This is a genomic window from Cellulophaga sp. F20128 (genome assembly GCF_023015805.1).
Classification (GTDB): domain Bacteria; phylum Bacteroidota; class Bacteroidia; order Flavobacteriales; family Flavobacteriaceae; genus Cellulophaga.
Genome location: NZ_JALKBA010000008.1, coordinates 115,344 through 173,014, shown reverse-complemented (window position 1 = coordinate 173,014; position 57,671 = coordinate 115,344). Strand labels below are relative to the sequence as shown.

Sequence of the window (57,671 nt, the reverse complement as noted above, 5' to 3'; positions counted from 1 at the left end):
GGATGTCTACCGAAATTGGCTTGTTAGCCCCAACACGTACCACAACTTTGTTTTGGATAGCAGATAACAGTTTTGCCTGTGTTTGTAAGCTTAAATTTCCAATTTCATCTAAAAATAGGGTACCTCCGTTGGCGGCTTCAAACTTACCCGCTCTATCTTCCTTGGCATCTGTAAAGGCGCCTTTGGTATGACCAAAAAGTTCGCTTTCAAATAAGGTTTCTGAAATAGAACCCATATCAACCCCAATAAAAACCTCATTCTTTCGTGTAGAAGATTGGTGTAATTCCCTTGCAATTAATTCTTTTCCCGTTCCATTTTCTCCGGTTACCAATACATTTACATCTGTTTTCGCTACTTTTTGCACCAAGTTTAAAACTGAAGTCAGTGCTTTCGAATTGCCAATGATGTAATTCTTATGTTGATTAATGACCTGTTTAAGATGGCTTTCTTTTTCCTTGAGCTCGCTAACTTCTTTTTGTGAGGCGCGTAAGGAGTAGGCCGATTTTAAGGTAGCCAATAACTTGTCATTGTTCCAGGGTTTTAAAATAAAATCTGTGGCCCCTTCTTTAAGTGCTTGTACCGCTAAATCAATAGCCCCATAAGCAGTCATCATTATTACTGAAATATGTGGAGCCCTTTTCTTGATAACGCTGTTCCAATACAAACCTTCGTTCCCTGTGTTTACACCAGCTGAGAAATTCATATCTAACAATACAATGTCATAGGTGGCTAAATTCTCAAAAGTAGAAAGTTGATTAGGATTGCTTAAAGTGTCTACTTTATCATACTCAAATTGTAGTAAGATTTCAAGAGCACTTAGTACACTTTTGTTGTCATCTACTATTAATATTTTACCTTTTGGCATTGTTTTTTGTTTGCTATTGGATTAAAACTACAAATCATCTGGCACATTCCGTTACTATTGTCCAAATATTGGACAATATTTGTATATATTTTTTACACATTACGGTTGTTTTGCCTAATTTGGTATTTGTAATAAATTGATAATAAGCGATTTGTGTTTTTGGCACAACTATAGTACTACGGTTGGCACACCATAAAATTATGAACTTGAAAATAAAAATAATTCTTTTCCTATCATTTTTGATTTCCATACCATCAATGGGCCAAGAAAACTGGTCTTTAGAAGAGTGTATTGCCTATGCCATTACTCATAATTTAGAATTGAATAACCTTACGTACAATGTGGCTTCGAGCAAGGAGACACACAAGCAATCAATTCGTAATTTGTTACCCGGTATTAATGGGTATGCAGGGTATAATATTAGATATGGAAGGTCTGTAGATCCTAATAACAATGACATTGTTAACACGGATTTCTTTTCCAATACCTATTCCTTGAATTCTTCCATAGATATTTTTAGGGGTTTTCAAAAGCTAAATAGTATAAAGGCAACCAAGTATGTATACCAGGCAGTTCAGGAAGATGCCTTGCAACAAAAGTATTTGTTGGCCTTTAGGGTGATGTCTGCTTTTTATGATATTCGTTTTTATGAAGGTTTGGTTGCTATAGCCAAAGAACAAGAAACCATATCAGATACGAATTATGCCTTTGTAAAAAAACAATTGGATTTGGGATTAAAAGCCAAGGCAGACCTGTATGATGCTGAAGCTGTTTTGTTAACCGATAAATTGGCAATTACCCAAGCAGAAAACCAATTGGAAGCTGCAAAATTGATATTAATCCAGGAAATGAATTTAGAAAATGTAAGTACCATAAGGTTGAGAACCTCATTAACTGAACTCGAAAAAAAGAAGCCGATTGCCACTATGAATATGGATTCAGTTTATGCAACTGCCCAGGGATTTTTACCGAGTATTAAATCGAGCAAATTCCGAGTAGAAGCTGCCAAAAAGGAGCTAGCAATTGCAAGGGGAGATTTGTATCCTTCCATATCCCTTTCTGCTGGTTATGGTACGGGGTATTATGAAACTAGCATTGATGCTATTTCTCAAGAAATTATAGCCTTTAAAGATCAGATTAGAGACAATGGCTCTAGCGCAATTGGATTGTCTATGAACATTCCCATTAGCAACGGTTGGTCGGGAAGATCTCAAATTAAACAACGTAAAATTGCATTAGAGCAGGCTAACAATAATTTAAAGATACAAGAGCAAGAACTGTTTCAGCTGATTCAACAATTGGTACAAGAACAAAAGGCACTTCAAATGGAATACCAACAAAGCCTAAAAAAGATGGAAGCACAAGAATTAAGTTTTTCCATTGCCCAAAAAAAGTACGAAAGGGAAATGATTTCAGCCCTGGAGTTGTATCAATCCAAGGTTTTGTACACCACAGCTAAAAATGAAAATTTGCAAGTACAAATAAGACTTAAGGTAAACGAGAGCACTGTGGCTTTTTATAACGGATTACCAGTATTTAAACTAAACTAACAATTACAATATAGATGGATATTCAACTAGAAAAGAAAAAAGGATTACGACCAAAACATTACGGTTATATAGCACTTGGGTTATTGCTAGCCTTTGCCCTATATAAAATAGTATGGGGTAGTGCAGTGAATACATTCCGGACAGAAAAAGACAAATTGTCTATAACAGCAGTAACTCAAGGTAAGTTTGATGATTATATCACTATAAATGGTAGTGTTGCCCCTATTGCAACTATTTATATGGATGCGTACGAAGGCGGTAGGGTTACGGAAAAATTGATTGAAGAAGGGGCAATGGTTAAAAAAGGAGATATTATTCTGAAGCTTGAAAACAGTAGTCTTTACGAGCAAATTTTAGGGAGTGAAAGTAGCTTGGCATTAAAGGAAAACGATTTGCGTTCAACACGATTAAATTTTGAATCTAGAAAGGTTGATGGCCAAAAATCCTTGGCAAATTCTTCGCACGAATTGCGACAGCTAAAACGAAAGTTTGAACAGAATAAGGCCTTGTATGATGACGAGTTAATCTCCAAAGAAACCTATGTGACAGCTAAGGAAGATTTTGAACTTTCTCAAAAACAATATGAGATAACCAAACTGCAAACGGAAAATGATGATAAATCACAAAGCACCACTATTGCAGGTTTAGATACAGATTTGGAACGAATGCGCAAAACCTTGTCTATGGTGTATGAACGTTTAGACCATTTAAACGTACGGGCGCCAGCAGATGGGCAATTGGGTTATTTAGATGCTGAAATAGGTCAGAGTATTGGACAAGGACAGCGTATAGGTCAGATCAATGTGCTAACCGATTATAAGATAGAAGCAGAGATAGACGAACATTATATAGATCGTGTAAAACGAGACTTAAACGCTTCTTTTGAGCGTAATGGCACCACCTATAATTTGCGCTTGCGCAAGGTGTACCCAGAAGTACGTGGGGGTAAATTTAAGGTGGACTTAGTATTTACTGGTGAAAAACCTGAAAATATCCGTGCAGGGCAGAGTTACAATATTAAGTTGCAATTGGGAGCATCTTCAGATGCGCTATTAGTGTCTAAGGGAAGTTTTTTTCAGAGTACAGGCGGACAATGGATTTTTGTTGTGAACCCTGATGGAGGCGAGGCTTTAAAAAGAAGCATTAGAATAGGGAAACAGAATTCTAGGTATTATGAAGTGTTGGAAGGACTGCAAGCAGGTGAAAATGTAATCACCTCTAACTACGATAGTTTTGGGGAGGCAGAAAAAATAGTATTGAAGTAAACTCCACCCCTAAATCCCTCCCCGAAGGGAAAAAAACTTGACTTCCCTCCGCTTGTGTTGAGCGAAGCCGAAGTAAAGGAAGGATTAAGGGAGGTGTAACCCACTTTTCTTGAATAGCGTAAAGCAAAAGCAACCTAGGTGTTAAAAAAAAATTATAGTATCGTATAAAACAACTAAAAAATGATAAAAATACAAGATCTTAAAAAGAGTTTTAGAACCGAAGAAGTAGAAACTTTGGCATTAAATAAAGTGAACCTAAATGTAGGTGAGGGAGAATTTGTTGCCATAATGGGACCTTCGGGTTGTGGTAAATCTACCTTGTTGAATATTATAGGAATGCTAGACAATCCGTCTGAAGGCAGTTATAAATTTGCTGGCCACGAAGTAGGCGGACTAAAAGAAAGTCAGCGTACAGGTTTACGGAAAGGCAATTTAGGATTCGTTTTTCAGAGTTTTAATCTTATAGACGAGCTTACCGTTTTTGAAAATGTAGAGTTGCCACTAATCTATTTAAAAATGAACAAGAGCGAGCGCAAACAAAAAGTAAGAGCGGTTCTAGAACGTATGAAAATAGCACACAGAGAAAAGCATTTTCCGCAGCAATTATCGGGTGGACAACAACAACGTGTGGCCATTGCCAGAGCAGTGGTTACCAATCCAAAATTAATCTTGGCAGATGAGCCAACAGGGAACTTAGATTCTAAGAACGGAATCGCTGTAATGAATCTGTTAACAGAATTAAATCAAGAAGGGACCACTATTGTTATGGTTACACACTCAGACCGAGATTCACATTATGCCCACAGAGTAGTTAACCTTTTTGACGGACAAATAGTAACCGAAAGCCATAACAAGCCTTTTGAGGCGCTAGCAAAATAAGCATCAGGAGTTCATCATCAATCAAATCAAAAAAGGAATGCTTAATCACTATATAAAATTTGCAGTTAGAAACTTTAAAGCCAACAAAATTATTTTTGGCGGTAGTCTGGCCACCCTTTGTTTGGGAGCATTGTGTATTTCACTATTGTTTTCGTACGTGCACAACGAACTTACCATGGATGATTTTCATGAAAAAGCAGAAGATATATACATGATAACCATGAAAACCTCTTCTAAAAGTGATTGGATGTCACCTTTTAAGAATAATTATTATGAGTATCCAGAAGTTGTAGATATTACGTCATTAATAAATTTTAATAAAGATGAAATTAAACTAAAATACAACGATAACACATTTACCCCCATTGGTATGGTTGTGGACAGTAGCTTTTTAAAGATGTTTGGTTTTAAATTGGCAGTAGGTGATGAAAACACCATTTTGGATGATTACGAAGCCATAATATTAAGTGAAGATTTCAGTAAAAAATTATTTGGTAATGACAACCCGATGGGTAAAAAGGTGGATTTTGAAACGGGAATGTATCAAGGTTCTCATATTGTAAAAGGTATTGTTAAAATACCATCAAATAGTTCTCTTAAATTTGATATTTTAATACCCAATGCAGGTATTTTCTATGGCATGCTTGGGGTACAGTTTGTAAGATTAAAAGAAAATGTTCATCAAAATGATTTTGATGAAAAAATTAAATATTCCAATAATAATGTTCCTAACTTTCATCCACAATTAACAGAAAGTACTACTAAAACAGTAAAATTAAAAGACCTTTATTTTAGCAACAATTTTAATCAAATAAAGGCCCTTCCGGTGTTTAGTTCAGGAAATAGGTATAATATAGACATCTTAATAATCTTTATTTTAATAATACTATCGGTGTCTATTCTCAATTTTTCTAATCTTCAAATTATCAATGTCAATTCCGTTGTCAAGAATATAGTAATATCCAAAATCATTGGAGCCTTCAAAAAGAATATTTATTATCAAAAGTTAGTTGAAAATATCATCACAATTGTCATATCAGCTATTATAATAACAATAGCTTATAATTTAGTTATTCCTTATTTTAATAGTCTTATGAACGTTAATTTAAAGCCGCCAGTTTTAAAGGTTTTATTAATTAATATTTTGTTTTTAACAATAATTACAAGCATTGGTTTAATATATCCAATGATTAGTATCAATCGTTTTTCAGTAGTATTAAATATAAAGAATCAACAACAACTTAAAGGAAAACAGATTATAGTTTTAGTTCAATATACATTAGCGGTTATTCTTCTTATATCGTCCATAATAGTTTCTAAACAACTTCAATTAATGCTAAACAAAGATTTAGGGTTTAATTCCGAAAACATTATGAAAGTAAAACTATATTTACCAACAGCGCATAATCCAACTGTTATAATTGGGAGTGAAGAGAAACAGGGTGCTGATAGAAAAAAAATACTTGAAAAACCAAAATATATTGAAAACCAACTTGCCTCTTTCTCTGGCATAAATACAGTTGGTCAAGGAAGATCTCCTTTAGATGTTTATCAAATTGAATGGAAAACCAGGCAAGAAACTTCGCGTTTTGAATCTTTAAATACATTAGTTATCTCCACAGAATGCCAAGATCTTTTTGGTTTAGAGTTATTAGAAGGTCGATTTTTTGATAAAGAAATAGACCACAAACGGGAACATAAAATTATAATAAATGAGGCCGCTAAAAAACATTGGGGTTTTGAAGATATTAGTACTACGACAATAGAAAATATTTCATGGGGGAATAATTTTGAGGTTATAGGTGTTGTGAAAAATTTTAATTATGAGCATTTAGCATCAAAACCTAAACCACTTATTATTTATAATGGGGAAATTAGTAATGCTGATTATTTTATTCAATTTCATAATAATCAAAATCAAGAAACAATAGACCAAATCCAAAAATTGTTTAATGAAGTAAATCCCAACCATACCTTTAACTACACCTTTTTAAGCGACGACATAGTCGCCCTGTACGATAAAGATAAACGCTTAAGCACCATATACATTCTTTTTACCGTTATTGCTTTATTAATATCGGCCATTGGCTTATTTACCATTGCTCTCTACGATACCCAACGTCGTATTAAGGAAATTGGTATACGCAAAGTAAACGGCGCTACCATCCAAGAGGTTTTAATCATGCTTAATAAAGATTTTATTAAATGGGTTTTGGTTGCTTTTGTCATCGCTTGTCCAATAGCTTATTATGCTATGAGCAAATGGTTAGAGAATTTTGCTTATAAAACCAACATTAGTTGGTGGATTTTTGCCTTAGCAGGGCTGTTTACTATGGTTATTGCATTGTTAACGGTAAGTTGGCAAAGTTATAAAGCAGCAACGGCAAACCCAGTAAAAAGTTTACGAACAGAGTAATTCTTTAGGTCTCCCTCCACTTGTGCTGAGCGAAGTCGAAGTAAAGGAGGGACTAAGGGAGGTGTTTAAGGGATTATAGCAAAATAGAGAAGAAGAGTTCATCATCAATCAATCAAAAAAAATGTTCAAAAATCATCTTAAAATAGCATGGCGGAGTATTAAAAAGGAAAAACTTTTTACGAGTATAAAAATTGGAGGTTTTGCAGTAGGTATTGCTGCGTGTTTGCTCATTGCCCTTTTTATAAAGGATGAATTGGGGTATGATAAACATTACCAAAACACGGATCATATTTATAGGGTTGTTCTGCAAGGTGAAATGAACGGAGAGCAAATGAAAAGCGTTCATTTTCAACTGCCCTTTGCAGATGCCTTAGCGTCAGACTTTCCAGAAATTAAAAAGGCTGGCAAGGTAAATACTAGTGAGCTTTTTGGAGCAGGTAAAAGAGGACTTCGAGTAGCAGGGGAATCCCAAAATAATTTTGAGGATGGGTTTGTTTTTGGAAACCAAGAGCTGTTTGAAATTTTAGAGATTAATTTAATTCAAGGCAATAATACCAGTGCACTTACAGAGCCCGGAAGTTTGGTGCTATCTAAAAGTAAGGCAGCTACCTATTTCCCTAATGGTGATGCCTTGGGAAAAAGTATTATTCTAGACAATAACACGGCTAAACCGTATACGGTTAGTGGGGTAATGGAAGACCTTCCGGCAAATACACATTTGCAATTCGACTTTATCCTTCCCATAGAAGACACAAACATGTGTTGGACCAATCAAAACTATTTTACCTATGTTTTGGTCGATGACAAAGCAAATGTTCAGGAACTGGAAAAGAAAATGTTTTCCATTATAGAAAACTATGTGATTCCAGCACAAATGGAAAGGGGTCGTGCTCCAGATTTTATTGAGGTATTAAAAACCATAGAATACAAACTACAACCCATAGGGGATATACATTTAAAATCTGACCTAAAAATGGGGGATGGTTTACCCCATGGAGATATACGGTTTGTATGGCTTTTTGCGGCAATTGCAGGCTTTATTTTAGTATTGGCCTGTATCAACTTCATCAATTTATCTACAGCAAAATCGGCCAATAGGGCTAAAGAAGTAGGCTTGCGCAAGACCATAGGCGCTTTTAAAAGCAATCTTGTAGCACAGTTTTTAACCGAATCCGTTTTGTATAGTATACTGTCTTTTGTGTTAGGAGTAGTACTGGCTTGGTTGCTATTGCCATCTTTTAATACCATTGCTATGAAATCTGTAAGTATGCCTTGGCAATCGTTCTGGTTCTTTTTAATAATTATAATTTCAGCCCTAAGCATCGGATTCATTGCAGGGCTTTATCCCGCCTTTTATTTGTCAGCTTTTAAGCCAATAGCTGTTCTTAAGGGAGATCTTAGTACGGGAAGTAAAAGCGGTAGATTGCGCAGCGGATTGGTCATCTTCCAATTTACAACCTCTGTTATTTTAATTATAGGAACACTTATTATCTATAAGCAGATGAATTTTATAGTACATAAGGAACTAGGCTACAATAAGGAGCAAGTGGTGATTATAGAGGGTAGCACTATTCTTGGAAATAAATCGGCTAGTTTTAAAAATCAGTTGTTACAATTACCCATGGTACAGCAAGTAACCACAAGCGATTATTTGCCTATTGAAGGAACCAAACGAAACGGGAATACATTTCGAAAATCGGATGAAGGAAATGAAGAAAGAGGCATCCCTACTCAAATATGGCGGGTAGATTATGACTATATACAAACCTTAGGCATGCAATTGGCAAAAGGACGTGATTTTTCTGATGAATTTGCTTCAGATTCAATTCACTCCATTATAATTAACGAAAAAATGGCTAGCATACTTGGGTATGCGAACCCCATTGGAAAGCAAATTTCCAATGGAAGGGATTGGACCATTGTGGGTGTTGTTTCAGATTTTCATTTCAAGTCCTTAAAAGAAGACATTACACCATTGGCACTTGTTATTGGTACTGATATTGGCGCCATTTCTGTTAAACTAAAAGATGGAGAAATTGACAAAGCTTTAACGGCTATTGGCTCTATTTGGGCAAAAAATGTACCTAACCAAACCTTTAATTATACGTTTTTAGATCAAAAATTTGCTCAAATGCATGCAGATATCAAACGAATGGGTAAGATTTTTAACAGTTTTGCCTTGTTTGCAGTTATGGTTGCTTGTCTAGGCCTCTTTGCACTTTCTGCTTTTATGGTAGAACAACGAAAGAAGGAAATTAGTATTCGACTGGTATTGGGGGCTCCCTTTAAGAGTATTTATAAACTATTAACCTTGAATTTTCTGAAACTGATCGGAATATCAATCCTAATTGCCACTCCAATTGGATGGTATGTAATGAGTAGGTGGTTAGAAGATTTTGCCTATCGCATAACTATTGGTTGGGAAGTCTTTGTAGGTGCTGGAGTCATCGCATTATTCATTGCCATAATCACTATAAGTTATCAATCTATTGGAGCGGCTTTAATGAAGCCCTTAAAAAGCTTACGAACGGAATAATCTCCCTCCGCTTGTGCTGAGCGAAGTCGAAGTAAAAGGAGGGGTTAAGTGAAGAGATCATTGAGATTAAAAAGATAGCACAATGAGTTTTACAACCATATGAGGCCATTCTAAAACAGCCAATTAAGTTGTGATTAGGAAGAAATTAAAAAGTCCCCTCTCTCTCTTGGAGAGGGGATTTAGGGGAGAGGCCAAAGAAATAATCTCCCTCCGCTTGTGCTGAGCGAAGTCGAAGTAAAGGAGGGATTAAAGTAACAGTAGTTAAAGACAAAAAAGCGTTCATCATCAATCAAATCAAAAAAGATGAATAAAAATTATGGCTGATGGTTTCGAACCGCCAATCACAATTATCACCATAAGAATTGAATCGATATCATCGACTAGGGTGTGCCCAATTAAAAGTTTATTCAAGGGGCAAACAATATTGTAGGTGTTTCATAGGGCTGTAGAAAGCTATTCGTATAAAAAATTGACACTTTGTGTAAAAATATTTTACAGTAATTACATATTATTTATATAAAAAAATTACAAACAGCTGACAAACAGTAGGTTGTGTCTTTGGCATAAAATTAGGAGTACAGATTAAATATTGTGGATAAACAAGGAAAAGAACTAGGTATTTGTAAAATTTTAAGTAGAAATGTAAGGCACATGAAATCCTGTGAAAAGTTTATGCAGAGAATAATTCATCAATCAAAAAACAATTAAAAAAAATGAAAATCAATCAAATTAAAAAAGCAATTACAATCCTTTTTCTATGTGCAGTTGGTGCAGTGGCACAGGAAAATTCAACAGAGGTTAATGCCTTTACCAAGGTTATTATTAGTCCGCACATACAAGTAACGTTTGTACAGGGAACAACAGAAAGTGTAACAGTAGAAAATAGTACAGTTACAGCAGACAAAATAAATATTGAAGTATCTGGCAAAACCTTACGTGTTTATTTAGATGGGGCAAAGAAGGTCACCAAAAATGAAAAGACCTACAATAAGGGTTATAAACAAAAGGAGTCCCTATATAAAGGAACCGTTGTAAAGGCTATGATTACATACAAAAACATTGAAGAATTGTCTTTACGTGGCTCGGAAACCATAGTGTGTAAAAGTCCATTTGTACAAAGTAAATTGCGTTTAAAAATATATGGAGAATCTCAAGTATATTTAAACGAAGTGCAATTACAAGAACTACATACAACGGTCTACGGTGAAAGCTTATTAGAGGTAAAAAGTGGATCTATAGAAAGTCAAAAAATTACGGCTTACGGAGAAACTAAAATTAATACGTTAGGTGTACAAAATAACAATACAAAAATTACAGCCTACGGGGAGGGAAGTTACCGCGTAATGGTCGCTAAAAGATTAAAAGTAACGGCCTATGGAGAAGCAACTGTAGCCTATACAGGAGATCCAGAATTAAGTAAAGGGTTGGTTATTGGAGAAACTATCATACAGAAAATACAATAACACATACAGCGATGCATTTAGAGTTGAAAAGGTATTTATCATATTTATAAACAAGGGTTATGTTCCAAAATCACTTAAAAGTATCACTTCGTAATCTATGGAAGAATAGATTACTTTCTTCGTTTAACCTTCTTGGCCTCAGTATTGGGATAGGTAGTGTTTTGACTTTGCTTTTTTCTGTTTATGCCTTTTATACTGCAAATTCGAATATCATAGACCAAGAAAATATTTATTATTTAAAAACAACAGGCACTGACGGCCAAAGTTTTAATGATAATGTTTTTCCCTTATTGGATGAAATTATAAAATCGTCTCCGGATGTTATTGCGGGAACTCATATGCATGGTTGGGGAAATATGTGGTTGGAATATGGTAAATCTGAGTTGCAGGAACGGACAGACTATGTGGACACTGATTTTTTTGAGGTGTTCTCGTTGCCCCTTAAATACGGAGATTCCAAGACGGCTTTGGAAAAGAAACATTCCATCATTTTAACGGATAGGGTGAGCCAAAAAATTTTCGGAGAAAAGAATCCTTTAGGGGAAACCATAATGGCCGATGATTCTTTACACCTTACTGTTACTGGAGTTTTTGACGCCATTAGCCCATATTCTACGTTTCGTATGGGCGTGGTACTATCCAATGAACTATTGCAAGATAACCCGAGCTTTATAGCCAATTCTGGATGGGATAATAGTTTTACCCCAAGTTATGTAAGGCTACGGCCAAATGTAGATATCGTCCAGTTTGAAAAGCTTGTTTATGGGTTGGTTCAGAAGAATTATTGGAATCCAAGTACCATTGCCTCGATCAAGGCTATGCCCTATGCCAATATGCGAATGGATGCTATTCCGGTAGTCAAGACCATTATTAACGGTTCTATTGCGGCATCGTTTTTTGTGCTGCTCATTGTCTTGGTCAACCTGCTCAACTTAAACTCCTCTACCATGTTCCGCCGGACTAAAGATATTGCAATTCGCAAAATTTTGGGCGGTAGTAAAAAAAGCGTAATCTTTCAGTTTTGTTTAGAGAATGGCATATTGGTTTTTGTTTCGGTTTTGATTTCTGGTATATTGTTTCTTGGGGTCTTGTTGCCCAATCTGAACGAAACTTATGGTGCCGATTTTGGTAAAATTGCATTTAGCGTACAAAATGATTATCCTATTATCTTTTATGTCATAGGGTTAGGGTTATTGGTGACTCTGGTGGTAGGAATTCTACCAACAATACGCTTCATTTCCGTACCCATTTCTACGGGAATTAAAGGGAAAATTGAGCGTGCCACAAATAGTTTCTTTTTTCGTAATTCCTTTATCATCCTACAATTTTCAATAGCCATTCTTTTTATATGCTTAGCCATTATTTTAAATAGCCAAATTGGCTATATGAAAAAGGCGCCATTAGGCTTCGAAAAGAAAAATATTATTGTTGGTAAAATTGATTTAGATTATAAGGATATTGGTACTGCGACATCTAAATTCGAATATTTATTGGACCGATTAAATGCCGATCCATCTGTTGAAAGTGTTTCCGCCAGTGGAGCAATCCCATCCGATTACTACTTTAATTACACACCTTTTTACGATGCTAATACCGAAAGGAATGTCCGTATGCGTCGTGCTTATACGGATGATGACTACCTTAAGACGCTTAAAATTCCCTTAGTAATGGGGCGGGACTTTGATGAGAATATGGATGATGCGGCCGATAATCCTGTGATTATTAACAAAACTGCTATGAAAGCGCTAGGCTGGAATTCTATTGAAGGAAAGCGTTTGAAATTTAAAGGGGATTCCACTGCAGGTTACCCAGTTGTGGGCGTTATGGAAGATTTTCATTACCAGGATATGCAGTACGCCGTAGAGCCTTTGGTACACTTTTATCAAGATAAGAAAAAATTGGCTGCTCATCGTTTTCTATCCGTTCGGGTACTACCTGGTCATAAAAAAGAAGTACAAGATTTGATTGCTGCGGAATTTGGAAAAATAGCTTCCCGCAGAACCTATTCACAGGAACTACTAACGGATATGGTAAGTGCCCAATACCGATTGATAGAAGGTATTTTGAAAACGGTCAACATCGTTGCCCTGTTAACAATTTTTATTTCTTGTTTGGGTATGTTTGGCCTTATATCCTTTATGGCCAAAAGAAGAATAAAAGAAATAGGTATCCGTAAAGTTTTAGGAGCTGGGATCCTTAAGATCGTAGTGTTACTATCAAAAGATTTTATCGTACTTGTGGGCTTAGCAGCGATAATTGCTTTCCCTATAGCGTGGTATGTAATGAATGCATGGTTGAGCAGTTTTGCCTATAGTATTTCCCTTCAATGGTGGATGTTTGCGTTAAGTGGAGTAATAGCCTTTTTTATTACTGCTTTTACCTTGGGAATTCAAGCTATAAAATCGGCAATGGCCAACCCTGTAAAAAGCTTGCGATCGGAGTAAAATTCCCTCCTAACAAGGAAGGGTTAAGGGAGGTGTAATCCATTTAGCTTGTGCTTAACGAAGTTGAATTAAAGGAAGGACAAAGGAGCTTTAATTTCAGTTCACTCTTTTGTGGAGTTGATGGGTTGATAATGAGGAAATAAGGAATAAATTTATTCTTTAATACTTCCCTCCTAACAAGGAGGGATTAAGGGAGGTGTAAATAAAAACCCCTCCTCCTATACTGGGGTAAGTTGGAGTAAATCAGGGATCAAAGGCGGAGGAACCCCAACAACCAAAAGTCAGATCCCTAGCGGGAGAAAAAGATATCAAAATGAAAAAAAAAAACGTGTAACGCTCCTTTGGATGGGTTAGTAGAAAAAAACAAAATCATGCTTAGAAACTATCTAAAAATCGCTTGGCGAAATTTAAGAAGAAATAAAACCTTCACCTTTTTAAACGTGCTGGGACTTTCTGTTGCATTTGCCGTTTCCATTTTATTAGCAATGTCAAGTTTTTATGAACTTTCGTTCGAAAATTTTCATAAAAATAAAGACCGCATTTTTGGTGTCTATTCAGAACAACAAACTGCTCAGGGCCCAAAGGCGGGTACCACACAACCTACTCCCTTTGCTACAGCCTTACGTGATGAGGTGCCAGGGATAGCTCAAATTACTAGAGTTTTAGAAGGTGGGGCCTTGGTAATTCAAGGAAACAAAGAAATGACCTTAGACGTAATTTGGGTTGATCCTAATTATTTTTCAATGTTTACTTTTCCGCTTCTACAAGGAAAAAAAGGGGATGAGCTACAAAACTTAACGTCCGTGGTGTTAAGTGAAGATGCCGCTCTAAAGTTATTTGGTAGCATCAATGTGATAGGGGAAACTGTAAGTGTACTGATTAACGGTAAAGAAAAGCCTTTTTCAGTTGGAGCTATCACTAAAAAAAATCCGTCGAACACAAGCTTCGGTTTTGAAATGGCAATTCGGTTTGAAAACAATTCCGAATACAACCAAACCAAAGACTCGTGGAATGCCCAATACCATCAGGTGTATTTGCAATTGGAAGAAAACCTAAGCGCAGCAAGCTTTGAAACGAATACGCAAAATTTTGTTAGTTCCCATTACCAAGAAGCTATTGAAAATGCAAAACGCGATGGTGCAGTAGCCAATAAGCAGGGGTTATTTAGAATGCTAAAACTTTTGCCCTTAAAAGATCATAGGTTTACGAGCTATAAAAAAGGCCAGGCTGTTGCAAGCAGAAGCACACCATATTTAATTTTAGGGGTTGCCTTTCTTATTCTCTTTATTGCATGTGTAAATTTCATTAATATGAGAATTGCAATGAGTGCACAACGTCTTAAAGAAATAGGAATGCGTAAAACATTGGGAGCTCGAAAAAAACAATTGTTTGTTCAATTTTGGTCAGAAAGTCTACTAGTTTTTGTGATCTCTATTTGCTTCGGACTCCTTTTAAGTGTCTTACTAATAAACGATTTTAAAACAATTTTTAGAACGGAGGCCAGCCTTACATTATTAGCTACACCCATAATACTTGGTAGTTTTGTAGCCCTAGTTTTTGCAATAACTGTGCTTGTTGGTGGGTACCCTGCCCTGCTTATGAGTCGTATTGGAACGATTCAATCTTTAAAGGGGAAGGTACTTATGAAAGGTAAAAACCGCGTTCGCGACATCCTTATTGTAGTACAATTTGGTATTGCTATTTTACTAATTTCTGGCACCTTGGTACTTCGGGGTCAAATAGAATTTATGCGTAATATAAACTTAGGTTTTGATAAAGAACAGGTTATTTCTTTTCCGCTAAATGGAAAGAAGAACAGTTATACAGCCCTTAACTTACTCAAACATGAACTAAAAGGAAATCCGGACATATTAAGTGTTTCAGGTGCAGATAATAATTTAGGAATGGGGAAAGATGGCTCTTTGTCTTCAAGTGTTATTGGTTTTGAGTATAAGGGGAAGGTTACACACTCTAATTTCTTAGTAATAGATTATAACTATGTACCAACCCTTGGTTTAGAGCTAGTGAAGGGCAGAAATTTCACCAGTGCTGCGGATAGCCTTGGGGTTCTTATAAATGAGGCAATGGCCAAACAATTAGGCGAAAAAGATCCTTTAGCAATTACTTTAAATATAAATGGTGATACCCAGTCACCAGTATATGGAGTGTTGAAGGATTACCATTTTCAAGGGCTAGATAAGAGCATTGAACCCATTATGTTTTTTATGAGTAGAGATTTGGGGTTGTCCTATGCCTATGTAAAAGTTAGACCGGAGAATCTTGCAAAATCTTTTGATACCGTAGAAAGTACCTGGCAAAAAATTGAACCTAACGCCAGCTTTTTGGGCTCTTTCCTAAACGATAATATAGACAGAACCTTTCGAAGAGAAAAGTCTTTAGCAACGATGATTACTAGTGGCTCTATTATCGCTATCATTTTAAGTTGTATCGGTCTCTTTGCAATGTCAATGCTTATTGTGGCGCAACGCACCAAGGAAATTGGGATACGAAAAGTAATAGGGGCAAGCGTAGGATCTATTGCGTTTATGCTAACCAAAGACTTCTTAAAATTAGTGGCTATTGCATTTATTATCGCAACCCCTATTGCATGGTATTTTCTATATAATTGGCTCCAAAACTATGCTTTTCGCATCAATTTAAATTGGTGGCTTTTTGCAATTGCAGGGGTAATGGTACTTGGTATTGCCACGGTAACAATTGGCTTAAAAACAATTAAAGCGGCAAGGGCAAACCCCGTACAAAGCTTACGAACAGAATAATTCTTTAGAACTTCTCTGCTAAAAAGGAGAGACTAAAGGAGGTGTATTTAAAGTTTCTTCTAATTCCCAAAAAGGAGGATATATCTGATGAAAAGAAAAAGAAAATAAAATCCAATCTAGTTCAACTCCAAAGAAGGGGGTTAGTAGGAGAAAAAATGAAAGATCATGTTAAAACACCACATTAAAATAGCATTACGTTTTTTTGGAAGGAACAAGGTATTCACATTTATTAATATTTTGGGCTTGGCCGTTGGTATCACAGCCTTTATTATACTTACTCAATATCTAAGGTTCGAAAATAGCTATGATAAAGGACTCGATAATTTATATAGAGTCACTTTAGCTTCTAATCTAGGGGTGAATGATTTTGAAGTTTCGGCAACCAATCACCCAGCAGTTGGACCTGCAATGCAAGACGATTTTGCCGAGGTAGAAAAATCTGCGAGGGTCCTTGATGCTAAAGCCATTGGTGTTAAGGCAATAATGTCTTATAAAAATAACATTGGTGAAGTAATCCGATCAAGTACTGACGGATATAAAACATACTTTGTAGATGGAGAAGTATTAGATTTATTTCACATTCCACTTTTACAAGGAAATCCGGAATCGGCCTTAGAAGATCCTTTAACGTTATTGTTTTCAGAAACATTAGCGAGACGACTCTTTGGAAACGAGAATCCTGTGGGTAAGGAGGTAATCCTTAATAGTAGGTACAAGTTCAAGGTGAATGGAGTTTTTCAGGATCTTCCGGAAAACACACACCTTCAGATGGATATATTACTATCACTTGCCACCATTGGAGAACAAATTAACACGAGTTGGATTTGGCCAGCATTTTATAATTATATACAGCTAAAGCCTGGTACTGAAGCCAAAACAATAAATGACAAATTTCCCACATTTGTCCATAAATACCTGAGCGAGATTATGATTGAGCATGGTTATGAAGCTAAATTCGCTTTGCAACCCGTATCAGACATTCATTTAAAATCCAATTATGAAAAAGAAATGTCTGCGAACTCCAACGAAAGTACGTTGACTTTTTTAATTATTGTTGCCGTTTTTGTTATTGCCATTGCACTTATTAATTTTATAAATTTATCTACGGCAAAATCTATGGAACGGGCCAAAGAAGTAGGTTTAAAAAAAGTGGTAGGCGCGCAACGAGGGGTATTAATTTCCCAGTTTTTATGGGAATCTATGATCATCAATTTCATAGCAATTCTTATTGCGATTCTCTTTGTGAGTTTGCTTGTACAACCATTTAACACACTAGTAGGAGTAGATGTTCTTTCAATGGCAATGTGGACCAAAGCAAGTGTGTGGGGTATTGTCATAGGGGTATTATTAGTTGGTGGTATGTTAGCAGGACTCTACCCTGCGTTTGTACTTTCAAATTTTAGACCCATACAAGTACTCAATGGAAAATTTCATCAGTCTAGCAAAGGTACTTTTCTAAGAAAAGCCTTGGTGATAACACAATTTGCAGTATCTATTGCTTTAATCTCTGGAACCTTTATTGTCTACAATCAGTTTGCTTTTATGCAAAACCAAGAGTTGGGCTTTAGTGCGGATCAAAACCTTGTTTTAAATGCACCAATGGATATTGATTTTTCCAAGGCAAAACTAAAAATTAAGGTGTTCAAGGATGAAATAGAGCGTAGTCCTAACATAAATTCAGCGACTTTGAGTAACGAAGTTCCTGGAAAACCAATTATGGAAGTGAGTACAGTGCGTAAAAAAGGAGATGAAACTGTAGATGGGACTACCAGTAGTTTTATGGAAATTGACCATGACTTTCTAAAAACCTATGATATAGCTATTGTTGCTGGCCGTGATTTTGTAAAAGTAGATGCGGGGGATTATGAATTTGACGATAATAGCGGTGATCCAAAATTGTACCGCGTACTTATTAATAGGGCAACGGCAAAAGCTTTGGGCTTTGCAAGCCCAGAAGCTGCAATAAACCAAAAAATAATTTATAAATATGGTCCTATAGATAGAACGGCTGAAGTTATTGGTGTCGTCGAAAATTATCATCAGCGGTCATTAGAGAATGGGTATGACAAAATATTGTTTTTATATCCATCGTACTATTTTGGAGAGTATTTAACGGTAAATATTAGTGGTAAGGATGTAGCGTCAACAATAGCTTCTATTGCACAGAGTTATAGCAAAGTATTTCCTAGAAACCCCTTCAACCATTTTTTCTTGGATGAACATTTTAATAGGCAGTACCAAGCCGATCAAAAATTTGGCCTTATTTGCCTGCTATTTTCCATTTTAGCCATTTTTATAGCTGCATTAGGCCTCTTTGGGTTGGGTTCCCATATCGCCATGCAAAAGGTAAAAGAAATCAGTGTCCGGAAAGTTTTGGGGGCGACTACACTACAGGCCTTATTATTAATCCCAACCAAACTATTAGGTTTAATATTAGTTTCAGGAGCAATCGCGATTCCTGTCGTTTATGTTGTTATTAAAACTTGGTTAGAAAGCTATGCTTTTAAAATAGATATGACACTTTGGATGTTTTTATTACCAGTTGCCATGGTGTTACTAGTTGCTTTACTATCTATTCTTTCACAATCTTTAAAAACGGCATGGGTAAATCCAGCAGATTCATTACGAAACGATTAAAATAAAAAACATGCATAAATTATATTTAAAAATAGCGATCAGGTACTTGCTAAAAAACAAGCTGTATTCATTTATTAATATTGCTGGTTTGGCCATTGGTATAGCTTCTTTTGTATTGATTATGCGCTATATAAATTACGAGAATAGTTATGATACTTTTGAAGGTTCGGAAAATGTGCAACGGGTGTATATGGATGCTTTGGAAGGAGAATCTTTTGTGGCTAGTGATGCCCAAACAGCAAACCTAATTGGCCCAACATTAAAGCGAGAATTTCCGGAAGTGTTGGAGCAGGTTCGGTTGTATCGATTTGATAAAGTGACTTTTAAATTCAACGATAAAATTTTTGAAGAATCTCATGGATCGCTTGCAGATGCTACTTACTTTGATGTTTTTAAGTACCCATTGTTGAGTGGACACACAGAAACGGCACTTAAAGATCCGTATACAATTGTACTAACTGAGTCTTTTGCAAAGAAAATATTTGGTACTGAAAATCCAATCAAACAAACCATAACTGCTTTCTATGAAGGTGATAAGGCTTTGTTGACCGTAACAGGTATTCTTAAAGATATTCCATCTAACACCCATATGAAAACAAAGTTCTTGATTTCAATGGAAACGTATAATACCTGGTTTGCCAACAAAGAAGAAGCAGAACCAAACTGGGGACATTGTAATTTTTTTACCTACCTAAAGCTTGATAAAAATGTGAACAGTGCGTTGTTAAAAAGCAAGGTAATTGCCGCAGATTTTGAGGATGACCCAGATGAAAGATACAATATAGAACCATTAGAGGATATTCATTTATATTCTAACAAACCCTATGAAGCCGAAACCAATGGCAGTATTTCTAGAATTAAGTTTCTTACGGCGATTGCATTTATCATTTTAATCCTTTCTTGGCTAAACTATATTAATCTTTCCACGACAAAATCGTTGGAACGTGCCAAGGAAGTAGGTATTCGTAAAGTAGCAGGGGCACATAAAGCGCAATTGGTAGTACAATCGTTTATAGAATCAATTGTCATAAATACAATTGCCATTGCACTAGCAGTATTAATTATAACTGCGGTATTTTCTTTGTTTGAAAGCCTCACGGGAAATGAAATGGAACTGGACTATGCTTCCATTGCACAGTCTTTACCAAGCCTTGGATTTGTTATTTTAGGAATTATTGTGGTTGGTTTATATCCCGCTTTTTTGCTGAGTAGTTATTCCCCTGTAAAGGCTTTAAAAGGAAAAGTAAGGGCTTCGGCTAGCGGATTAAATATTAGAAAGGGATTCATCATTGCTCAGTTTTTAGGTACCATTGTTCTAATTATAGGTGCAATAGTTGTTTCCAAACAAATCAATTTTATCCAAAATCAGCCTATTGGCGTTAATTTAAATAGCACAGTAGCTTTTCAAAGTGAATTTTTAACTGAAATGCCCGATTCCCTTGTACGAAGTAAATACAAAATCTTGGAGGGTGAATTGGAAAATTTACCATTTGTAAAAAAGGTGTCTCGAGCCAAGACTTTTCCTGGGGATGGTTATGATAATCTGAATTCTTTTATTGGACTGCAATACCCAAACGGCACAGAAGACAATACCAAAGTATTCTATAGCTACAGTGTTCAACCCAATTATTTTGATGTGCTGGATATTAAATTTCTAGCTGGCGATACCTTTATTGAAAATGCAGAAGGTAGAAGCCGTACCATAATCATCAATGAAAAATGCATGCAGGAAATGGGTATTACAAGCCCTGAGGAGGCCATAAATAAAACGGTAAGATATTGGGGAATCGATTGGCTTATTGCTGGTGTAATTGAAAATTACCATCATTTTGGATTAAAGAAGGAAGTAATCCCCATACAAATACGACATGATAATAGTAGCAATAATGTATTGGTAAAGTTCGATGAAAGTATGATAGCTACTTCTGGTTATTCAGAGACGCTAATCCAAATTGAAAACAAGTGGAAACAGATTTTTCCAGCAGCAACTTTTAATTATGTCTTTTTAGATAAAAAGTTTGAAGCACAATATAATGACGATAAAACATTCGGTAAAGCATTCGGGATATTTACAATGATTGCAATTTTTATAGCCTGTTTGGGCTTGTTTGGACTCACTTCCTATAGTTGTGTACAGCGTAAAAAAGAAATAGGAATCCGTAAAGTAAACGGAGCGACCATTTCGCAAATACTATCGCTCTTAAACAAAGATTTTTTAGGGTGGGTTGCTATTGCCTTTGTATTGGCAATACCAGTCTCTTGGTACGCTATGAACAATTGGCTCTCTAATTTTGCCTATAAAACAACGCTAAGTTGGTGGATTTTTGTATTGGCAGGCTTATTTGTATTGGGTGTCGCCATTATAACGGTTAGTTGGCAAAGTTTTAGGGCAGCCACCAGTAACCCGGTTGAGGCGTTACGAGATGAGTAATCTATTTAATCTCCCTCCTCTTGTGCTGAGCGAAGTCGAAGCAAAGGAGGGATTAGGGGAGGTGTATTGATTTCGATTATGCTGAGCGAAGTCGAAGCAAAGGAAGGATTAGGGGAGATGTAATTCTTCCCTAAATGAAGAAGATGAAGAAGATGAAGAAATAAAAACGGAGTATACAACCAATGAATACCCATCCTGTAGACGGGTTGAAAATGAAAAAAACGAATACTTATGATCAAAAATTATTTTAAAATAGCATTTAGGAATGTGTGGAACAACAAACTCTTTTCTCTAATTAAGATTAGTAGTTTGGCTATTGGACTTAGTGTATCCTTTGTAATTGGGATAATGGTATATTATGATTTTACCTTTGATACATTTCATCCCCATAAGGATCGTATTTATAGGGTAACCTCAGAATTTGTAACCCCAGATGGTAGTTTTTATAACCCTGGAGTAGCTGTTCCCTTGGGTGTTGCCTTACAAGAAGGTTTGCCCGGAATAGAAGCTACAGCCCCTTTTTTAACGGCTTACCCACTTCATGTAACCGTTAGTGAGAGCGACAAAAAATTTAAGAATCCAGAATTTGTAATCTATGCTGATGCAGGATATTTTAAAGTATTTAATTATTCTTGGTTAGCCGGTTCTACAGCGAATATACTGGCAAACCCTAATGAGGTGGTACTCACTGAAGCACGAGCGAAAAAGTATTTTCCAAACAAGGAGTTACATGAAATTATTGGTGGCTCGTTGGTGTATAATGATACAATACCCGTAACGGTAACGGGGGTTATTGCTAATTTTACAGAACGCACAGATTTAGTTTTTGAAGAGTTTATTTCTTTAAAAACGGCAAATCAGTCGGATATGACCAGCGCTGTAACTAGTAGTGATTGGAACAATACCAATTCCGCTTCTCAATTATTTATTAAAAGAAAACAGAACACTACGGCCAAAGATGTTCAAATGGCTTTGAACGAATTGGCAATTGAACATCAAGACCCCGAGGAGACAACCTATGGTAATAAACGTAATTTTTACATGCAACCACTCACGGAAATGCATTTTGATGAAAATTATTATACATTCGATTTTGACAACGAATCTGCTAGTAAGGCTGTATTAATTAGCTTGGCCTTTATAGCAGTTTTTTTACTGCTTTTAGGGTGTATCAATTTTATAAATTTAAACACGGCCCAGGCTACACAAAGAGCTAAAGAAATTGGAATTCGGAAGACCTTGGGTAGTTCTAGAACACAGCTTATTTTTCAGTTTTTAGGGGAAACCTTTTTGTTAACGGTATGTGCGGCCATTCTTTCTGTAGTATTATCCTACTGGCTCTTGCAGTTATTTGCAGATTTTACGCCTAGAGGATTAGATTTTCAACTTTTTTACGAGCCTGTAGTTAGTAGTAGTATTGTTGTATTGCTTTTAATGGTTACCATTCTGTCTGGGTTTTACCCTGCCTTGGTCTTGTCTCATTTTAAACCCATATCAGTTTTAAAAAATCAGATTGTTCCAGGGAACGATAAAACCTCTTTGCGTAAATACCTCACGGTGTTTCAGTTTGTAATTGCACAGGTATTTATAATTGCAACCGTCTTAGTAGGTAAACAAATTAACTATTTAATGACCAAGGATATGGGTTTTAAAACGGAAGCTATTGCTTCTGTTAGAATTCCTTGGAGCAACCCGGCCATAGAAAAAAAACAACGCCTACTCGCATATATTAAGGCGATGCCAGAAATAGCTACTACTAGCCTAGGACAGGATCCCCCAGCCTCCTTTAGTACAAGTGCTACCAATGCCAGTTATTATGGAGAGGAAAAAGAAGTGCATACAGAACTACAGTTGTTATTTGGTGATCAAGAGTATTTGGACTTATACGGTATAGAATTACTAGCCGGGCGCAAACAGCACAATGATAGTATTAAGGAGTATGTTATTAATGAAACCTATCTGAAGGTTTTAGGTTTTTCTGAGCCCGAAGAGGCCTTGGGAAAAATGATTAAAACAGGTTCTAAACAAGACCCTATTGTTGGGGTTATGAAAGATTTTAACCAACGTTCCCTAAAAGCGGAGATTAACCCATTGGCATTTATGGGAACAGGTGGAACCGATAGAAACTTTGGAACAATTCATTTTGTAGTACATAAAATAAGTAAAGAAAATATTTCAGAAATCATTAAAAAAGTAGAAGCGTCTTGGGCGGTTATTTACCCTGAGGATGAAATGAACCTTAGCTTTATGGATGATACCATAGCGAAGTTTTATGCGCAAGAATGTAAAACTGCGACCTTACTAAATTGGGCAACAGGTCTTGCCATATTAATAAGTTGTTTGGGTCTTTTAGGTTTGGTGGTTTATACAACGGAAAGGCGCACAAAAGAAATTGGAATTCGTAAGGTATTAGGAGCCACAATGCTGGAGTTAAATATGTTGCTAAGTAAAGAGTTTTTACTGTTGGTAGGCATTGCATTTATAATTGCCGTACCCATTGCTTGGTTTGGTATCGACTATTGGCTAAAAGATTTTTCAAATAAAACAACCGTAAGTTGGTGGGTATTTGCAGGAAGTGGTTTGGCAATGGTGGCTATAGCCTTGCTTATTATGAGTGTAAAAACCCTTGCAGCAGCACAGACAAATCCTATAAAAAGCTTACGAACAGAGTAAATTTCCCTCCTCTTGTACTGTGAATAGTTAAAGAAAGCAGAAATTATGAATGGAGCTTCCCTCCTATTAAGATAGGATTAAGGGCGGTGTAGAAGCGAAGAGTAAAGAAAAGAGAATATACAAAGATATAGGATGTGTATTTTTTGATAAAAAAACGAACAATACGAAACAATTAAAACTATGCTATTACAATTAAACAACATTTTTAAGTGGGTACAATCTGGAGGGCAGCGTGTCTTCTTACTAAAAGACATTAACCTAAAGGTAGAAGAAGGGGAATTTATTTCCATTATGGGGCCATCGGGTTCTGGAAAGTCCACATTACTGAATGTAATGGGTATGCTAGATGGTTTTAATGAAGGCGAATATAATTTTTTAGAGGAATCTGTGCACAGCTTAAAAGAAAAGCAACGTGCCAATTTGTACAAACAATACATAGGATTTGTTTTCCAAGCCTATCATTTATTGGATGAACTAACAGTATATGAGAACCTAGAAATGCCTTTGTTGTATAAAAAAGTAGGTTCTTCTGAACGCAAGGCCTTGGTAGCAGATATGTTAGATAAGTTTAATATTGTGGGCAAACAAAAGTTGTTTCCCAGTCAATTAAGTGGTGGGCAGCAACAATTGGTAGGGATTGCTAGAGCATTAATTTCTAGCCCAAAACTTATTTTAGCCGATGAACCAACAGGCAACCTTAACTCCAAGCAGGGAGAAGAAATTATGGAGATTTTTAAAGAACTTAACAATGAGGGTGTAACCATTATACAGGTAACCCATTCTGAAAAAAATGCGGAATACGGTTCTAGAATTATTAATTTATTGGACGGAAGAAAAGTCTAACTTTTGTTTAAGTTAAGTTCCTAAGTTTTACCTACTCGTATCTCCATAGGGCTACTGAGTCAACGGAATTTCTACTTTCTTACATTTGTCAAAGTATTCGTAGAACAAATTGATGAAACACAACCTTTCCAAGGCAGAGAGGTCTTTTGTGGCTTCACTTAAATAAAAAGATACCTCAGTTTTAATGCATGCAGGGTATAAAATAAAGAGCACAACAGCCCCCACTGTTGTGCTCAATCTAAACCTAAATGCAAAGTTTAGACATAAAAAGTTAGTCTTGGGTAAAACACATTTACTCCAAGTATTAGATGCGTATTGTAATTAGTTTGCTTTTAATAAAATCATAGACAGGGTTTTGGTTTTTACTGCCCTATATTTTTTTATATAATCAAGATAAGCCGTACGTAAAGCTTCATGATTGTCAATAAAAAAGGCATCGCACTCCATAGTATCACATTCTGTAGTCTTAGGAGTTACATTTTTATACCGATACAGCTGATCTAGCTTTGCTTTGTTTTCTTTCTTTAAGTCCGTTAACACTTCATAGGTGTTGTTGCTGAGTACCACCTTATCTTCAATCTCTAAAAGCAACTCTAGTTCTTCGTTAATAAATTCTAAATTATCTATCCAATTACTAAGTTCTATTTTGTCCTTCTTTTGCATGATATTGCTATCTTCCTCGTGGGTATAAAACAGATTAGAACTCATAACACCGTATTTACATCTACATAATCATTTTGTTGCTCCACATTAGAAACTGTAAGGGATTGTTCTCCAGATGGAAATTCCCATTGAAAAACATCATCTTTGGCATAGCCAATTACTGCGGTCCCCATAGGAGTTAGGATAGAAAGTTTGTTATTTTTAAGATCACTATCTGAAGGCTTAACCAATTGAAAGTTCTTTTGCCAGCCACTTTCTGAAGTAATGGTAACAATTGAATTAAACCGCACAACATCTGTAGGCATATCCTTCTCGTCCTTTACCGTAGCCGTTTTTAATTCATTATTTAACTTCATAATAGATTTTTTATAGGTAACGTCTTTGTGATACCCAGACAGGTTCATCAATTTTTTTAACATTACATATTCTTTTTTTTCAATAATTAAACCTCCGTATTTCATGTTCTATTTCTTTATTATTATGGGAAAATTCCTCTTTGAATGTATGCTTGCTCTAGTCTTTCTATCGCAATTGTAAATGCAGCAGTACGCATATCTAATTCTCTCTCTGTAGCCGTCTTCATTACTTTGTTAAAAGACTCTTTTAGTTTTTTATGCATTTTTTCCATGACTTCGTCCAACTGCCAAATTTCTCCGTTTCGGTTTTGTAGCCATTCAAAATAGCTACCAATAACGCCCCCTGAATTGCACAAAATGTCCGGAATAATTTCTATACCTTTTTCTAACAGTATTTTTTCTGCTTCTACGTCTGTTGGGCCGTTGGCTCCTTCTGCAATTAAAAATGCTTTAATATCATTGGCGTTATCAGCTGTAATTTGATTCCCTAAGGCAGCCGGCACACAAATATCACAGTCTAAGCCAAAGAAAGTTGATTGTGCTATGGGGGTAGCTCCCGAAAATCCAGCAATAGCACCCTTGTGTTCCATAGTGTGTTTAAATAAATCTTCTACACACATCCCTTTTGTATTCGCAATACTGCCAGATGCATCTTGAACACCAACTAAAATTGCACCTTCTTGGTCTAGAAAATGTGAGGTCCAATAACCTACATTGCCAAATCCTTGTACAATATATCTCTTATCCTTTAGGTCTATCTTTTTGTTTTCTGCCCAAAATTTTATATTTAAAAATACACCATAGCCCGTTGCTCTATCCCTGCCTTCAGAACCACCTGCACCTACAGGTTTTCCGGTAACCACATGCATATTTTTAGAACGTTCTGAGGGTGATTTTGTAGACATATAAGTGTCTAAAATCCAAGCCATTGTTTGTGGATTAGTATTTACATCAGGAGCAGGTATGTCTAATTCTGGCCCAATATTGTCTCCCAACGCATAGGTGAATCTTCGTGTAATTCGCTCTAATTCTGCTTGAGAGTATTTAGACGGGTCTAATTGTATGCCTCCTTTAGCACCTCCAAAGGGTAAGCCAGCCAAAGATGTTTTCCAAGTCATCCACATAGCCAAGGCCTTAGCGGCATCAATATCTACGGTAGGGTGATAGCGTAGCCCGCCTTTGTATGGACCAAGGGAGTTATTGTGCTGCACTCTATACCCTGTAAATACCTCAACATCTCCATTGTCCATTTTTACAGGAAAATGGACAACCAGTTCGTTGTTGGTGATACTCAGTATTTTTCTAATATTTGGATTGAGATTAATGAGATCTGCACTGTAATTAAATTGGCGCATAACATTATCTAGCATTCCTTGTTTTAACTTCTTCTGTTGTTTTATAACCATTTATTTTATTTTAGTACCAGAGGGTTCTGTTCGTAATTTTCTGTTTGTATTTTACGATCCATTGCCGTACTTAATACATGATAATATTCGCTACATGAGTGTATAAAACTCTTATTCGTTGTTAATACACAAAAAGAAATATTTATACAGGTAGAGCATAAACTTTTAGCATAGTGTTCCATCCTTGTTTTTTTTATAATTCTTGATGTCAGAAAAAAAATCTACTCGACTTTTAAAAATCTGGTAGTCAACCAATAGTAAAGCCAAGTAGACAAATCAACCAACAATATGAGTCAACATTTTATTATCTTTTCTAAATATTTTAATTTATGTTTTGTTTGTATTTGTTCATTTCATCTTCTTGTTTTACAAATACATTGCTTACACTTAGTACCAGTGCATTCATTTTAAATGTTATAATTCAAGAATGAAAGGCAAGTAGTGTGCCTAATTTGAGTTATTTTCACAAAAACGATAGAATACATTAAAAATCAATAGGTTATGATTAAATGTAGACTAGAAAGAATTAATTAAATAGGGTAAAAATTACCCAATAGAGTAAAAATTACCCGCTTTTTATTTTAGTTTTTGCCGAAGTGTTTTACGGTCTATTTGAAGAATTTCCGCTGCTTTGGTTTTATTATCACCTGAGGCAGCAAGTACTTTTATTATATACTCTTTTTCCATTTCCTGTAAAGTCAAGAAAGAGCGTTCAGGAAAATCTATTTTGTATTTTAGGTAGTCTGGAAAACTTTGGATGTCAATTTTTCCATCACTCATAATCACGGCACTTTGAATCACATTTTCTAACTCTCTTATGTTGCCTGGCCAATTATGCCTTTGTAACATTTGTACAGCATCATCAGTGATTTGCAATAGCCTTTCTTTGTATTCTACCCCATATTTTCTGATGAAACGTGCTACCAGTAAAGGAATGTCAGATTTCCGATCTCTAAGCGGAGGCACATGAATTTGCACCACGGTTAAACGATAGTATAAATCTTCTCGAAAACTTTTGTCGGCAACACTTTCAATGAGGTTGCTATTGGTTGCAGCTATTATGCGTACATCAATTTTTTCTACTTTTTGAGAACCTATTTTGGTTATCTGTTTTTCTTGAAGAGCTCTTAAAAGTTTTGTTTGTACAGCTATTGATGCGTTTCCTATTTCATCTAAAAATAAGGTGCCATTATTTGCCGCTTGAAAAAAACCATTTCTATTTTCATTGGCTCCCGTAAAAGCACCCTTGGAATACCCAAATAATTCAGCCTCTAATAAGTTTTCTGGTATTGCAGCACAGTTTACAGCAATAAATGGTCCGCGAGCAAATTTTCCAGAATAATGTATCGCCCTAGCAACTAATTCCTTTCCGGTACCGCTCTCACCCTCTATAAGAATGGTTGCCTTATTATCCTTTACCCGTTCTATAATATCAGTAATTTTTTGAAAAGCTTCCGAGGCACCAATCATGTCCTCATAACGGTTTCTTTTCGTTGCGGGAAGTTGAATTGCTTTTTTGCGTTTGGTAGTACTCGCTATAGATTTGGTGACCGCTTGCTTTAATTCTTCTTTGGTAAAAGGTTTTGTTAAATAATCTGTTGCGCCAGATTTTATAACGCTCATGGCATTATCAACCGAGGGGTATCCTGTAATTACTAATTTGGGAATGTTTGGGTAATGTTCTGCTGTATATTTTAAGAGCTGTAAACCATCTATTTCTGGCATTTGAATGTCAGAAATTAAAAGATCTATAGTAGAGTCTTTTAAAACGTATAAAGCCTGCTTTACAGAAACTGCCTTGTATATATGGTAGTTTAATGATTGCAAATGGCGTTGCAGCAATTCTAGAATATGAATGTCATCATCAACTATTAATATATTTTCTTTTTGTAAGCCCATCAATTTATAATTTAGAAAAGGTAACTGTAAAAATAGTACCTTTAGGAGTATTGCAACTATGTGTAATAGTGCCTTTGTGACTTTTAACTATTCCATGTACCACACTAAGGCCAAGACCTGAGCCATCACCAATAGGTTTTGTGGTAAAAAAGGGTTCAAAAATTTTATCTCCAATTTTATCCTTTATCCCAGGACCTTCATCTGAGATGCTAATTTCCACTTCCTGTTGTCTATCCGCTACTTCTAAAACTATTGTACCTCCTTCAGGGGAAAAATAAACGGCATTCATCACTAAATTAAACAATACTTGAGTGAGTTGTATTCCATCAATTTTTAAGGCTATATCTTCATTAGTGGTCGCAAATTTATAGGTTATATTTTTAGTTTTTAGGATGGGATTTAACAATTCAATCGCTTCTTTAATCGTCGGAATTATTTTTACAACTTTTTTTTGTTGGGGCATTTCACAGGCAAAAAACATTAATTTTTTTACAACTTCTCTAGAATAAATAGCACTGTTTATAATTTTGTCTACATCTTTCGCTGCTTGTTTGTCATGTTTGTTTCGGTCCTTTAAAAGCTCAGCAAAGCCTAAAATATTAGCCAAAGGAGTGTTTAATTCGTGGGCAATACCCGCAGTAATTTCGCCCAGAATTCGGAGTCTATCAGCCTGTTCTACCTGTCTTTTAATAAGAATTTCATTTTCTTTAATTTCTTTTCGTTCTAATAAATTACCAACCTCTAAAGCTACATTGTCTAGCAACTGCTTTTCTTCTTCTAAAAAGTCTCCTAGCATGTATTTACTTGCCGGATAACCCACTTTTAGTTCGCCCTTATTTTTATTGAAAACAGTAATGGTAGAGGTTATAAAAATATAGTCTTTATGTTCTTTTTTTGTTTCAATATAATAAGATTCTGTTGCTAATACTGCCTGAGTGTCGTTGCCGTATTGCCATGCTTTCTTTAGACAAGAAACAATGGCTTGTAAACCTACTTCTATTTCATTGTAATCGCAGTTTACAATGATAGAGGTAACCTCATACAAACAAGTAAGTTCTTTTATTCGTTCTTTTAGTTTATCCTCTACACTAGCCATATTTTCTAAAAAAGAGATTTGTTTCAATGAAAAGTAAAGTTCTTAATTTTTATGAGAATCTAAAGACAAATGTGATAAGTTTTATCGCTATTTAATCATCTAAAAGACAAAATAGCAATAGTTTATGTATAAAACCTTGTAGTTGGTATTTATTGAATTGTGTAATTTTATAATATAGTAATTGAAGTTTATATTCACTATGTATACAAGGCAGAGGATCCTCTTAGTATTTGTTTTAGTTCTTTCAATGGTCCTCATTTGGGGCCTAAGTAAGGGGGTGTTTGCTTCAACTACTGAAAATTATGCAGATGTAAAGCTTCCAGATATAGTTAGTTATAATTTTGATATTAAGCCCATCTTATCCGATAAGTGTTATACCTGCCATGGCCCGGACGTAAATGAACGCAAAGCAGGGTTGCGATTAGACCAAGAAGAAGATGCCTTTAAGGAGCTTTCCGTGACTGCAGGAAAGTATGCCTTCGTTAAAGGAAATCCTTTAAAGAGTGAAGCATACCTCAGGATGGTAACCGATAATAATGATGACCTTATGCCGCCATCAGAATCCCAATTACATCTAACTACACACGAAAAGGAATTAATAAAAAAATGGATTGTACAAGGGGCTACTTATGAAAAACATTGGGCATTTATTCCTCCTAAAAAAATACAACTCACAGCTAAAACTGCAAAAGAATGGGAGCAAAATGAGATTGATGGTTTTGTATTGCAAAAAATAATAGATAACAATCTTAAGCCATCACCAAAAGCTTCCAAAGAGACCTTGGTAAGAAGAATTAGCCTAGACCTTACGGGCTTACCTCCAAAATCGGAAATGGTCAAAGATTTTTTAGCAGATACTTCTAATGAGGCCATAGAAACCCTAGTAGACAAACTTATGGCACTGCCCAGTTATGGTGAAAAAATGGCGCAAGCATGGTTAGACGTGGCGCGCTATGCAGATTCACATGGGTATCAAGATGATAATTATAGGAGCATGTGGCCTTGGAGAGATTGGGCCATACATGCTTTTAATAAAAACATGCCCTATGATGAATTTTTAATAAAACAATTGGCAGGAGACCTATTGCCCAATGCAAGTAAGGAAGACGTATTGGCAACAGGCTTTAATAGAAATCACCCCATTACGCAAGAAGGTGGTGTAATACTAGAAGAATACAGATCTTACTATGTGTCAGATAGGGCAAATACGCTCGGGAAAGGTGTTTTGGGAATGACCCTTGAATGTGCAAAATGTCATGACCATAAATACGACCAGTTATCGCATAAAAATTATTTTGAAATGTATGCTTTTTTTAATAATGTAAAAGAAGTTGGCTTTGAAATGGGTGTCGGGAGGGCTACAAGATTAAAACACTATGCCGATAATCCTTACATCACTATTTCCGATGAGGATGCAGAAGGGGTGTTGTCATTTATCAATAGAAAAGAAGGTACAAGTGTAAATGTAATGGTGATGAACGATTCTTTGCCAAGAGATGCCTTTATCTTTAATAGAGGTGAATACGATGATCATGGGGAACAGGTTTACCCCAATACACCAGAGGCTATCCTTCCTTTTTCAGATGCCTTGCCAAAAAATAGATTGGGGCTAGCACAATGGGTAATAGACCCTAATAACCCACTTACTTCCAGAGTTTTTGTAAACAGAATTTGGGCCAGCATTTTTGGTAGAGGCCTTGTAGAAACCTTGGGCGATTTTGGGGTGCAAGGAAGTTTGCCAACACATCCAGCATTATTAGATTGGTTGGCTAAAGATTTTATGGAAAATGAATGGGATATACAAAACCTTCTAAAAAAAATATTGCTGTCTGCTACCTATCAACAAAGCTCCGTTGCAACCGAAGAACGAAAAGCAACTGACCCTGAAAATTTACTTTTGGCAAGAGCGGGTAGGTTTAGAATGAGTGGGGAAATGATTCGAGACTATATATTAACCACCAGTGGATTACTACATACAGAAATTGGTGGTCCCAGTGTGCGGCCGTATCAACCTGATGGCTTGTGGAAAGAAACAACTTCAGGAAGTGGAATCTTAGCCAAATATGTAGCAGATAAAGGTGATAAACTATATAGGAGATCTTTGTATACGTTTTGGAAAAGAACCTCCCCGCCGCCCGGAATGACTATTTTTGATGCACCAACTAGAGATTATTGTGAGGTGAATCGTCAAAAAACAAATACACCTCTACAAGCACTGGCCTTGCAAAATGATGTTCAAATGCTGGAGGCAGCTAGGGTATTGGCACAAAATACATTAGCCAACTCAGCCCATGATGACCAGCTTGTACAAACTATTTTTAAGGCTATTTTAATTAGAACTCCTAAAATAGAAGAGCTAAAAGTATTGGAAAATTACTACCTTGATGCAAAAATTAAGTTTGGTAAGGAGAAAGAGAATGCTGAGAAACTAGTAAGCATTGGAAGCTTTAAAAAACCTGAAACAGATCCTGTTAAAACCGCAGCTTTAATGTTAACTGCACAGGTAATTTATAACCTAGACGAAACAATCACAAAAGAATAGTAGCATTGTATATATATCAAGAGATGAAACAAAAAATTATTTTAGGCGGAATTTTGGTGCTATTAACCGCATTGCTTTGGACAATTAACAAAGGCGTGTTTGCTAATTCAAACGAAACCTATGTTCAGGTTAAAATACCAGCTGTAATTGATTATAATTTTGACATTAAACCCATTTTATCAGATAAGTGTTATGCCTGTCATGGTCCCGACGCCAATGAGCGCAAAGCCGGTTTGCGATTAGATTTGGAAGACAAGGCTTTCCTAGAATTACCAGAAAATCCTGGGAAATATGCCTTGGTAAAGGGAAATTCATCTAAAAGTGAGCTGTACCAACGAATCATTACGGACAATACTGATGCTGTAATGCCTCCTGCAGATTCGCAATTGCATTTAACGACACACGAAAAAAAATTGATTAAAAAATGGATAGAACAGGGCGCCAAGTATGAAAAGCATTGGGCGTTTCTATCACCAGTAAAGTCACAGCTTCCCAAAGTAAAGCAAGAAGTTTGGATACAAAACGAGATTGATGCTTTTATACTGGAAAAAATAGAGGATAAAGAATTACGGCCCTCGCAAAAGGCAAGCAAAGAAACATTGGCACGAAGAATTAGTTTGGATCTAACAGGTTTGCCACCAAACACAGCAATAGTAGAAGGGTTTTTGAACGACAATTCTAATACGGCAATAGCCAATCTTATCGATCAACTAATGGCTTTACCAACCTATGGTGAAAGAATGGCGCAAGAGTGGTTAGATGTGTCGCGCTATGCAGATTCTCATGGGTACCAAGACGATAGTTATAGGAGTATGTGGCCATGGAGAGATTGGGTTATTCACGCCTTTAACACCAATCTGCCATATGATGAATTTTTAACAAAGCAATTGGCCGGGGATTTACTTCCCAATGCCAACAAGGAAGATGTTTTGGCAACAGGTTTTAATAGGAACCACCCTATCACACAAGAAGGAGGTGTTATTCAAGAAGAATATAGATCCTATTATGTGGTTGATCGTACCAATACCTTGGGAAAGGGTATTTTAGGATTAACCTTGGAATGTGCTAAATGTCACGATCATAAATACGATCAATTGTCTCAAAAAGAGTATTTTGAAATGTATGCTTTTTTTAACAATGTTAAGGAGCAAGGTCTTCGAATGGATGCAGTACAAGCTGCAAATCAGAAATATTTTGCAGATGCTCCTTTTATGACCATTTCTGATGTGGATACTACGGGAGTACTGTCGTTTATAAATAAAAAGGGAGTGGAAGCTGTAAATGTAATGGTTATGAACGATTCGGTTCCTCGAGAGGCTTTTATTTTTAACAGAGGAGAATATGATGATCATGGCGAACAGGTGTATCCAAACACACCCAAAACAATTCTTCCATTTGCAGATGACTTACCAAGAAATAGATTGGGACTGGCCCAATGGGTCACTTCAGAAAAAAACCCATTAACGGCGCGCGTTTTTGTAAACCGAGTTTGGGGGATGTTGTTTGGCAACGGGCTTGTAGTCACTGCTGAAGATTTTGGGGTGCAAGGTAGTTTGCCCACACACCCAGAATTGCTAGATTGGTTATCGAAAGACTTTATGGAGCACAATTGGGATATAAAGTATCTTATAAAGAAGATTGTACTTTCTGCAACCTATCAACAAAGTTCAGTTGCAACCACAGAATTAAAGGCCGCAGATCCGGAAAATATACTTTTGGCAAGAGCACCTAGGTTTCGAATGAGTGGAGAAATGATTCGGGATTATGTGCTAGCCACTAGTAATTTATTGAATAGAGAAATTGGAGGACCAAGTGTACGCCCCTACCAGCCAAAAGGACTGTGGGAAGAAACAAACGCTGGAGGTAATAGAGGGGTCTTAACAAAATATGTAGAAGACAGTGGCGATAGTCTATACCGAAGGTCTATTTATACGATATGGAAACGAACCTTACCACCACCAGGGATGACTATTTTTGATGCCCCAAACAGGGATTATTGTGAAGTAAGGCGACAGAAAACAAATACACCCTTACAAGCGCTAGCGCTTCAAAATGATGTGCAAATGTTGGAAGCAGCTCGAGTTTTAGCACAAAATACCCTGGTAGACGCTAAAAATGATGTTGAGGTTGTCAATGCTGTTTTTAAAAATATTTTAATTCGATCCCCTAAAGAAGATGAATTAAAAGTCTTGGAAGATTATTATAACAACGCCAAGACAAGACTTGCTTCCGAAGAAGAAAATGCAGAAAAATTAGTGGCTATAGGCCATTTTAATAGGCTCAAAACAGACCCTGTGAAAACAGCAGCTTTAATGTTAACCGCCCAGGTGATCTACAACCTTGACGAAACCATAACTAAAGAATAATAGCATGGAAAAAGAAAAAAAATCTGAGGAAACAGGAAAACCATCGGATTCTGAAAATCCATTAAAAGTAAATAGAAGACACTTTTTTTCTCAATTAAGTGTCGGGATTGGGTCATTGGCTCTGGGGTCATTATTGATTCCTGATTTACTCAAAGGAAAGGGAGATGAGCTGTTAGGACAAGAACTAGGCATTCCAAATTTTGCTCCAAAAGCAAAACGGATTATCTATTTGTTTCAGTCAGGCGCTCCTTCACAATTAGAGTCTTTTGATTATAAGCCAACCTTAGATAAACGGCAGGGGGAAGACTTGCCAGAATCTATTCGCAACGGTCAGCGCTTAACGGGAATGACCTCGGGTCAAAGCAAATTTCCGCTCATGCCTTCTGCAGTTAAATTTAACCAATATGGTGAAAGCGGGGCTTGGGTAAGTGATTTTTTCCCACATATAGCTAAGGTGGCCGATGAACTCTGTTTTGTAAAAAGCATGCATACCGAAGCAATTAACCACGATCCTGCTATTACTTTTTTTCAAACTGGGAGTCAACAATCAGGAAGGCCTAGTATGGGATCTTGGATGAGCTATGGTTTGGGAAGTGAAAATAAAAATTTGCCCTCTTTTGTAGTGTTAACATCAAGGGGGAAAGGAAATAGTCAAGGGTTGTACTCGAAATTATGGTCTAGTGGATTTTTAGATTCCAAACACCAAGGGGTATTATTGCGATCAGGGAAAGACCCCGTTTTATATTTAAATGATCCAGACGGATTATCGCGTTCAGATAAAAGGCATTTATTAGATAAAGTGTCTTCCTTGAATAAAATACATCATGTAGAAACTGGGGATGATGAAATAGAATCCAGAATTGCACAATATGAAATGGCATATCGTATGCAAATGTCCGTTCCTGATGTGATGGATATAAAAAAAGAACCTGAATCCATAATTAAATTATATGGCGAAGATTGTCAAGTTCCAGGTACTTATGCTGCTAATGCATTGCAAGCGAGAAGATTGGCAGAGAGTGGTGTGCGTTTTATTCAATTGTATCACCAAGGGTGGGATCAACATGGCGGTTTACCTCACGAAATGGCGGGACAAGCAAAAGATGTAGATCAGGCATCGGCAGCATTAATATTAGACCTAAAACAACGAGGTATGCTCGAGGATACTTTAGTGGTATGGGGTGGGGAGTTTGGAAGAACCAATTATTGCCAAGGTAAATTTGACCTTAAAAATTATGGTAGAGACCACCACCCAAGAGCATTTAGTATTTGGATGGCTGGTGGCGGTATAAAACCGGGTATCACCTATGGTAAAACAGATGAATTTGGATATAATGTTGTGGAAAACCCTGTGCATGTAAATGATTTTCATGCTACCCTAATGCATGCCATGGGAATAAACCATGAGGAACTTACCTATAAATATCAAGGGCGAAGGTTTAGGTTAACTGATGTTGCAGGCAACGTTGTAAAAGATATATTGACATAATGAAGTATAATACCAATATAAAACCATGGGTTGGCTACCTTATTCTTGGACTTACCGTATTTCTAATTTTTTGTTTAATTTTTGAATCCAGCATTCAGCTGCCCAACTTAATTGCTTGGTTAGGCCGTTGGCATCCTTTGGTGCTTCATTTCCCTATTGTATTGCTGCTAGTAGCCATTTTTTTGGGATTAACGAATAACAAAATTCCCAAATTATTGTTGGTTGTAGCTACATTATCGGCCTTAGTAACCGCAATAAGTGGTTTTATGTTGGCTGTAGATGCCACCGAAAAGGGAGAATTATTAATCTTGCACCAACGTTTGGGATCAGCAGTTGCATTTTTAGCCGTTCTGTGGTATTTGTTGGTTACTTTAAATCTAGCAAGAACAATCTTAATTAAAGTGTTGCAGCTTGTATTAGGTATTGTTATCTTTTTTGCAGGCCATTATGGGGGCATGGTTACCCATGGAGAAGATTTTTTAGCCCTTCCAACAATAGGAAAAAAATCGCTTATAATTCCTGAAAACCCTTTAATTTATGCACATATAGTTCAGCCTATATTAGATGATAAATGTATCTCATGCCATAATGGAAATAAGAAAAAAGGAGAGTTGTTGCTAACCAATTTTAAGGAAATTAAAAAAGGAGGAGAGAATGGGGAAATTATTGACGAAACGAATTACAAGAATAGCACGATACTTAAATTAGTACACCTTCCCTTAGACGATGAAAACCATATGCCGCCCGAAGGGAAACCACAATTAAGTACAAGTGAAATACAAATTTTAGAACGATGGATTGCACTTGGTGCTAATGATACGCTACAGTTAAGTCATTTAAACAGTGATGAAACACTGGTTGGCCTTGTGCGTAAACTTCAGCAACCAACAATTCAAAAAGATTGGTCTAATTTACCAGAGGTTGATGATGAGGTGGTGAATAAATCAAATTCAAATTATGTCAACATTGCTAGATTTGCAAACCAATCTAAGGCTTTAAATGTCATTGTATTTAAATCTCCCACCTATAGCGACTCTATTTTTATGGATTTAGAACCTATCGCCAAAAATATTGTGCAGCTAGACCTTAGTGCACTTCCATTAGGAGAACAGGCTGTAAGTTTTATCGCTAAATGTGTTAATTTAGAATGGTTAGAAGTAGATAAAACTCCATTTACAGACGAGCATTTAGAAAGTTTAAAAGGCCTTAAAAAGCTAGAAATAATTAAAGCTTATGATACAGAAATCACCGATAAGAGTTTAGTAGTTTTTAAAAATTTTAAAAATTTAAAAAAAATGTATGTTGCACAAACGAGCATAACAGCGACAGCCTTGGATGCGTTTAAAAAGGAGCATCAAAATATTGGGGTAGATGCGGGTATAAATCCAAGTTTAGAAACCTTTTTTGTAGTAAAGGAAAAGGATACAGTTGTAGTTAAAGATGAAAAATAGGTATAGCAGCTTTTTTCCTTGGGTGTAACCGCAAACCTGTTTATTTTCAAAATTAACGTTTAAAGGTTCTCATTAATCGTTGTGTTTATGGGAGTTTTTGTAGTGTTCTTGTATTAAATCTCGGCCAAAATCACCGTTAAAATCCCTCCAAACGGTGTGTATATGATTGGCATTGTTTTGGGTGTTATCAAATTCAATCAGAAACGCTTTTCCTTGAACCCTGTAATAATGTGGCTTGTTTAAAGTTGTAGAACCAGCCCATCCAAATTTAACTTCGTCATAGTTTTCTTTTTTTATCTTGTCCCTTCTTTCCTTTGCTAAGTGCACAGGCATACTGGATAGATATTCATCAATTAAGGCTTGTAAAAGACGCTTTTGTGCGGTATTTAATTCGCTTATAGCAATTCCAACCTCTTGTAATGGTTTAACAACAGAGGCGTTTGAAGTTACAATTTCTGGGAAGGCCTTTTCTTGAAATATGGCTTTTGTTTTTTGGGTGTCAGTAAAAGATTGGATTAATTCCAAGGCAATATCTTCTTCTTCTTTTAAAACGCGTTCCCCTTTGTGCTTCCCTATTTCAACAGTGCCAGGATTGGCGCCCATAAACCTAGGGGCAATGGATATTTTATTGGCAACATTTGAGAAATTTAAAGACAGATGATGGCCTTCAAAAGACCATGCCCATACACTATCTTTTTCAGGGTCTCCATAAAATGCAATAAAGTATATTTCGGGATTGCGGTATGTAGGGTCGCCTCCCATTTCTACAAGTACATTTTCTAATGCAATAATGCGTATGGCTTTATCATATCCCGTTGCGCTAAGATTGTCTTTGAGTAATATTGAAAATAATTCTTTCTGTTTGGTATTTAAATCACTGAGTTTTAAACCTGCCCTTGGGAAGCTTGCTCCCGGAATAAAATGCCAGGTATTTTTTGTGGTATCCGCGATAGAAAACAAGGCCTGTGCTCTTTGTTCCTTGTCTAAGGAATTTATAAATTGAATGGCCTTATCATTCTCTGCCGGTAGAAAAGCATATAAAAAGCCCAAAATTATAAGTGTGATAAATAGTACTATTTTTTTCATCAAGTTTTAATTAAGTGTAGCGCTAGGCTAAAGTGAATTTATAAATTCTTGGTGGTGGCCACTTGGGATTGTTTTAGATGCACTTTTTTTCCTACTCTTACTACAATTTCAACAATTTCCATAATGTCCTTTTTAGAGGTTCTAAAATTCACAACACAAGCCCTTAAACAATAGCGTTCATTTACGATGGCGTTAGATAAAAAGACTTCACCCCCAGTTTGTAAGGTGTTCAATAGTTCTTCATTTAATGCATTGAGATAGGTGTTATTTTTAGTATGTGTTATTGGCACATACCTAAAAGTGGTAATGCTTAAATTTTGTGTTACTGCTTCTAATTCTGGGTGTTTGTCAGCTATCTCAAACAATATTTCAGAGAGTTCAATATCTTCTCCAATTAATTTTTCATATCCACTTCTACCCAGCTGTTGTAGGCCTAACCATACTTTTAATGCTCTAAAACCACGAGAATTTTGAAATCCATACTCGTAAAAGTTTTGTGCAATATCGCCTTCATTGGTGCTAAAGTTATAATATTCTGGATGTGAACTATAGGTGTCTATTAAATACTGGGGATTTTTTACCAAGGTACATCCTGCTTCTAACGGACTATACAACCATTTGTGAGGATCTAGGGCAATGGAATCTGCTTCGTGAAGGCCGTCAAACATATGTTTTAATTTTGGAATTATCGCGGCAGGTGCCCCATAAGCGCCATCGATATGGAACCATAAATTATAGGTTTTGCAAATACTAGATATCGCTTTTAAATTGTCTACAACCCCAGTACTTACGTCGCCAGCAGTACCTACTACCATAAGCGGGATGCATGCGTTTTCTATATCCTTCTTTACGGTAGCTTCTAAAACTGTGATATCCATTTTATTGGATGCATCCGTTGGTATCCAACGAATAGAATTGGTACCTAGCCCAAATAATACTGTAGCTTTTTCTATCCAGGTATGAGTAGATTTAGAACAGTAAACAGTAAGTTTTTGGGTTGAATTTTGAATGCCATCTTCCTTAATGCTCTTGGGTGCTTTGGCTGTTCTTGCGGCTAAGAAAGCTGTAAAATTCGCCATATTACCGCCACTTACTAGGATACCGCCATAGTCTGGGGTGAGGCCAATAAATTCGGATAACCAGCGTACAGTTTGTTTTTCTATTTCAGTAGCAATAGGACTTAAAATGTGTGCGCCTACATTTGGGTTCACAGAAGCCGCTAGTAAATCGGCTAATCCTCCAATTGGAGCGGCCGACGATGTTATATAACCTAAAAATTTAGGATGCCCGTTAAGCAAGGAATGATTGAATAATAAATTGGTTGTTTTCGAAAGTAGGTCGCTAGCAGATTTGCCATTTTCTGGGAAGGAATGGTCGCCCAATAGGTGTTGCAAATCCTTTGGACTGTCATTAGGGGTAACAGCTCTTTGGGCTATGGTACCCATAAAATTAGAAATTTCATCAATTAATTGGTAGCCAATTTTTCGAAACTCCTCTTGATGCATTGCTATTGGTGATTTCCTCATATTAGACATACCCTTGATTTTTATATTAGTTTTTAAACTATTGATTATGAATAGATTTGGTTTTTTGTTCCTCTAATGTAGGAAATAAAAACCAAATCTATGGCGTTAGTATTCCTTTGTTAAACGGGCTAAAAAGCGAATTAAAGCTAGGTATTTTGATACTGCTAAGGTTGGTGGGTTAGTACACAATCCAATTTTTGAAAAAGTTGCATTACTTTTTTATCAATTTCTTGTTTTCACCGCTATTCTTTTGACGTACACAACAATTATTAGAATTTTACAACTGTGCTGTATATTTTTACAAGTTAGTATTCTGAATATTATGATGAACTCCAATACTGCTAAAATAGTTTTATTTTTATTTTTTATTATGGCATTTTCCTATGGTCAAGATACCTATATCGATAATTTTAATTCGGTCCGCTATGATAGGAACAATGGCACAGAGAACTGGTCTACCAATTGGATAGAAACCAATGATGATGGTGATTCTGATGATGGTGAGATTTATATTGAGGATAATCGTTTAACCTTCAATAAAACAGAGGTAAATACGAGTATTAAAAGAAGTGCAGATATATCGGCGGCAACCTCGGCAACCTTGTCTTTTAATTGGGAAACTGAAGAATTAGACGATAAACGTGAGATCACCATTCAAATATCTTCAAACGGAAGTTCTTATACAACCCTATGGGTTCTTACAGGAGAGTCCTCTGGTTTTTTTAGCCAAGATATTAGCGCTTATATTGGAACCAATACCACTGTAAGATTTATAAACGATGGGGAAAAAAAATTGAAAAATAAGGGTTACGCTTTTGTCGATAATTTAAAAATAGAGACGGTAGTTATGGTGAGCAATGCACCACCCATGATCACGGCCACTGGCGACCAATCTTATTGCCCTGGAAGCGCTATACCCGTAGTAGAGACCATAAGCATTACTGATTCTGATGATACCACCGCCTCGGAGGTTTCAATTCAAATTTCATCGGGTTATGTAAGTGGAGAAGATCTTTTAACCCTAACAGGATCGCACCCTAGTATAAGTGCTAACTGGAGTGCCTCTGAGGGTAAATTAACCTTAACAGGGCCGGCTACCTATACCGCTTTTGAGGCAGCTATCAGTGCAGTAGAATATTCTAGCAGCGGAACCAATCCGTCTGGAAGCAAAGATTTTTCTATAACAATAGGAGACCCAAATTATTTACCGGCAACAGACCATTATTATGAATATGTATCAGATGTAGGCATAAGTTGGACAGATGCCCATACAGCGGCCAGCTCAAGAACATATTTTGGGTTACAAGGTTATTTGGCAACCTTAACCTCTCAGGTGGAGGCTGATTTTTCAGGATCACAAGCCACAGGTGTAGGGTGGATTGGTGCTAGTGATGCCGCAAATGAAGGAGATTGGAAATGGATGTCAGGGCCAGAAGCAGGAGATTCCTTTTGGAGCGGTGGAGTTTCCGGCACAGAACTTACCTATGCTTTTTGGAATAATAATGAGCCTAACAATTCAGGGAATGAAGATTATGCGCATATTTCTCACCCCAACGTAAATTCAAATGGTTCCTGGAATGATTTGCCAAACGGAGGTGGCTCTGGTAATTATGAGCCCAAAGGATATGTGGTAGAATACGGTGGTATGCCAGGCGATCCTGTTCTTAATATATCTGCAACCACGAGTATAACTATAGAACCCAGCCCTGTTATAACAAGTACTGTACCCGCCTCTAGATGTGGTGCCGGAAGCGTAGTCTTGGGTGCATCTGCTTCAATTGGAGAGCTAAGATGGTACGCAACTACAAGTGGTGGATCTGTACTGGGTAGTGGGACTAATTTTACAACCCCGACTATTGCCACAACAACGACCTTTTATGTAGCGGCAGAAAATAATGGATGTGCTGCAAGTGCTAGAACAGCAGTTGTAGCTACTATTGATACTGCGGCAGAAATAGATACCCAAGCTACAAACCTCGCTGTTTTTGATGGGGATAACGCTTTGTTTTCCGTAGAAACAAGTAATGCAGATAGCTTTCAATGGCAAGTGAGTACCAATGGCGGTTTAAGTTTTAGTCCTATTACCAATGGGGCAACCTATTCAGGTACACAAACAGAGGATCTTACCGTAAATGCTGCAACTACAGCACAAAACGATTATAGGTATAGAGTTTTGGTTTCTAGTACTACTTCCTCTTGTCCTGTAGTGGTATCTAGTCAGGCTATCTTAACCGTAAAAGTGAAGACAGTGGTTACTAATAAAAAAATAACCTATAGAATAAAGAAATAGATATTGTATTGCTTTGGCATTGTAGAAACCAAAGCAATACAATATTTTAGTGTAGTACTTAGGCTGTTGGGTCAGGGGTCATCCTTAAGTAAGGCTTAATTTCAGTAACACCTTTCGAAAATATTTTTTTGGCGTCGCTAGTGGCAATAGCAGGACTAACCACTACATCATCACCACTTTTCCAATTGGCAGGCGTTGCTACCTTATGGTAAGCTGTTAGTTGTAAAGAATCAATAACACGTAGTAATTCGTAGAAATTACGTCCTGTAGAAGCAGGGTATGTTAGTGTTAATTTAACCTTTTTGTCATTGCCAATAATAAACACAGAACGAACTGTAAGGTTACTATCTGCGTTTGGATGAATCATATCATACAAGGTAGATACCTTTTTATTTTCATCTGCAATTATCGGAAAATTAACGGTGGTATTTTGTACCTCGTTGATGTCTTTGATCCATTCCCTATGAGACTCCGCACCGTCAACACTCAGTGCTATCATTTTTACATTACGTTTGTCAAACTCATCTTTAAATTTAGCGGCAGTTCCTAATTCTGTAGTACAAACTGGTGTAAAATCTGCAGGATGTGAGAAAAGTATTCCCCAACTATCCCCTAAGTAATCGTATAAATTTATTGTTCCAATAGAACTATCTGCCGTAAAATTTGGGGCTTCATCACCCAATCTAATTGTTGCCATTCTTTGTGTTTTTAAAATTAGTATTCTACTATACCTACAAATTTAATAGATTAATAAAGAAATACTGTTAAAATAAATTAAACTTTCAGCAGAATTACAGGCCATTAAAAGGCTATTTTTAGTTGTACACTCACGCTTTTTTGCAGGGGCTTTTTTTTATCTTCTGTGTTTAAATTAGATAGTGAAATACCTAATAATCGTACAGAATTTTCTAGTTTTTCTTGGTATAATAAGTCTTTGGCTGTTTCTAAGATGAGCTCTTTGGAAGCAACAAAATAGTGAATGGTTTTACTGCGAGTTTGCAGGGTAAAGTCGCTATACTTAATTTTTAATGTAATTGTTTTTCCTGCAATTTTACTTTTTTTTAATCTGCGTTCTAGTTCTATGGCAATATTCTCTAAGCGTTCTAGCATAAAAACTTCACTGCTAAGATTTTCGTTAAAAGTACGCTCTGCTCCCACAGATTTGGGGATACGGTTTGGCTTTACGGGGCTATGGTGCACACCTCTTACAACATTGTAGTAGTACGCGCCACTTTTACCAAAATGTGCTTCTAAAAACTTGAGCGATTTTTGTTTTAAATCATGCCCTGTAAATATCCCAACTGCATACATTTTATCTGCTGTTACCTTACCAACGCCATAAAATTTTCGAATCTCCAATACTTCCAAAAAAGAGATGATCTCTTCTGGGTTTACCGTTTTCTGTCCGTTTGGCTTGTTGTAGTCACTTGCAATCTTTGCTATAAATTTGTTGATAGATATTCCAGCAGAGGCGGTAAGTCCAAGTTCATCAAAAATACGCTGTCGTATTTCTTTTGCCAATAAGGTTGCAGAAGGGTTTCCTTTTTTGTTAATGGTGACATCCAAATAAGCTTCGTCTAAAGATAAAGGCTCTACCAAGTCCGTATATTCAAAGAAAATGGCTCTTATTTTTTGTGAGATCTCTTTGTACCGATCAAACCTGGGTGGAACAAAAATTAACTCTGGACAATTGCGTTTAGCCATATAACCACTCATGGCAGAACGGACGCCAAATACACGGGCCTCATAGCTTGCCGCGGATACAACACCTCTTTTTTCGGCGCCACCTACAGCCAAAGGTTTTCCCTTTAGTTCAGGATTGTCTAATTGCTCTACGGAAGCATAAAAGGCATCCATATCTATATGAATGATTTTTCGTAATGGGAAATCGGAAACCATACACAAATTTACGGTATATTTAGGATGATGAAAAGTAACGAAAAAACTGCAATAATTTTAGGAGCAACCGGATTAACTGGGGGTATTTTACTTCAACGCCTATTAGCCCATAAATCCTATTCAAAAGTGCTCTTATTTTCTAGATCTAGTAGTGGTATAAGCCATAAAAAATTAGAGGAACATATTATTGATATGCAACAATTACTAGATTATAAAAGTAAATTTGTAGCCAATGATGTTTTTTGTTGTATTGGCACAACAAAGGCAAAAACACCCAATAAGGCGTTGTACAAAAATATAGATTACGGTATTCCTGTGGCCGCAGCCCAATTGTGTAAAGCAAACCATTGCAATACCTTTATTGTAATTTCTGCCTTAGGAGCAAATGCGGGTAGCTCTGTGTTTTACAACAAGGTGAAAGGAGAAATGGAGCAAAAAGTAAGTGAACAAAGAATACCTAAACTTCATATATTACAACCCTCTCTAATCGCTGGAAAAAGAGAAGAAAAAAGAATTGGAGAATGGATAGGAAAAGTATTCATGCGCCTGTTTCGTTTTCTATTTGTTGGAAGGTTCAAAAAATACCGCTCCATTCACCCCAAAACCATTGCAGAGGCTATGGTGTGGCTTGCAAATAATAATTATGACAAAATAATAATTGAATCTGATGAAATTGTACAATTGGTAAGTGATAATAATGGTAGAAATAGAGCGTAAATTTTTGGTAAAAACCAATGCCTACAGGGCAAAAGCAAGCACACAAAAACGAATAGTACAAGGCTTTTTAAATACAGATCCAGAACGTACGGTAAGGGTTAGAATTAAAGGTGAAACTGGATATTTAACGGTAAAAGGAATTTCTAATACCTCTGGGACTTCTCGCTTTGAATGGGAAAAGGAAATTGCCCAAACGGAAGCCGAACAATTATTAAAAATTTGTGAGCAAGGCGTTATAGATAAAGTACGGTATAATGTAGCGGTGGGGGAACATATTTTTGAGGTAGATGAGTTTTACGGAGATAATGAAGGCCTAATTGTAGCAGAAGTAGAATTACAGACCGAAAATGAACATTTTAAGAAACCTGATTGGTTGGGAGACGAAGTAACCGGAGTGGTAAAATATTACAATTCACAATTAAGTAAAAATCCATATAAGGACTGGAAATAAAGAGAACCCTCCTATTTTAATAGCAGATAGTTTGGTAAAAGTAATCCTAAGGTAAATAGGGCAGCCAAGAAGAATCCGTTGCGCTAGGGATTATTTAGTAGCGTAATTTAGCTTCTTTTCAATAGCGCGTATCATTACATTGGCAATATCTAATCCGGTTGCGTTTTCTATCCCTTCTAAGCCGGGAGAAGAATTTACTTCTAATAACAATGGCCCTTTGTTAGAACGAATGATATCTACCCCAGCAACAGCAAGGTTTAATATTTTAGCAGCTTTTACAGCCAATTTTCGTTCTTCAGCAGTAATTTTTATTAAGGATGCTACCCCACCTTGGTGAATGTTGGCTCTAAATTCGCCTTTTTGTGCTTGGCGCTGAATGGAGGCAACAACTTTACCATTAACCACAAAACAACGGATGTCTTGTCCGTTTGCCTCTTTAATAAACTCTTGCACCAAGATATTGGTTTGCACACTTTTAAAAGCGTTTATAACACTTTCAGCGGCCTTGGTGGTTTCTGCTAATACAACACCCTTACCCTGTGTACTTTCTAATAATTTAATAATTAAAGGCGCCCCATTAACCATTCTGATAAGGTCCTTGGTGTCCATAGGTGATTTTGCAAAACCTGTAATAGGAATATTGATGTCGTTTTTGGAGAATAATTGTGATGCAAATAATTTATCTCTAGACTGTGTTATTGCCTCAGCTGTATTTAAACAGTACACTCCAAGATTGGCAAATTGCCGAATTAAGGCACAACCATAAAAGGTAACAGAAGGTTTAATTCTTGGAATAACCGCATCAAATTTATTTAAGACATTACCGCCCCTATATCGTATTTCTGGAGAGACAGCATCTAATTTCATATAGGCATTTTCAACATTTAAAAAAACCACTTCATGACCTTTTGCTTCCCCTGCTTCTATAATTCTTTTATTGCTATATAATTCTGGATTGCTAGCTAATAAAGCAATTCGTAATCCAGATTTTTCTACCAACTGTGTTGCGTATTTTTTATTTATTTCTAGGTCCGAAAAATTTTTAATGATGTAACTTTCTGCAGGGTTCACGATATAACGTTTGTTTAAAGCCTCGCGCCCTAACAACATGCGAAATTCCATAGTATCCCTATTGGCTAGGGTTAGCTCAACCTTATATTTGTCGTTCCCTAATGTCATGGTCGTACTAACAACCAATCGTTCTTCCGAAATACCCAAGGAACTCTTTACCGTTCTGCGGTCAATTAATTTGGCTTCACATACAATGGTAACATTGCGATTGTCCTGCAATGGATTTACTTCAAAAGCAACCCACTCTTCGCCCCCTTTGTTATATACTTTGGCATTGTTTGCTTGTATTGATGATGTTTTGGCACCAGAATCTACTCTGGCTTTTATGGCTGGGATTCCCAATTCTTCAAAAACGCACCATTCTTCTCCTCCAATAATTTTTAATTCCTTAGGTGTTGTAGTCTTGCTCATAAGTGGTAAACATCAATTTAAAAAATGCGAATGTATAAAAAAGATTAAGGATTCTCACATGGAGGGCTTATTTCCCCAAACCTTTGTCTAATAATTTAAAAATTATAGGTAATTAATACCCGTTGATTTGTCCTAAGATACTTGATTTATTCCACTAAAATGCCTTCTTTCTCTAGTATAGGAATGAAAGTCATGTTATTTTCTAAAACGCTGTTCTTTTTAAAAATATAATTTTTCTCATAGAGTTTGTCGCCTGCAAAAAAGGTCACATAAAATACATTGTTTAACTGCAGTACATCATCTGGAACCAATTCTATTTTAGCACATGATTTAGCCGCTAATGTACCAAGACTGTGCCGCATAGTAGACGTTTTTCTGTCGTCATCATAGCCTTTAGATACAACAAGGACCATATCTATGGCGGTAGTTTTATGATTTATAATATAAGCGTTCCAGTCCTTTCCTGAAAATGTTTCATCCCATTCCTGTGCCAGAGCTATGGCTACGTCCTTTACAATCGGGATTTCAATATCTTTCTTCATGGGGTTACAGCCTACTTTGGCTTCTTTTAAAAAGCACTTTTAAATTGTTCTAAAAAACGAACATCATTTTCACTTAACAAACGAATATCGGTGATCTGATGCAATAACATAGCAATACGGTCTATACCAACACCAAAGGCAAACCCGGAATATATTTCTGGGTCAATACCACAATTTGTAAGTACATTAGGATCTACCATTCCACAACCACCAATTTCTAACCAACCGGTACCTTTGGTGATTTTATAATCAGATTCTGTTTCTAAACCCCAATAAACATCTACTTCGGCACTAGGTTCCGTAAACGGAAAGTAAGAAGGGCGTAAGCGAATTTTAGATTTCCCGAACAATTCAGTTGTAAAGAATTGAAGGGTTTGCTTTAAATCAGCAAAAGAAACGTCTTTGTCTATATACAATCCTTCAATTTGATGAAAAAAGCAATGTGAACGAGCAGATATTGCCTCGTTTCTATAAACACGACCTGGAGAAATGGTGCGTATAGGCGGCTTATTGTTTTCCATATAGCGCACCTGAACAGAAGAGGTATGGGTTCGCAATAAAACGTCCGGATTTGTTTGTACAAAAAAGGTGTCTTGCATATCTCTGGCAGGGTGGTGCTCTGGTAAATTTAAAGCTGTAAAATTATGCCAATCATCTTCAATTTCTGGGCCTTCGGATACATTAAAACCGATGCGTGAAAATATATCTATAATTTGATTTTTTACAATGGATATGGGATGTCTAGCTCCTAAGGATAACGATTGGCCTGGACGCGTTAAATCACCGTAAATAGAATCACTGGCAGTTGCACTACCCAAAGAACCTTTTAAGGTATTCACTTTGTCTGTTGCCGCTTGTTTTAGCTGATTTATGGATTGTCCAAATTCCTTTTTTTGTTCATTAGGAACATTTTTAAATTCAGTAAAAAAATCATTTAATAATCCTTTTTTACCTAAATATTTAATTCTAAAACTTTCTATTGCTTCAATATCGGTAGCTGTAAACTCAGCAACTTCGGCAATCTGTTTTTTTATTTCGTCTATCATAACATACAAAAAATCCAATACGGGGCAAATTTAGCAATTATTCCCCGTATTGGATTGTATTAATTAATCTTTTACTGCGACTACTATAACTCGCTAACGTCTTTTACATTTTCTTTTACCCATGCAACAGCTGCATCAAAAGTACCAAATATGTGTTCTTTTGGTATTAAATCTGGAATAATATCAATACGTTCCATCATATAAGCAGGTTGCTTTAAAAGACCAACAAAAAGTACATTTATATTGTTCTTTTTAAGATCTACCAAAACATCTTCCATCGCATACAAACCGGATTGATCCATGTATTGCATTCTTCCCATTCTAATAATTACAGTAGAAGCGGTATCAGGGATCTGTTTTGCAAGTTGTTGAAAATCACTTGTAGACCCAAAGAATAACGGACCTTTAATGTGTTTAATAAAAACTTCTTCTTTTAATTTTGTAGGAAAATTGGCTTCATCTGTCCAAGCTTTTTCTTTGAGTAAGGATTTAACATCAGATCGACCTGCGGTTAAGTCACCTATTTTTTTCATAAACATAAGAGACGAAATTATTAGTCCAATTCCAACGGCATAAACAAGATTCCAAATAGAAGAAAGTACCATAACTACGAGCATAATTACAACTTCAGAACTTATTTTAAAAGGTCCAATTTTAAAGTCGCGCGGTAAACTAGGTATCGCTTTTAAGCCTTTGTAATCCATAACTCCGATACCAACAGTTATTAGTATACCTGCTAAAACAGCAGCTGGAATTTGTGAAGCTATTGGGCCAAGAGCCAACAGAACTACCAGTAGCATTAAACCAGCTACCATACCAGATAGTTTAGTTTTTCCGCCAGAGTTAATATTTACCACAGTTCGGATGGTTGCACCAGCTCCTGGTATTCCTCCAAAGAAAGCAGCAATACTATTGCCAATACCTTGTCCAACTAATTCTTTATTAGGGTTGTGTTTGGTCTTAGTCATATTGTCTGCCACCACGGACGTTAACAAAGAATCTATAGCTCCAAGCAGGGCCAATGTTAGTGCAGTAAATATGTAGGGGGTTATTGCAGTTACACTAAAATTTGTAAATATTTCTAGGTTAGGAACAGGAATTCCTCCGGGAATTTCTTCAATAGGTCTGTAATCTAAACCAAAGCCATAGGCAACTCCAGAGACCACGAGAAGTGCTACTAAGGTGCTTGGTACTACTGTGGTTATTCGTTTAAACCCATAAATGATAAAAATCGTTGCAAAAGCCAGAATGACTTCAAGCCATTTTATGTTTTCCAATGCCATTGGCAAAACTTTAATTGCTCCTAAAACGCCAGAAGCTTCTTTAGCAGCTAAAGTTTTAGCTTCTTTCATCATATCATCTTCTGAAATGGCATTGGCTCTCTTAATGGTTTCTTGAAAATCTTCTAAAACCAAAATACCTTCTCCAGCTTCTTCTTTAAGAATATTTTGAAGTATAATTTCTTCTGCTTCGGGTTTAAATTGATTTACGAGCCCCGTATCCTCTTTTGGATAATAGCCTAAGGCTGGTAATATTTGTGTTATCAAAATAATGACTCCAATGGCTGTCATAAAACCAGAAACTACGGGGTAAGGTATGTATTTTATGTACTTTCCCATGCCCAAAAGTCCAAGACCTACTTGCATAATTCCGGCCAAAAGAAAAACGGATAAAATATAAGGTAATGCTTTTTCAATATTACCATCATGAACAGCAACAATACCAGCTATTACAACCATACTTACGGCAGTCATTGGTGCTGTAGGGCCAGATATTTGTGTGTTGGTTCCCCCGAAAATGGCTGCGAAAAAACTAATAAAAATAGCGCCATAAAGCCCTGCAGCAGGACCTAGGCCAGAACTAACTCCAAAAGCTAATGCTAAGGGGAGAGCCACAATTCCAGCAGTAATACCGCCAAAGACATCGCCTTTAACATTAGTAAAAATATTTTTCATAAATAAGTAATTTTAAAGTGATTAAAAAAATAAAGTCGTTAATTAAGAACTACTTTTTTAAGTAAATTAGAAAGAGGTTCTTAAGACCTAATCTAGATGGTAAATTTCCATAATATTATCAAGGATGCCCTCAAAATCTATTTTTAGATCAATCAGTTTACCTGTGTGTATGTCAAAGACCCAACCATGCACTTTAAGTCCACGGTCTCTAAAAGCCTTTTGTACGTCGGCTGTTTTAATTAAATTAATACATTGTTCTTGAACATTTAATTCAACCAATCTGTCGTATTTTGAATTCTCATCCTGTATGTTATTTAATTCATCATTGTGAATTCTATAGACATCCCGGATATTTCTTAACCAAGGGTTTAATATTCCTAAATCTGCAGATTGCATCGCAGCTTTTACACCGCCACAAGAATAGTGACCGCAAACTACAATATGTTTAACTTTTAGGTGCTGTACCGCATAATTCACTACAGACATGGCATTTAAATCGGTTCCAATAACCATATTGGCTATGTTTCGGTGAACAAAAACTTCACCAGGGCCAAGTCCCATTAAATCTTCTGCGGTTACACGACTGTCTGAGCAACCAATATATAATAATTCTGGATTTTGACCTTCACCCATTTCTTTAAAGAAATTAGCATTGGTGGAAAGTTTGTTTTGAATCCACTTTTCATTATTTTTAAAAACGTTTTTTAAGATCATAATATTTTGTTTTAAAGCGGTGCTTGTTGGGTTTATCTATTATTTAAGTATATACGTATGGTGGTTAATGTGCATCATTTCAACAAAAATGAGCACCAAAAAATACAAGTACATACTTAAATTTATTTTTTTGATAAAAAAGTTCAATTTTAAAATTGAAGGATGATGAAAACTAAGCTTTAAGAAGCCAAGGTATGTTTAGGAGGAGGTAAAAACACGTCCATATAAATACTGTTGGGTGCAATATCTGGACTAAAAGTAAAACTCTTTGCTATTTTTATTCCTGTATAGGTTAAAAAATAAGAGTATTTAGAAATAAACTTTTGCACCTCACCTCTTAATTTTACTTCTTTTTCTTCTTCCTCTAGTACATTTCCTATGTTTAACACCTTTTCATCGTCTAATAATAGAGCAATGGCAGGTACTGTAAACGTAGCAGAAAGAGCTAATGTAAAAAGTAGTGCAAAAAATATTTTCATTCTTTGAATTGGGTAATTTGTACAAATATAATGGATAGTCTTATTAATTTAATGCAGCCAGCTAGTTAATTTTTAATTAATTTAATGGCATTAGCCGATATCCATCCACTTTTACCGTCTGCTAATTTAATTTTATACCGGTCATTTAAGCTGTCTAATACTTGCACTTTTGTACCCTCATGTAGTCTAAATACTTCTTGACTTCTGTTGTTGGGTTCTGCTTGTACAACAGATTCTTCTTCAAAAACAATGGCAGGCTTATCTTGTTTAAAATCGGAATAATTTAAATAAGCAGCTGTCATTGCAAGTAGGGATAAAAACAAACAACCTAAACTAACAATAAAGGCAATTCTTTTTTTGGTTGCAGAGTGAAAGTTGCGAAATGAGATATATGTAATTACAAATAAGAGCATTAAGGCTACATTGATATAAGCCCATTGGTCAAAAGTATAATAGGCAGTAACCTTTTTGTATAAACTTTTAAAACTTGTTTCTGGAAGATCTTCTATAGCATCTAGCGTCATGTTTTTGGCATAAGCTAGATTGTTCTTAAGTTCTGAATCATTAGGATTTAACAAGAGTGCTTTTTCATAATAATAAATACTAGGAGCTACTTTGTTTAGTTTATAATAGGCATTTCCTAAATTAAAATAAAGCTCAGCAGAATGTTTTCCATTTTCTATTATCTTTAAATAATCTGTAATGGCATCATCAAATTTACCATCATTATAAGCGGTAGTTGCTTTTTGAAATAAGGGTTCGTTTTGAGAAAATCCAAAAGATGAAATCAACAAAACAAGTATAAATAGGGCTTTTCTCATTTGTTAAAATTGTTTATCCATTTGTGATATTACTTCAGCAGCCTTAGTGTAATCTTGTTGCATTTGCACATTGGAAAATGGACTGTAACGTGCCATTTCACAATTCTTTAAGAGGGATAAAAATCCTTCCACGGTATTTGTGTCAACTTCTTTTTCTTGTAATAATATTAAAATTTTGTCCTTACTAAATTCTGAAGTTTCAATCTTAAGTTTCGCTTTTAAATAATTATGCAACGCCTTTTCTAAAGCGATGTAAAAAGCTTCTTTTTTCCCTAAGGTTTTTTTAGCGGCAGATAAGTACTTTCGGGCTAATCGATTTGCTTTTTTAACTTTATTGCCAACTACATCTCTTGCTAAAGCTTCTCTTTTTTTGCCGAAAACAATCGCAATTGGAATGAGCAAAAGGGGCAATAGTAACCATAGGTAATACCCCGTAGATTTAAAGAAATAATTACTACCTATAGCAGTTAAATTGGTTTTAGTTTTAATAAAACTAAATTGTTTACCACTTGTTTCTACTGCTTTTTTTGTTGTGGCGGTAATATCGGTATTGCTAACATTGTTAGATGGGCCTTCTATGACGTTTATCACAACTTCTTGTGAGTTTAACGTATGGTATTTTTCTGTTTTTGGATTAAAATAACTAAAGGATATACTAGGCACTGGATATTTTCCTCTATAGGCAGGGACAACGGTATAACTGTCGCTTACTTTGCCTTCCATACCAGAATAGTTTGTGCTAATTTGCTCATCATGTTCTGGCTCATATACCTCTAAAGAACTCGGTAAATTAAGTTGAGGAAGCTCAAAAAGTTTCAGGTTTCCTTTTCCGCTAACTTCTACCTTTGCCTGTAAGGATTCTGATGCGTTTAGATGTGTTTTAGTTGTAGTAACAAAGAAATTAAAATCTCCTACAGCGCCTGTGAAACTAGTGGGTTTTCCTTCTTCCGGTAGCGCTTTAACTACGATAGATTTACTACCTGCAGAAACTCTTTGATTGGTTTGTGCATAAACCGCTCCACCAAAAAAGTCGCGCCTTTGTGTGGGTACTTGTACCTGAACATCTAAAGATAAGGGCTCTAAAGGAAGGCTTCCTGTTTTCTGAGGGTATAGCACTACTCTTTTTAAGATGACATATCTGTAGGATTTGCCATTAAACGTTCCTTCTTGAGTGGTGTATTTGGTAACTGGCATGTCTTGACTCCAAAAATTATTGTATTTTGGATTGTCTATGGCCTGAAAACCAGAAACTTGTATATCAGGACTAACATACAATTTGTAGACTACGGTTACGGCTTCGTTTAAATAAGGATTCCCTTTAGAAACTTCAGCAACCAGATGCAAGTTTTCAGAAGCAATATCACTAGCAGAAGGTGGGGCATTGGGGTTGGTAACAGCAGCCGTTACATCTACAGTTTTAACTTGGGATTTATACACTTTTCCCTCTATGGAAATTGTTGCTTGGTTAATCGTTAATTTTCCTTGTTTGTTAGGTTGTAAGATATAGGTGTAGGTTAATGAAAATTTACGTTTGCCGTTTATCCAAGACCTGCTTATTGATGTTGAGGGCCCCATTAAAATGGTAAAATCATTAAAATTAGGTGTCGTAAAGTTATCACCATCTTTGTTGGCACTAAATTCTACCTTCAGCCTTTCATTAAGGCCAAGTTTATCTTTACTGAGTTTCACAGTAAATTCTACCTGATCATTATCCTGTGCCGAAGCAGCTAGAATAAAAAATAAGGATATAAAATAGAATATGTATTGCTTAGTTTTCATTGTATACTACCAATCTTTCTCGTTCTTTACTTTGGCGCCTTTCACTTTTTTGGCATCCATTTTTTCTTGAACTTTCTTTTCTTCATTTTGCATAGCCTCTAACAAATTTTTAATTTGTTGTTTCGACAATTGGTTGGGTCTAGGCTGTTTTTGTTCTTCTGGTTTGTCTCCTTGGTCATTGGGTTCTTTTTTATCCTTTTCTTGATCTCCTTTTCCATCTTTTTCATCTTCATTCTTTTGATCCCCTTCGTCTCCTTTGTCTTTCTTGTCTTCCCCGTCTTTCTTCTCGTCGTCCTTGCCTTTGTCGTCTTCTTTATTGTCTCCTTCGTTTTTTTCTTGATCCTTATTTTGATCTTTTTGGTCTTCCTTATTGTCTTGATCCTTGTTTTGATCGTTCTTTTTTTCCTCGTCTTGTTGTTTTTTTAGCAACTCCATTGCCAAGGCCAGGTTGTACCTTGTTTCCTCGTCTGAGGGGTTGTTTCGCAATGCTTGTTTGTATGCCTCCACAGCTTTTTCATACTCCTTATTTTTCATAAACACATTGCCCATATTGTGATATGCTTTGTGTTTGTCTTTCTTGCTAGTGGCTAATTCTCCCGCTTGCTTAAAGCGTCCAAATGCCTCACTATAGGTTTCGTTGTTATAATAGGCATTTCCTAAGTTAAAAGGAGCCGCTGTATTTTCTTCACTTTTTGCAATGGCCTTACGGTAGTTGGCCTCTGCTTGAACAAAATTGTCTTCAGAAAGTTCTTTATTCCCTTCCCAAGTGAGATTTTTAGATGTTGTTAATGCCTTTTTCTGCGCTTTAACGTCTGCCTCTTGTGCATTAGTAAAGCATCCTATTAAAAAAACAAAGTATATTAGTTTTTTCATGTTATTCTACTTCTTTCTCGTTAAATAAATTCAATTTTTGAAGCCATTTTGTTTTCCTTTCTAAAATAAAAATATCTAAAAACAGTAGCAACAATCCGCCGCCTAAAAACCATTGAAATTGGTCTTTATATTCTGCAAATTGCTTGGCTTCAAACTCTGTTTTATCCATTTTATTTAATTGCTCCTTAATATAAGATACAGCATCATCCGTATTGGTGCCATCTATATATTCGCCATTACCATCCTCCGCAATGTTTTCAAGCACACTTTGATTGAGCTTGGTAATAACAACTTCACCTTGTATGTCTTTTTTTAGACTTTCTACCACACCATTTATCTTTATAGGTATTGGTGCGCCTTTTTCTTTACCTACACCAATGGTATAGATGATAATACCTTGGTCTACTGCATTCTCTACGGCATTGGATGTGGATCCTTCTGAGTGATCTTCCCCATCGGAAATAATGAACAACACTCTGTTGGTTTGTTCATCATCATCATAATAGGTAGAAGCAAGGTCTATTGCCTGGTCTATGGCGGTTCCTTGAGAAGACAACATTTCCGTATTCATCCCTTGTAAAAACATTTTTGCAGCACCGTAATCTGTTGTAATGGGCAGTTGTGGGTATGCTTGCCCTGCATATGCTATGATTCCGATACGGTCACTACCCAGTTGGTTGATAATTTCAGAAACCAAACGCTTTGCTTTTTCCAATCGGTTGGGTGCTATATCTTCTGCGAGCATACTTTTAGAAACGTCTACGGCAAATACAATATCTACACCTTCTCTTTTTACAGTCTCTAATTTTGTTCCAATTTTTGGATTGACCAAGCCTATAATTAAGAGCGTAAGACCTAAAAGAACTACAATTAATTTTAAGGTCGATTTAAAAATTGACTTCGTTGGTGTTAAACGCTTCAACAGTGGCAAATCTGCAAACTTCTTTTGTGCACTTTTTTTCCAAATTTGAAGCAATATAAAAATCACTACCATCACTGGAATGATGAATAGTAAATAAAAATATATTTTTTCGTCTATTTGAATCATTTTGTCTTTCTTAATTTAGATAAAACTCCTAAATAATGTATTGCGAACCAACCATTCTAGTAATAACAATATTCCTGCTAAAAGAATTAAGGGTCTAAATTTTTCTTCGTAATTGGTGTATTTAAACTCCTCTATTTCTGTTTTTTCAAGCTTGTTAATTTCATCATAGATTGCTTCAAGCTTTTCATTATCCGTGGCTCTAAAATATTTTCCACCAGAAACCTCGGCAATTTCTTCTAATAATTTTTCATCAATCTCTACCTTTTGCATTCCATATCTAAAAGAGCCATCCGGATTATAGGATACGGGAGATAAAGCATTGCCATTTGTACCTATACCAATAGTATAGGTTTTTATATTGTATTCTACAGCTAAATCTGCGGCCGTTTTAGGTTCTATAAAGCCAGCGTTGTTTACACCGTCTGTTAACAAGATGATGATTTTACTTTTAGAGGTGCTTTCTTTTAAACGGTTAACTGCAGTTGCTAAACCCATACCAATGGCAGTACCATCAGTTAACTGTCCGTAGGTTATATCTCTTAAGGAGGCTAGCACAATAGATTTGTCACTCGTAATTGGTGTTTTGGTATAACTTTCACCAGCATAAGCTACTAGTCCAATTCTATCATTAGGTCTCTTTTTAATAAAATCTGCTGCAACTTTCTTTAGCGCAGACAATCTATCGGGTTTTAAATCCCGTGCCAACATACTAGAAGATACATCTATGGCCATTACAATATCTATCCCTTTGGTTGTTTTTGTTTTGGTTGATACATCTTTGGTTTGTGGCCGTGCCATTGCTGTTATTATAACACCCAAGGCCGTTAAACGCAATACAAATAGTAATGGTTTTAACTTGGGTAGTAAACTAGAGGCTGTAAAACCGTTAATGTTAGAAATTTTTAAAACTGCC

Annotated in this window: 40 protein-coding genes (2 of these 40 cut by a window edge); 19 read left to right on the top strand and 21 right to left on the bottom strand. The window is 36.2% G+C overall.

Annotated features, from left to right (window positions below; all coding sequences use genetic code 11):
- Positions 1-865, bottom strand: partial view of a sigma-54 dependent transcriptional regulator gene (locus tag MWU65_RS10065; RefSeq protein ID WP_247077552.1) — the 5' portion only. The gene continues 506 nt to the left of window position 1, outside the view; the window shows 865 of its 1,371 coding nt (coding positions 1-865); it begins with the start codon at positions 863-865; its stop codon lies beyond the left edge, outside the window.
- 200 nt (positions 866-1,065) lie between these two features.
- On the opposite strand from MWU65_RS10065, the gene MWU65_RS10060 reads away from it, so the two are divergent.
- The 12 genes from MWU65_RS10060 (at position 1,066) to MWU65_RS10005 (ending at position 24,782) form a co-directional block, all read left to right on the top strand.
- Entirely contained in the window at positions 1,066-2,415 is a 1,350-nt protein-coding gene (locus MWU65_RS10060; protein WP_247077551.1) for a TolC family protein, read from the top strand.
- Between the two features lie 14 nt (positions 2,416-2,429).
- On the top strand, positions 2,430-3,680 hold the full coding sequence (locus tag MWU65_RS10055; RefSeq protein ID WP_247077548.1) for an HlyD family efflux transporter periplasmic adaptor subunit: 1,251 nt from the start codon (positions 2,430-2,432) through the stop codon (positions 3,678-3,680).
- Positions 3,681-3,860: 180 nt separating this feature from the next.
- On the top strand, positions 3,861-4,559 hold the full coding sequence (locus tag MWU65_RS10050) for an ABC transporter ATP-binding protein (protein WP_247077546.1): 699 nt from the start codon (positions 3,861-3,863) through the stop codon (positions 4,557-4,559).
- Positions 4,560-4,596: 37 nt separating this feature from the next.
- Complete coding sequence (locus MWU65_RS10045) at positions 4,597-6,975, top strand: ABC transporter permease (RefSeq protein ID WP_247077544.1); 2,379 nt, start codon at positions 4,597-4,599, stop codon at positions 6,973-6,975.
- Between the two features lie 121 nt (positions 6,976-7,096).
- Positions 7,097-9,511 (top strand): ABC transporter permease, encoded by a 2,415-nt coding sequence (locus MWU65_RS10040; RefSeq protein WP_247077543.1) that lies wholly within the window; start codon positions 7,097-7,099, stop codon positions 9,509-9,511.
- A gap of 713 nt (positions 9,512-10,224) precedes the next feature.
- Positions 10,225-10,974, top strand: coding sequence for a head GIN domain-containing protein (locus tag MWU65_RS10035; RefSeq protein WP_247077542.1), 750 nt, complete (start codon positions 10,225-10,227; stop codon positions 10,972-10,974).
- Positions 10,975-11,033: 59 nt separating this feature from the next.
- Positions 11,034-13,418: an ABC transporter permease gene (locus MWU65_RS10030; protein ID WP_247077541.1), complete on the top strand. Its 2,385-nt coding sequence runs from the start codon at positions 11,034-11,036 to the stop codon at positions 13,416-13,418.
- Between the two features lie 371 nt (positions 13,419-13,789).
- A complete protein-coding gene (locus MWU65_RS10025) occupies positions 13,790-16,198 on the top strand; it encodes an FtsX-like permease family protein (RefSeq protein WP_247077539.1) in 2,409 nt (802 codons plus the stop codon).
- A gap of 165 nt (positions 16,199-16,363) precedes the next feature.
- Entirely contained in the window at positions 16,364-18,835 is a 2,472-nt protein-coding gene (locus MWU65_RS10020) for an ABC transporter permease (protein ID WP_247077537.1), read from the top strand.
- A gap of 10 nt (positions 18,836-18,845) precedes the next feature.
- Positions 18,846-21,266, top strand: coding sequence for an ABC transporter permease (locus MWU65_RS10015; RefSeq protein ID WP_247077535.1), 2,421 nt, complete (start codon positions 18,846-18,848; stop codon positions 21,264-21,266).
- 231 nt (positions 21,267-21,497) lie between these two features.
- The gene (locus tag MWU65_RS10010) at positions 21,498-23,939 is read left to right on the top strand and encodes an FtsX-like permease family protein (RefSeq protein WP_247077533.1); all 2,442 of its coding nucleotides are present in this window, start codon (positions 21,498-21,500) and stop codon (positions 23,937-23,939) included.
- 180 nt (positions 23,940-24,119) lie between these two features.
- Positions 24,120-24,782 carry an ABC transporter ATP-binding protein gene (locus MWU65_RS10005; RefSeq protein ID WP_247077532.1) on the top strand — a complete coding sequence of 221 codons (663 nt, stop codon included), beginning with the start codon at positions 24,120-24,122 and terminating at the stop codon, positions 24,780-24,782.
- A gap of 321 nt (positions 24,783-25,103) precedes the next feature.
- Here MWU65_RS10005 and MWU65_RS10000 read toward each other — a convergent pair whose 3' ends face one another.
- The 5 genes from MWU65_RS10000 to MWU65_RS09980 form a co-directional block, all read right to left on the bottom strand.
- Positions 25,104-25,490, bottom strand: a complete 387-nt coding sequence (locus tag MWU65_RS10000) for a hypothetical protein (RefSeq protein ID WP_247077530.1) — start codon at positions 25,488-25,490, stop codon at positions 25,104-25,106.
- Positions 25,487-25,906, bottom strand: coding sequence for a GreA/GreB family elongation factor (locus MWU65_RS09995; RefSeq protein ID WP_247077529.1), 420 nt, complete (start codon positions 25,904-25,906; stop codon positions 25,487-25,489). The genes MWU65_RS10000 and MWU65_RS09995 overlap by 4 nt, the downstream gene beginning before the upstream one ends.
- Positions 25,907-25,923: 17 nt before the next feature.
- Positions 25,924-27,207 carry a Glu/Leu/Phe/Val dehydrogenase gene (locus tag MWU65_RS09990; RefSeq protein ID WP_247077527.1) on the bottom strand — a complete coding sequence of 428 codons (1,284 nt, stop codon included), beginning with the start codon at positions 27,205-27,207 and terminating at the stop codon, positions 25,924-25,926.
- Positions 27,208-27,783: 576 nt separating this feature from the next.
- Positions 27,784-29,106, bottom strand: a complete 1,323-nt coding sequence (locus tag MWU65_RS09985) for a sigma-54 dependent transcriptional regulator (protein ID WP_247077526.1) — start codon at positions 29,104-29,106, stop codon at positions 27,784-27,786.
- A 4-nt stretch (positions 29,107-29,110) separates the two neighbouring features.
- Positions 29,111-30,229: a HAMP domain-containing sensor histidine kinase gene (locus MWU65_RS09980; RefSeq protein WP_348646031.1), complete on the bottom strand. Its 1,119-nt coding sequence runs from the start codon at positions 30,227-30,229 to the stop codon at positions 29,111-29,113.
- A gap of 220 nt (positions 30,230-30,449) precedes the next feature.
- On the opposite strand from MWU65_RS09980, the gene MWU65_RS09975 reads away from it, so the two are divergent.
- The 4 genes from MWU65_RS09975 to MWU65_RS09960 are packed head-to-tail and all read left to right on the top strand — an operon-like array spanning position 30,450 to position 38,050.
- Positions 30,450-32,744 carry a PSD1 and planctomycete cytochrome C domain-containing protein gene (locus MWU65_RS09975; protein ID WP_247077525.1) on the top strand — a complete coding sequence of 765 codons (2,295 nt, stop codon included), beginning with the start codon at positions 30,450-30,452 and terminating at the stop codon, positions 32,742-32,744.
- Positions 32,745-32,767: 23 nt separating this feature from the next.
- Positions 32,768-35,110 (top strand): PSD1 and planctomycete cytochrome C domain-containing protein, encoded by a 2,343-nt coding sequence (locus MWU65_RS09970; protein WP_247077524.1) that lies wholly within the window; start codon positions 32,768-32,770, stop codon positions 35,108-35,110.
- A 4-nt stretch (positions 35,111-35,114) separates the two neighbouring features.
- Positions 35,115-36,599, top strand: coding sequence for a DUF1501 domain-containing protein (locus MWU65_RS09965; RefSeq protein ID WP_247077522.1), 1,485 nt, complete (start codon positions 35,115-35,117; stop codon positions 36,597-36,599).
- Positions 36,599-38,050 (top strand): c-type cytochrome domain-containing protein, encoded by a 1,452-nt coding sequence (locus MWU65_RS09960; RefSeq protein WP_247077519.1) that lies wholly within the window; start codon positions 36,599-36,601, stop codon positions 38,048-38,050. The genes MWU65_RS09965 and MWU65_RS09960 overlap by 1 nt, the downstream gene beginning before the upstream one ends.
- Positions 38,051-38,122: 72 nt before the next feature.
- Here MWU65_RS09960 and MWU65_RS09955 read toward each other — a convergent pair whose 3' ends face one another.
- The gene (locus tag MWU65_RS09955; protein ID WP_247077517.1) at positions 38,123-39,136 is read right to left on the bottom strand and encodes a DUF3500 domain-containing protein; all 1,014 of its coding nucleotides are present in this window, start codon (positions 39,134-39,136) and stop codon (positions 38,123-38,125) included.
- 38 nt (positions 39,137-39,174) lie between these two features.
- Complete coding sequence (locus tag MWU65_RS09950; protein WP_247077515.1) at positions 39,175-40,671, bottom strand: pyridoxal-dependent decarboxylase; 1,497 nt, start codon at positions 40,669-40,671, stop codon at positions 39,175-39,177.
- 361 nt (positions 40,672-41,032) lie between these two features.
- Between MWU65_RS09950 and MWU65_RS09945 the strand changes: the two genes are divergently transcribed.
- Positions 41,033-42,952, top strand: a complete 1,920-nt coding sequence (locus MWU65_RS09945) for a lectin-like protein (RefSeq protein ID WP_247077512.1) — start codon at positions 41,033-41,035, stop codon at positions 42,950-42,952.
- 58 nt (positions 42,953-43,010) lie between these two features.
- Here the strand turns inward: MWU65_RS09945 and MWU65_RS09940 are convergent, their stop codons facing one another.
- The gene (locus tag MWU65_RS09940; protein WP_247077510.1) at positions 43,011-43,649 is read right to left on the bottom strand and encodes a peroxiredoxin; all 639 of its coding nucleotides are present in this window, start codon (positions 43,647-43,649) and stop codon (positions 43,011-43,013) included.
- 104 nt (positions 43,650-43,753) lie between these two features.
- Complete coding sequence (dinB, locus tag MWU65_RS09935) at positions 43,754-44,851, bottom strand: DNA polymerase IV (protein WP_247077507.1); 1,098 nt, start codon at positions 44,849-44,851, stop codon at positions 43,754-43,756.
- 24 nt (positions 44,852-44,875) lie between these two features.
- Here dinB and MWU65_RS09930 point away from each other — a divergent pair, with 24 nt between their 5' ends.
- Together MWU65_RS09930 and MWU65_RS09925 are read left to right on the top strand one after the other, a co-directional pair.
- Complete coding sequence (locus MWU65_RS09930) at positions 44,876-45,568, top strand: nucleoside-diphosphate sugar epimerase (RefSeq protein WP_348646030.1); 693 nt, start codon at positions 44,876-44,878, stop codon at positions 45,566-45,568.
- Entirely contained in the window at positions 45,549-46,019 is a 471-nt protein-coding gene (locus tag MWU65_RS09925) for a CYTH domain-containing protein (protein ID WP_247077505.1), read from the top strand. The genes MWU65_RS09930 and MWU65_RS09925 overlap by 20 nt, the downstream gene beginning before the upstream one ends.
- Positions 46,020-46,109: 90 nt before the next feature.
- On the opposite strand, the gene rimK is transcribed toward MWU65_RS09925, so the two are convergent.
- From rimK to MWU65_RS09870, 11 genes are all read right to left on the bottom strand, one after another.
- Positions 46,110-47,501 carry a 30S ribosomal protein S6--L-glutamate ligase gene (gene rimK, locus MWU65_RS09920; RefSeq protein ID WP_247077503.1) on the bottom strand — a complete coding sequence of 464 codons (1,392 nt, stop codon included), beginning with the start codon at positions 47,499-47,501 and terminating at the stop codon, positions 46,110-46,112.
- A 146-nt stretch (positions 47,502-47,647) separates the two neighbouring features.
- Positions 47,648-48,043 carry a hypothetical protein gene (locus tag MWU65_RS09915; protein WP_247077500.1) on the bottom strand — a complete coding sequence of 132 codons (396 nt, stop codon included), beginning with the start codon at positions 48,041-48,043 and terminating at the stop codon, positions 47,648-47,650.
- 26 nt (positions 48,044-48,069) lie between these two features.
- Positions 48,070-49,089: a phenylalanine--tRNA ligase subunit alpha gene (pheS, locus tag MWU65_RS09910; RefSeq protein WP_247077498.1), complete on the bottom strand. Its 1,020-nt coding sequence runs from the start codon at positions 49,087-49,089 to the stop codon at positions 48,070-48,072.
- Between the two features lie 83 nt (positions 49,090-49,172).
- On the bottom strand, positions 49,173-51,044 hold the full coding sequence (locus MWU65_RS09905; RefSeq protein WP_247077496.1) for a SulP family inorganic anion transporter: 1,872 nt from the start codon (positions 51,042-51,044) through the stop codon (positions 49,173-49,175).
- Between the two features lie 87 nt (positions 51,045-51,131).
- Positions 51,132-51,758, bottom strand: coding sequence for a carbonic anhydrase (locus MWU65_RS09900; RefSeq protein ID WP_247077493.1), 627 nt, complete (start codon positions 51,756-51,758; stop codon positions 51,132-51,134).
- Between the two features lie 179 nt (positions 51,759-51,937).
- Positions 51,938-52,237: a hypothetical protein gene (locus MWU65_RS09895; protein ID WP_247077490.1), complete on the bottom strand. Its 300-nt coding sequence runs from the start codon at positions 52,235-52,237 to the stop codon at positions 51,938-51,940.
- Positions 52,238-52,302: 65 nt separating this feature from the next.
- Complete coding sequence (locus tag MWU65_RS09890; protein ID WP_247077488.1) at positions 52,303-53,058, bottom strand: tetratricopeptide repeat protein; 756 nt, start codon at positions 53,056-53,058, stop codon at positions 52,303-52,305.
- Between the two features lie 3 nt (positions 53,059-53,061).
- Complete coding sequence (locus tag MWU65_RS09885; protein WP_247077485.1) at positions 53,062-54,837, bottom strand: BatD family protein; 1,776 nt, start codon at positions 54,835-54,837, stop codon at positions 53,062-53,064.
- 6 nt (positions 54,838-54,843) lie between these two features.
- A complete protein-coding gene (locus tag MWU65_RS09880) occupies positions 54,844-55,710 on the bottom strand; it encodes a tetratricopeptide repeat protein (RefSeq protein WP_247077481.1) in 867 nt (288 codons plus the stop codon).
- Between the two features lies 1 nt (position 55,711).
- Complete coding sequence (locus MWU65_RS09875) at positions 55,712-56,758, bottom strand: VWA domain-containing protein (RefSeq protein ID WP_247077478.1); 1,047 nt, start codon at positions 56,756-56,758, stop codon at positions 55,712-55,714.
- Positions 56,759-56,773: 15 nt separating this feature from the next.
- A protein-coding gene (locus tag MWU65_RS09870; protein WP_247077475.1) for a VWA domain-containing protein crosses the window boundary here: on the bottom strand, positions 56,774-57,671 show its 3' portion. The gene runs 101 nt beyond the window's last position; only the last 898 of its 999 coding nucleotides appear in the window; its start codon lies beyond the right edge, outside the window; the stop codon is at positions 56,774-56,776.

Excerpts from the sequence above, each read along its gene's own strand:
- MWU65_RS10045 (WP_247077544.1), top strand. The coding sequence starts at position 4,597 with ATGCTTAATCACTATATAAAATTTGCAGTTAGAAACTTTAAAGCCAAC.
- MWU65_RS10010 (WP_247077533.1), top strand. The coding sequence starts at position 21,498 with ATGATCAAAAATTATTTTAAAATAGCATTTAGGAATGTGTGGAACAAC.
- dinB (WP_247077507.1), bottom strand. The coding sequence starts at position 44,851 with ATGGTTTCCGATTTCCCATTACGAAAAATCATTCATATAGATATGGAT.
- MWU65_RS10050 (WP_247077546.1), top strand. The coding sequence starts at position 3,861 with ATGATAAAAATACAAGATCTTAAAAAGAGTTTTAGAACCGAAGAAGTA.
- MWU65_RS09875 (WP_247077478.1), bottom strand. The coding sequence starts at position 56,758 with ATGATTCAAATAGACGAAAAAATATATTTTTATTTACTATTCATCATT.
- MWU65_RS09995 (WP_247077529.1), bottom strand. The coding sequence starts at position 25,906 with ATGAAATACGGAGGTTTAATTATTGAAAAAAAAGAATATGTAATGTTA.
- MWU65_RS10020 (WP_247077537.1), top strand. The coding sequence starts at position 16,364 with ATGTTAAAACACCACATTAAAATAGCATTACGTTTTTTTGGAAGGAAC.
- MWU65_RS10000 (WP_247077530.1), bottom strand. The coding sequence starts at position 25,490 with ATGAGTTCTAATCTGTTTTATACCCACGAGGAAGATAGCAATATCATG.
- MWU65_RS09990 (WP_247077527.1), bottom strand. The coding sequence starts at position 27,207 with ATGGTTATAAAACAACAGAAGAAGTTAAAACAAGGAATGCTAGATAAT.
- MWU65_RS10005 (WP_247077532.1), top strand. The coding sequence starts at position 24,120 with ATGCTATTACAATTAAACAACATTTTTAAGTGGGTACAATCTGGAGGG.
- MWU65_RS10025 (WP_247077539.1), top strand. The coding sequence starts at position 13,790 with ATGCTTAGAAACTATCTAAAAATCGCTTGGCGAAATTTAAGAAGAAAT.
- MWU65_RS09890 (WP_247077488.1), bottom strand. The coding sequence starts at position 53,058 with ATGAGAAAAGCCCTATTTATACTTGTTTTGTTGATTTCATCTTTTGGA.
- MWU65_RS10060 (WP_247077551.1), top strand. The coding sequence starts at position 1,066 with ATGAACTTGAAAATAAAAATAATTCTTTTCCTATCATTTTTGATTTCC.
- MWU65_RS09945 (WP_247077512.1), top strand. The coding sequence starts at position 41,033 with ATGGCATTTTCCTATGGTCAAGATACCTATATCGATAATTTTAATTCG.
- MWU65_RS09975 (WP_247077525.1), top strand. The coding sequence starts at position 30,450 with ATGGTCCTCATTTGGGGCCTAAGTAAGGGGGTGTTTGCTTCAACTACT.
- MWU65_RS09900 (WP_247077493.1), bottom strand. The coding sequence starts at position 51,758 with ATGATCTTAAAAAACGTTTTTAAAAATAATGAAAAGTGGATTCAAAAC.
- MWU65_RS09885 (WP_247077485.1), bottom strand. The coding sequence starts at position 54,837 with ATGAAAACTAAGCAATACATATTCTATTTTATATCCTTATTTTTTATT.
- MWU65_RS09960 (WP_247077519.1), top strand. The coding sequence starts at position 36,599 with ATGAAGTATAATACCAATATAAAACCATGGGTTGGCTACCTTATTCTT.
- MWU65_RS10035 (WP_247077542.1), top strand. The coding sequence starts at position 10,225 with ATGAAAATCAATCAAATTAAAAAAGCAATTACAATCCTTTTTCTATGT.
- pheS (WP_247077498.1), bottom strand. The coding sequence starts at position 49,089 with ATGATAGACGAAATAAAAAAACAGATTGCCGAAGTTGCTGAGTTTACA.
- MWU65_RS10040 (WP_247077543.1), top strand. The coding sequence starts at position 7,097 with ATGTTCAAAAATCATCTTAAAATAGCATGGCGGAGTATTAAAAAGGAA.
- MWU65_RS09895 (WP_247077490.1), bottom strand. The coding sequence starts at position 52,237 with ATGAAAATATTTTTTGCACTACTTTTTACATTAGCTCTTTCTGCTACG.
- MWU65_RS09985 (WP_247077526.1), bottom strand. The coding sequence starts at position 29,106 with ATGGGCTTACAAAAAGAAAATATATTAATAGTTGATGATGACATTCAT.
- MWU65_RS09915 (WP_247077500.1), bottom strand. The coding sequence starts at position 48,043 with ATGAAGAAAGATATTGAAATCCCGATTGTAAAGGACGTAGCCATAGCT.
- MWU65_RS09930 (WP_348646030.1), top strand. The coding sequence starts at position 44,876 with ATGATGAAAAGTAACGAAAAAACTGCAATAATTTTAGGAGCAACCGGA.
- MWU65_RS09955 (WP_247077517.1), bottom strand. The coding sequence starts at position 39,136 with ATGAAAAAAATAGTACTATTTATCACACTTATAATTTTGGGCTTTTTA.
- MWU65_RS09940 (WP_247077510.1), bottom strand. The coding sequence starts at position 43,649 with ATGGCAACAATTAGATTGGGTGATGAAGCCCCAAATTTTACGGCAGAT.
- MWU65_RS09925 (WP_247077505.1), top strand. The coding sequence starts at position 45,549 with ATGGTAGAAATAGAGCGTAAATTTTTGGTAAAAACCAATGCCTACAGG.
- MWU65_RS09880 (WP_247077481.1), bottom strand. The coding sequence starts at position 55,710 with ATGAAAAAACTAATATACTTTGTTTTTTTAATAGGATGCTTTACTAAT.
- rimK (WP_247077503.1), bottom strand. The coding sequence starts at position 47,501 with ATGAGCAAGACTACAACACCTAAGGAATTAAAAATTATTGGAGGAGAA.
- MWU65_RS10055 (WP_247077548.1), top strand. The coding sequence starts at position 2,430 with ATGGATATTCAACTAGAAAAGAAAAAAGGATTACGACCAAAACATTAC.
- MWU65_RS09950 (WP_247077515.1), bottom strand. The coding sequence starts at position 40,671 with ATGTCTAATATGAGGAAATCACCAATAGCAATGCATCAAGAGGAGTTT.
- MWU65_RS10015 (WP_247077535.1), top strand. The coding sequence starts at position 18,846 with ATGCATAAATTATATTTAAAAATAGCGATCAGGTACTTGCTAAAAAAC.
- MWU65_RS09970 (WP_247077524.1), top strand. The coding sequence starts at position 32,768 with ATGAAACAAAAAATTATTTTAGGCGGAATTTTGGTGCTATTAACCGCA.
- MWU65_RS09905 (WP_247077496.1), bottom strand. The coding sequence starts at position 51,044 with ATGAAAAATATTTTTACTAATGTTAAAGGCGATGTCTTTGGCGGTATT.
- MWU65_RS09965 (WP_247077522.1), top strand. The coding sequence starts at position 35,115 with ATGGAAAAAGAAAAAAAATCTGAGGAAACAGGAAAACCATCGGATTCT.
- MWU65_RS10030 (WP_247077541.1), top strand. The coding sequence starts at position 11,034 with ATGTTCCAAAATCACTTAAAAGTATCACTTCGTAATCTATGGAAGAAT.